The organism is Xanthomonas axonopodis pv. maculifoliigardeniae (genome assembly GCF_041519315.1).
GTDB classification, from domain to species: Bacteria; Pseudomonadota; Gammaproteobacteria; order Xanthomonadales; family Xanthomonadaceae; genus Xanthomonas; species Xanthomonas euvesicatoria.
Genome location: NZ_CP167998.1, coordinates 2694721 through 2752391, shown reverse-complemented (window position 1 = coordinate 2752391; position 57671 = coordinate 2694721). Strand labels below are relative to the sequence as shown.

46 protein-coding genes and 2 other RNA genes (2 of these 48 only partly in view) are annotated in these 57671 nt (G+C 65.4%); 27 read left to right on the top strand and 21 right to left on the bottom strand.

From position 1 onward, the window contains the following. A protein-coding gene (locus ACDH77_RS12000) for an NAD-glutamate dehydrogenase (protein ID WP_008571359.1) crosses the window boundary here: on the top strand, nucleotides 1-2314 show its 3' end. Its footprint begins 2696 nt before the window's first position; 2314 of the gene's 5010 nt are visible here — the last part of the coding sequence; the start codon falls outside the window, past its left edge; the stop codon is at nucleotides 2312-2314. A 229-nt stretch (nucleotides 2315-2543) separates the two neighbouring features. Here the strand turns inward: ACDH77_RS12000 and ACDH77_RS11995 are convergent, their stop codons facing one another. From ACDH77_RS11995 to ACDH77_RS11970, 6 genes are all read right to left on the bottom strand, one after another. Continuing rightward, nucleotides 2544-3971, bottom strand: a complete 1428-nt coding sequence (locus tag ACDH77_RS11995; protein WP_008571358.1) for a DHA2 family efflux MFS transporter permease subunit — start codon at nucleotides 3969-3971, stop codon at nucleotides 2544-2546. Between the two features lie 479 nt (nucleotides 3972-4450). Next, entirely contained in the window at nucleotides 4451-5437 is a 987-nt protein-coding gene (locus ACDH77_RS11990) for an HD-GYP domain-containing protein (RefSeq protein WP_008571357.1), read from the bottom strand. A 30-nt stretch (nucleotides 5438-5467) separates the two neighbouring features. Next, entirely contained in the window at nucleotides 5468-9562 is a 4095-nt protein-coding gene (locus tag ACDH77_RS11985; protein ID WP_372353464.1) for a CHASE domain-containing protein, read from the bottom strand. Nucleotides 9563-9705: 143 nt separating this feature from the next. After that, complete coding sequence (locus tag ACDH77_RS11980; protein WP_011347805.1) at nucleotides 9706-11010, bottom strand: DUF445 domain-containing protein; 1305 nt, start codon at nucleotides 11008-11010, stop codon at nucleotides 9706-9708. A 231-nt stretch (nucleotides 11011-11241) separates the two neighbouring features. Continuing rightward, on the bottom strand, nucleotides 11242-12096 hold the full coding sequence (locus ACDH77_RS11975; protein WP_057681942.1) for a hypothetical protein: 855 nt from the start codon (nucleotides 12094-12096) through the stop codon (nucleotides 11242-11244). Between the two features lie 133 nt (nucleotides 12097-12229). Continuing rightward, entirely contained in the window at nucleotides 12230-13594 is a 1365-nt protein-coding gene (locus tag ACDH77_RS11970) for an aspartate aminotransferase family protein (RefSeq protein ID WP_372353463.1), read from the bottom strand. Between the two features lie 515 nt (nucleotides 13595-14109). Here ACDH77_RS11970 and ACDH77_RS11965 point away from each other — a divergent pair. The 5 genes from ACDH77_RS11965 to ACDH77_RS11945 all read left to right on the top strand — a co-directional run bounded on the left by ACDH77_RS11965 (nucleotide 14110) and on the right by ACDH77_RS11945 (nucleotide 20922). After that, nucleotides 14110-15789 carry an OFA family MFS transporter gene (locus ACDH77_RS11965; RefSeq protein ID WP_008571350.1) on the top strand — a complete coding sequence of 560 codons (1680 nt, stop codon included), beginning with the start codon at nucleotides 14110-14112 and terminating at the stop codon, nucleotides 15787-15789. Between the two features lie 6 nt (nucleotides 15790-15795). Then, complete coding sequence (fdhD, locus tag ACDH77_RS11960) at nucleotides 15796-16641, top strand: formate dehydrogenase accessory sulfurtransferase FdhD (protein WP_029819644.1); 846 nt, start codon at nucleotides 15796-15798, stop codon at nucleotides 16639-16641. Next, nucleotides 16638-18986: an FdhF/YdeP family oxidoreductase gene (locus tag ACDH77_RS11955; protein ID WP_372353462.1), complete on the top strand. Its 2349-nt coding sequence runs from the start codon at nucleotides 16638-16640 to the stop codon at nucleotides 18984-18986. The genes fdhD and ACDH77_RS11955 overlap by 4 nt, the downstream gene beginning before the upstream one ends. After that, nucleotides 18976-19254: a hypothetical protein gene (locus ACDH77_RS11950; RefSeq protein ID WP_209261624.1), complete on the top strand. Its 279-nt coding sequence runs from the start codon at nucleotides 18976-18978 to the stop codon at nucleotides 19252-19254. The genes ACDH77_RS11955 and ACDH77_RS11950 overlap by 11 nt, the downstream gene beginning before the upstream one ends. A gap of 387 nt (nucleotides 19255-19641) precedes the next feature. Continuing rightward, a complete protein-coding gene (locus tag ACDH77_RS11945) occupies nucleotides 19642-20922 on the top strand; it encodes an MFS transporter (RefSeq protein WP_029819642.1) in 1281 nt (426 codons plus the stop codon). Nucleotides 20923-21041: 119 nt separating this feature from the next. On the opposite strand, the gene ACDH77_RS11940 is transcribed toward ACDH77_RS11945, so the two are convergent. The 4 genes from ACDH77_RS11940 to ACDH77_RS11925 all read right to left on the bottom strand — a co-directional run bounded on the left by ACDH77_RS11940 (nucleotide 21042) and on the right by ACDH77_RS11925 (nucleotide 25711). After that, nucleotides 21042-21503, bottom strand: a complete 462-nt coding sequence (locus ACDH77_RS11940; protein WP_005915313.1) for a bacteriohemerythrin — start codon at nucleotides 21501-21503, stop codon at nucleotides 21042-21044. Between the two features lie 129 nt (nucleotides 21504-21632). After that, entirely contained in the window at nucleotides 21633-22931 is a 1299-nt protein-coding gene (locus ACDH77_RS11935) for a diguanylate cyclase (RefSeq protein ID WP_011347797.1), read from the bottom strand. An 84-nt stretch (nucleotides 22932-23015) separates the two neighbouring features. Continuing rightward, nucleotides 23016-24335, bottom strand: a complete 1320-nt coding sequence (locus tag ACDH77_RS11930; protein WP_209261622.1) for an FAD-binding oxidoreductase — start codon at nucleotides 24333-24335, stop codon at nucleotides 23016-23018. Beyond that, nucleotides 24332-25711: a glutamine synthetase family protein gene (locus ACDH77_RS11925; protein WP_209261621.1), complete on the bottom strand. Its 1380-nt coding sequence runs from the start codon at nucleotides 25709-25711 to the stop codon at nucleotides 24332-24334. Before ACDH77_RS11925 ends, ACDH77_RS11930 begins: the two co-directional genes overlap by 4 nt. A 142-nt stretch (nucleotides 25712-25853) precedes the next feature. Between ACDH77_RS11925 and ACDH77_RS11920 the strand changes: the two genes are divergently transcribed. From ACDH77_RS11920 to ACDH77_RS11865, 12 genes are all read left to right on the top strand, one after another. Further along, nucleotides 25854-26609, top strand: coding sequence for a gamma-glutamyl-gamma-aminobutyrate hydrolase family protein (locus tag ACDH77_RS11920; protein ID WP_031423098.1), 756 nt, complete (start codon nucleotides 25854-25856; stop codon nucleotides 26607-26609). A 6-nt stretch (nucleotides 26610-26615) separates the two neighbouring features. Next, nucleotides 26616-28001, top strand: coding sequence for a glutamine synthetase family protein (locus tag ACDH77_RS11915; RefSeq protein ID WP_008571340.1), 1386 nt, complete (start codon nucleotides 26616-26618; stop codon nucleotides 27999-28001). 214 nt (nucleotides 28002-28215) lie between these two features. Next, nucleotides 28216-29583: an aspartate aminotransferase family protein gene (locus tag ACDH77_RS11910; protein WP_218490436.1), complete on the top strand. Its 1368-nt coding sequence runs from the start codon at nucleotides 28216-28218 to the stop codon at nucleotides 29581-29583. A gap of 219 nt (nucleotides 29584-29802) precedes the next feature. Further along, nucleotides 29803-30918 carry a polyamine ABC transporter substrate-binding protein gene (locus tag ACDH77_RS11905; RefSeq protein ID WP_057681936.1) on the top strand — a complete coding sequence of 372 codons (1116 nt, stop codon included), beginning with the start codon at nucleotides 29803-29805 and terminating at the stop codon, nucleotides 30916-30918. A 249-nt stretch (nucleotides 30919-31167) separates the two neighbouring features. Continuing rightward, the gene (locus ACDH77_RS11900; protein WP_008571337.1) at nucleotides 31168-32370 is read left to right on the top strand and encodes an HlyD family secretion protein; all 1203 of its coding nucleotides are present in this window, start codon (nucleotides 31168-31170) and stop codon (nucleotides 32368-32370) included. Further along, the gene (locus tag ACDH77_RS11895) at nucleotides 32367-33953 is read left to right on the top strand and encodes an MDR family MFS transporter (protein WP_011347790.1); all 1587 of its coding nucleotides are present in this window, start codon (nucleotides 32367-32369) and stop codon (nucleotides 33951-33953) included. Before ACDH77_RS11900 ends, ACDH77_RS11895 begins: the two co-directional genes overlap by 4 nt. A 4-nt stretch (nucleotides 33954-33957) precedes the next feature. Further along, nucleotides 33958-35448 carry an efflux transporter outer membrane subunit gene (locus ACDH77_RS11890; protein WP_162998437.1) on the top strand — a complete coding sequence of 497 codons (1491 nt, stop codon included), beginning with the start codon at nucleotides 33958-33960 and terminating at the stop codon, nucleotides 35446-35448. Between the two features lie 113 nt (nucleotides 35449-35561). Beyond that, nucleotides 35562-36695, top strand: a complete 1134-nt coding sequence (locus ACDH77_RS11885) for an ABC transporter ATP-binding protein (protein WP_008571333.1) — start codon at nucleotides 35562-35564, stop codon at nucleotides 36693-36695. 61 nt (nucleotides 36696-36756) lie between these two features. Next, nucleotides 36757-36823: non-coding RNA, sX9 sRNA (locus ACDH77_RS11880), on the top strand. Next, nucleotides 36815-37726: an ABC transporter permease subunit gene (locus tag ACDH77_RS11875; protein WP_372353907.1), complete on the top strand. Its 912-nt coding sequence runs from the start codon at nucleotides 36815-36817 to the stop codon at nucleotides 37724-37726. The genes ACDH77_RS11880 and ACDH77_RS11875 overlap by 9 nt, the downstream gene beginning before the upstream one ends. Next, on the top strand, nucleotides 37723-38571 hold the full coding sequence (locus ACDH77_RS11870; protein WP_008571331.1) for an ABC transporter permease subunit: 849 nt from the start codon (nucleotides 37723-37725) through the stop codon (nucleotides 38569-38571). The genes ACDH77_RS11875 and ACDH77_RS11870 overlap by 4 nt, the downstream gene beginning before the upstream one ends. Before the next feature lie 185 nt (nucleotides 38572-38756). After that, nucleotides 38757-40148, top strand: coding sequence for an NAD-dependent succinate-semialdehyde dehydrogenase (locus ACDH77_RS11865; protein WP_170811214.1), 1392 nt, complete (start codon nucleotides 38757-38759; stop codon nucleotides 40146-40148). A gap of 158 nt (nucleotides 40149-40306) precedes the next feature. On the opposite strand, the gene ACDH77_RS11860 is transcribed toward ACDH77_RS11865, so the two are convergent. The 9 genes from ACDH77_RS11860 to ACDH77_RS11820 all read right to left on the bottom strand — a co-directional run bounded on the left by ACDH77_RS11860 (nucleotide 40307) and on the right by ACDH77_RS11820 (nucleotide 48761). Further along, the gene (locus tag ACDH77_RS11860) at nucleotides 40307-41308 is read right to left on the bottom strand and encodes a magnesium and cobalt transport protein CorA (RefSeq protein ID WP_011347784.1); all 1002 of its coding nucleotides are present in this window, start codon (nucleotides 41306-41308) and stop codon (nucleotides 40307-40309) included. Between the two features lie 15 nt (nucleotides 41309-41323). Then, entirely contained in the window at nucleotides 41324-42577 is a 1254-nt protein-coding gene (locus ACDH77_RS11855) for a DUF4105 domain-containing protein (protein ID WP_372353906.1), read from the bottom strand. 14 nt (nucleotides 42578-42591) lie between these two features. Further along, nucleotides 42592-43470, bottom strand: coding sequence for an HlyC/CorC family transporter (locus tag ACDH77_RS11850; RefSeq protein WP_008571326.1), 879 nt, complete (start codon nucleotides 43468-43470; stop codon nucleotides 42592-42594). Between the two features lie 95 nt (nucleotides 43471-43565). Then, entirely contained in the window at nucleotides 43566-44084 is a 519-nt protein-coding gene (locus ACDH77_RS11845; protein ID WP_218560652.1) for a hypothetical protein, read from the bottom strand. Continuing rightward, entirely contained in the window at nucleotides 44084-44569 is a 486-nt protein-coding gene (gene ybeY / locus ACDH77_RS11840) for an rRNA maturation RNase YbeY (protein ID WP_303401213.1), read from the bottom strand. The genes ACDH77_RS11845 and ybeY overlap by 1 nt, the downstream gene beginning before the upstream one ends. Nucleotides 44570-44668: 99 nt before the next feature. Beyond that, nucleotides 44669-45214, bottom strand: coding sequence for a hypothetical protein (locus tag ACDH77_RS11835; protein WP_031423083.1), 546 nt, complete (start codon nucleotides 45212-45214; stop codon nucleotides 44669-44671). Nucleotides 45215-45216: 2 nt separating this feature from the next. Continuing rightward, nucleotides 45217-46200, bottom strand: coding sequence for a PhoH family protein (locus ACDH77_RS11830; RefSeq protein WP_008571321.1), 984 nt, complete (start codon nucleotides 46198-46200; stop codon nucleotides 45217-45219). A 423-nt stretch (nucleotides 46201-46623) separates the two neighbouring features. After that, a complete protein-coding gene (miaB, locus tag ACDH77_RS11825; RefSeq protein ID WP_303401211.1) occupies nucleotides 46624-48078 on the bottom strand; it encodes a tRNA (N6-isopentenyl adenosine(37)-C2)-methylthiotransferase MiaB in 1455 nt (484 codons plus the stop codon). 38 nt (nucleotides 48079-48116) lie between these two features. Then, nucleotides 48117-48761 (bottom strand): glutathione S-transferase family protein, encoded by a 645-nt coding sequence (locus ACDH77_RS11820; RefSeq protein WP_011347777.1) that lies wholly within the window; start codon nucleotides 48759-48761, stop codon nucleotides 48117-48119. 103 nt (nucleotides 48762-48864) lie between these two features. On the opposite strand from ACDH77_RS11820, the gene ACDH77_RS11815 reads away from it, so the two are divergent. From ACDH77_RS11815 to ACDH77_RS11780, 8 genes are all read left to right on the top strand, one after another. Next, nucleotides 48865-49830, top strand: a complete 966-nt coding sequence (locus tag ACDH77_RS11815) for a helix-turn-helix transcriptional regulator (RefSeq protein WP_372353461.1) — start codon at nucleotides 48865-48867, stop codon at nucleotides 49828-49830. A gap of 190 nt (nucleotides 49831-50020) precedes the next feature. Then, nucleotides 50021-51004: a lytic transglycosylase domain-containing protein gene (locus tag ACDH77_RS11810; protein WP_029819628.1), complete on the top strand. Its 984-nt coding sequence runs from the start codon at nucleotides 50021-50023 to the stop codon at nucleotides 51002-51004. Nucleotides 51005-51510: 506 nt separating this feature from the next. Continuing rightward, nucleotides 51511-52155, top strand: a complete 645-nt coding sequence (gene petA / locus ACDH77_RS11805; RefSeq protein ID WP_011347774.1) for a ubiquinol-cytochrome c reductase iron-sulfur subunit — start codon at nucleotides 51511-51513, stop codon at nucleotides 52153-52155. Next, a complete protein-coding gene (locus ACDH77_RS11800) occupies nucleotides 52155-53414 on the top strand; it encodes a cytochrome b (protein ID WP_008571315.1) in 1260 nt (419 codons plus the stop codon). The genes petA and ACDH77_RS11800 overlap by 1 nt, the downstream gene beginning before the upstream one ends. After that, nucleotides 53407-54165 (top strand): cytochrome c1, encoded by a 759-nt coding sequence (locus tag ACDH77_RS11795; protein WP_014090392.1) that lies wholly within the window; start codon nucleotides 53407-53409, stop codon nucleotides 54163-54165. The genes ACDH77_RS11800 and ACDH77_RS11795 overlap by 8 nt, the downstream gene beginning before the upstream one ends. 408 nt (nucleotides 54166-54573) lie before the next feature. Continuing rightward, entirely contained in the window at nucleotides 54574-55209 is a 636-nt protein-coding gene (locus tag ACDH77_RS11790) for a glutathione S-transferase N-terminal domain-containing protein (RefSeq protein ID WP_005915265.1), read from the top strand. Nucleotides 55210-55287: 78 nt separating this feature from the next. After that, a complete protein-coding gene (locus ACDH77_RS11785) occupies nucleotides 55288-55728 on the top strand; it encodes a ClpXP protease specificity-enhancing factor (protein ID WP_008571311.1) in 441 nt (146 codons plus the stop codon). Nucleotides 55729-55918: 190 nt separating this feature from the next. Beyond that, nucleotides 55919-56251: a hypothetical protein gene (locus ACDH77_RS11780; protein ID WP_008571310.1), complete on the top strand. Its 333-nt coding sequence runs from the start codon at nucleotides 55919-55921 to the stop codon at nucleotides 56249-56251. A 193-nt stretch (nucleotides 56252-56444) separates the two neighbouring features. Here ACDH77_RS11780 and ACDH77_RS11775 read toward each other — a convergent pair whose 3' ends face one another. Together ACDH77_RS11775 and ACDH77_RS11770 are read right to left on the bottom strand one after the other, a co-directional pair. Next, complete coding sequence (locus ACDH77_RS11775) at nucleotides 56445-56825, bottom strand: DUF3301 domain-containing protein (RefSeq protein ID WP_008571309.1); 381 nt, start codon at nucleotides 56823-56825, stop codon at nucleotides 56445-56447. 76 nt (nucleotides 56826-56901) lie between these two features. Beyond that, nucleotides 56902-56978: non-coding RNA, sX9 sRNA (locus ACDH77_RS11770), on the bottom strand. Nucleotides 56979-57165: 187 nt separating this feature from the next. Here ACDH77_RS11770 and ACDH77_RS11765 point away from each other — a divergent pair. Continuing rightward, on the top strand, nucleotides 57166-57671 hold the 5' end (the start) of the coding sequence (locus ACDH77_RS11765) for a DEAD/DEAH box helicase (RefSeq protein WP_372353460.1). 3889 nt of this gene lie beyond the right edge of the window; the window shows 506 of its 4395 coding nt (coding positions 1-506); it begins with the start codon at nucleotides 57166-57168; its stop codon lies off the right edge, out of view.

The following is a 57671-nucleotide window of genomic DNA, read 5'->3' as shown; positions in this document are numbered from 1 at the left end:
TGTCATCGTGCCGGTCGGCGCCAAGGGCGGTTTCTACGTCAAGCGTTCGCCGGTCGGCGGTGATCGCGATGCCATCCAGGCAGAAGGCATCGCCTGCTACAAGCTGTTCATCCAGGGCCTGCTCGACATCACCGACAACATCGTCGGCGGCAAGATCGTGCCGCCGCCGCAGGTGGTGCGTCACGATCAGGACGACCCGTACCTGGTGGTCGCGGCCGACAAGGGCACCGCCACGTTCTCCGACATCGCCAATGGTCTGGCGCTAGACCACGGCTTCTGGCTGGGCGACGCGTTCGCCTCCGGTGGCTCGGTCGGCTACGACCACAAGGGCATGGGCATCACCGCACGCGGCGCGTGGGAATCGGTCAAGCGCCACTTCCGCGCCATGGGCCGCGATTGCCAGAGCCAGGACTTCAGCGTGGTCGGTATCGGCGACATGTCCGGCGACGTGTTCGGCAACGGCATGCTGCTTTCAAGACATATCCGCCTGCTGGCCGCGTTCGATCACCGCCACATCTTCCTGGACCCGAACCCGGATGCAGCGGTGTCCTTCGCCGAGCGCGATCGCCTGTTCAAGTTGCCGCGTTCCAGCTGGGCCGATTACGACGCCAAGCTGATCAGCGCCGGTGGCGGCATCTATCCGCGCACGCTCAAATCCATCGACATCAGTGCACCGGTGCGCGAAGCGCTGGGCCTGGACGCCAACGTCAAGCAGCTCTCGCCCAACGAGCTGATGAACGCCATCCTCAAGGCGCCGGTGGACCTGTTCTGGAACGGCGGTATCGGCACCTACGTCAAGGCGGCCAGCGAATCGCACGCCGATGTGGGCGACCGCGCCAACAACGGCCTGCGCGTCAACGGTGGCGAGTTGCGCTGCAAGGTGGTGGGCGAGGGCGGCAACCTGGGCCTGACCCAGCTGGGGCGTATCGAAGCGGCGCAGACCGGCGTGCTGCTCAACACCGACTTCATCGACAACTCGGCCGGCGTGGACACCTCCGATCACGAGGTCAACATCAAGATCCTGCTCAACGACATGGTGCAGGCCAAGAAGCTCACCTATGACGCGCGCAACAAGCTGCTGGCGTCGATGACCGATGAAGTGGCCGATCTGGTGCTGTGGGACAACTACCGGCAGAACCAGGCCATCAGCCTGATGGAGCGCATGAGCGTCAAGCGGCTCGGCTCCAAGCAGCATTTCATCCGCACGCTGGAACTGCAGGGCCTGCTGGACCGGCAGATCGAGTTCCTGCCCTCCGATGCCGAGCTGTCGGCACGCAAGGCGCGTGGTCAGGGCCTGACCCGGCCGGAGCTGTCGGTGTTGTTGTCGTACTCCAAGCTGGTGGCGTTCCAGCAGCTGCTGGAATCGGACATTCCCGAAGACCCGTACCTGTCCAAGGAATTGCAGCGCTACTTCCCGCAGCCGCTGCAGAAGAAGTACGCCGATGCGATGGAGCGTCACCGCCTCAAGCGCGAGATCATCGCCACCGCGGTCACCAACACCACCATCAATCGCATGGGCGCCACCTTCCTGATGCGCATGCAGGAAGACACCGGCCGTAGCATCGGCGAGGTTGCCAAGGCCTATACCATCAGCCGCGAAACGCTGGATGCGCGCGCGCTGTGGACGCAGATCGATGCGCTGGACGGCAAGGTGCCCGAGTCGGTGCAGATCGACGCGCTGGAAGTGATCTGGCGCCTGCAACGCTCGTTCGTGCGCTGGTTGCTGCTGCGCCCCGGCCAGATGCCCGGCATCACCGCGGCGGTGGAGCGTTACCACGGCCCGTTCAACGACATTCGCGTGGCGTCGGGCGTGCTGTCGGACGCGCAGCGCCCGCAGTACGAAGCCAGCGTGCAGGAGTGGCAGGACAAGGGCCTGACCCCGGCACTGGCGCAGCAGTTGTCCGAGCTGCGGTATCTGGAACCGGCCTTCGACATCATCGAAACCGCACGCACCCGCAAGCTCAAGCCGGTGGACGTTTCCAAGGTGCACTTCCGCCTGGGCGAAGCGCTGCGGCTGCCGTGGCTGTTCGAACAGATCGACGCACTGGAGGTCAACGGCCGCTGGCATGCCGTGGCACGTGGCGTGTTGCGCGACGAGCTGGCCGCGCATCAGCGTGCGCTGGTGGGCCAGGTGCTGACCATGTCCGGCAGCAGTGCCGAGGACAAGGTCGCCAACTGGATGGCGCGCGACGATTCCAGCCTGCGCTTCACCCTGGCCATGCTCGCCGACGTCGCCGAGCAGAAGACCCTGGACTACCCGACCGTGTCGGTGGCAGTGCAGCGGTTGGGCCAACTGGCTGCGCACGGGGTGTAAGTGGCCTAGTGCCGCGGTGGCGGAGCGAACGCTTCGCTATCGTGGTGGTCGCGACAGCGCCGTGATTGAGTCGATGCAGAGGCCGCCTCCGGGCGGCCTCTTGCGTGCAGGGCATGGTGCACGGCGTACGCCCACGTGTCCTGAGTGCGGCGCCCGCTGGATGTCCAGGCGCTATGTTGTGCGGCTCAAGTACAGGGCCAACACAGGCCGCCCTGCAGGCGGGCCCGGCTTACGCCCGATGCCCGCTCATTTCCTGCCCGGCATGCTTGTCGAAGCGTACGTGCCACCAGGTGGCGCTGAGCGAAATCAGGCTGACGATGCAAAAGGCCAGCGAGAAATCGCTCTGATGCGGCGTTGCGTGGCCGCCGGCCAGCATCGCCAGGTTGAGGATCATCGCGCCGGCACACACGCCGACCGAGAGCATGAGTTGCTGCAAGGTCGTATACAGGCTGCTGGCGCGGCTCATGCGCGCGGCCGGTACGTTCTCGTAGGCGATGGTGTTGTAGGCGGCAAATTGAAACGACATGAAGGCGCCGCAGCACAGCAGCAGGCCGAACATCAATGCCGGCGGCCAATCGGGGCGGAAGAACGCGCACACCATATAGCCCAGGCTGGCGAGTACGCCGTTGCCGATCAGGCTGTTGCGATAGCCGAAACGACGCAGCAATTGCGGGGTGATGCTGCGCATCAGCAGTGCGCCGAGCGCGGTGGCCAGGATCAACCGGCCGCTGTGCGCGGCGCTCATGCCGAAGCCGATCTGGAACAGCAAGGGCAACAGAAACGGCTGCGCGCCCTGGGTGATGCGCATCAATGCACCGCCGATCACCGACAACCGGAACGAGGCAATGCGCAACAAGCTCAGGTCCAGCAGCGGAGCGGGGTGGTGACGTGCGTGCCAGAGATAGCCCAACCCAGCGCTGCCGCCGATCGCCAGCAGCCAGCTGGCTTCGCCGATGCCGTTTTGCTGGCTGACCATTTCCAGGCCGAACAGCAGGCAGCCCAGTGCGGTACCGCACAGCACGAAGCCGCGCAGATCGAAACGCGCCGGCGTCGATTCGGTGGGAATCTCCGGAATGAAACGCCGCACCAGCAGGAAACCGGCAATACCGATCGGCACGTTGATGTAGAAGATCCAGCGCCAGTCCAGGTACGAGACGAAAAAACCGCCCAGCGGGGGGCCGAGCATCGGGCCGATGAAGGCCGGCACCAGTGTCCAGGCCATGGCCGACACCAGGTGGCGTCGTTCCACCGTGCGCAGCAGGATCAGCCGGCCCAGCGGGGCCATCATGGCGCCGCCCGCACCTTGCAACACACGTGCGGCGACCATGGTGGGCAAGCTGTCGGCCAGCGAACACAGGATCGAGCCACCGACGAATACCCAGATGGAGGCGCCGAACACGCGGCGCAGGCCGAAGCGGTCGGCGATGGCGCCACTTGCCGGGATCAGCACCGCCAGCGCCAGCAGGTAGCTGGTCATCGCGATGCTCATGGCTGGTGCCGCTACGCCGAAATCGCGCGCCAGGGTCGGCAGCGCGGTGGCCAACACAGTGGCATCCATCTGCTCCATGAAGATGGCGCACGCCAGGATCAGCGAGATGATGCGGTAATCGGGATAACGCGGCGGCGTAGCGCCTGCCTCGGACACGCTGGAGGACATCGGACTCTCGGTTGCGGGGCCGCGCCGCCTGCGCGGCAGACGACAGCAGGAGCGGCCCGCGTCGCACGGTGTTGTGCGGCGCAACATAGGTATTGTCTGCTGGTGTGGGGCGGGGTTCAAGCGCACGTGGGTAACAGTGCGTGCTTGTGGATGCAGACGCGGCGTCTTGGTGGCGGGTGTTGGCGTGATGCAAAACGTGGCGGCTAACGCGGCTGGCGCTGACGTGAGCGCGCGATGGCGATGTGGGATGCGCGAAGTGATACATCGTGGGGTGGTTGTCCCCGAGCTGCCCGCACCCCCATCCGGCGCGACGCGCCACCTTCTCCCAGAGGGAGAAGAATCAAGATGCGGCACGCGGACAGTGATCGCGGCTGGGGAACGCCCCTCTCCTGCGGGAGAGGGGTTGGGGTGAGGGTAAGGCGAAAGACAGCCCACCTGACATCGCGAATGGGCGGTTGCCTGACCTGCCCGAATCAGCGCTAGGCCGCAGGGCTGTCCCAAGCGTCCTTGATCTGCAGAATCTGCGGCAACGCGTCGTGGAAATGCTGCACCAGGCGCGGTTCCAGTTGCTTGCCTGCCATGCTGTCGAGCTTGCGCAGGGCGTCTTCCACCGTCCAGGGCGCCTTGTAGGCGCGTCGTCCGCAGAGCGCATCGAAGACGTCGGCCACCGCCACGATGCGTGCCGATTCGGGAATCGCCTCGCCCGACAAGCCTTGCGGATACCCGCTGCCGTCCCAGCATTCGTGATGATGCAGCGCGATTTCCGCTGCCAACTGAAACACCGGACCGCGGCCGTGGCGCAACAGGTCATGGCCGGCTTGCGGGTGCTGGCGCACCACCGAGCGTTCGTGTTCGTCCAGCGAATCGGGCTTTTGCAGGATGCTGCCTGGCACTGCGATCTTGCCGGCGTCGTGCAACGGGGCGGCGTCCTGCAGGGTCTGCGCCTGCTGCGGCGACCAGCCCACCGCCTCGGCCAGGACACGCGCATACACCGCCATGCGCCAGATATGCGCGCCGGTGTCGGCGTCCTGGCCCTGGCCGGCGGTGCCGAGCAGATGGATCGCCTCGCGGTATTGCTGGGCAAGGCGTGCGTTTTCGGCCAGCTTCAACTGGGTACCGATGCGTGCCTTGAGCAGCGCAGGCGAGTAGGGCTTGCTGACGTAATCGGCCGCGCCCGCTTCCAGCCCGAGGCGTTCGTCGTGTTCGCTGTTGCGCGAGGTCACGAACAGGATGGGGATGGCGTTGCTGGACGGCTGCTGCTTGAGCGCGCGCGCCACCGCATAGCCGTCCATGTCGGGCAATTCGACATCCAGCAGGATCAGCTTTGGGGCGTGGCGGCTGACCGCATCCAGGGCTTCGCCGCCGGATTTGGCGAATACCAGCGCGAAGTCATCGCGCAGCAGCTGGCGCAGGGTGGCCAGGTTGCTGGACTCGTCGTCGACACAGAGCAGGGGGCGGGACGGCATGGTGATCCTTGCCAGACGCTCGGGGAGCGATCAGTGCGGGTGGGTGGCCTGCCACTCGCGCAACGTGGCTTCGGCGCGGCGGAAGTCGAAATCTTCGACCGCGCGTTGCAGGGCTTCCTGCAGTGCGCGCGGCAAGCGTGGCGCACAGATCAACAGCGCATGGTCGATCTGGTCGGCATCGTCGCTGGCAAAGGCCGATGTCAGGATCTGCACGCTGTCTGCATCCAACGCAACGCCCTCCTCGTCGGCGGCAACGTCGCTGTCGCCATGCTGCAAGAATGCCCGGATCGCGTCGGCGGTGCGCTGCATGACGTCCTTCAACGCAATCAGCGATGCGGTGATGTCGTGTCCTTCCTCGATACGCGTCTCCAGGTCGCCGGCTGCACCGGCCAGGGCCGGCAGCGCGAGCGAGCCGGCCGCGCCGCGCAGCTTGTGCGCCATCGCGCCGATGGCCGGCAGTTCGTTGCGACGCAGATGCTCGGCGGCTACCTCAGCCGGGTCCGGGTTGTCGCGCAGCAGCTTGATCAGATAGCGCGCATAGGGTTCGCGCTCGCGCCACAGGCTGCGCGCGCGTGCGGCGTCCAGCAGTTCCGGGTCGCTGTATTCCCATTCGGGACCGGCGTGCGCCTGCGCCTCGTGCGGAAGAGATGGAATACGCCGTGTGCCCGGCTGCAAGAAATGACGAATGGCAGTGACCAGTTCTTCGACGTTGAATGGCTTGGCGATAAAGCCGTTCATGCCTGCTTCCAGCGCTTTTTCCTGCTGCGGGCGGAACGCGCCGGCGGTCAGCGCGATCACCGGCAGGCTGGCCAGGGCCGGGATCTGGCGTAACCGGCGCGTGGCCTCGTAACCGTCCACCACCGGCATCTGCACATCCATCAGCACCAGGTGGAACAGGTTGGGCGCGCGTTTGAGCGTACTCACCGCCTGTTCGCCATCGTGGGCGACGGTGACCATGGCGCCTTCGCCCTCCAGAATGCGCTGGGCGACTTCGCAATTGATGTCGCTGTCGTCGACCAGCAGCAGGTGGGCGCCCTCCAGGCGTCGCGCAACGAATGTCGGCGTGGCAGGGCGGGTACCCGGGCGTTGCTCGAGCAGTTGTTCGACCAGCCGGTGCAGGGCCGCGCCGGTCACCGGCTTGGTCATCACCGCATCCAGATCCTGCTGCTCGGGATGCTGCTCCAGCAGGCGGCGCTCGTAGGCGGTGACCATCACGATGACCGGATGCGGGCCGGGCGTGGCGCGTGCACGAATCTCGCGCGCGATGGCCACCCCGTCGATATCGGGCATGCGCCAGTCGAGCAGGAAAATATCGTAGGGCTCTGCAGCGTGTTCGATGGCCTGCAGTGCGGCCTGTCCGCTGGCCACCGCATCCACGCGCCAGCCAAGTTCGGTGGCGATGCGCACCAGGTTGTTGAGCGCTGCATCGTGGTCGTCGGCGATCAGCACGCGCGGCATCGCTTCCGGCGGCAAGGCCGGCAATTCGCGCTGTGCCTGCGGTGGCGCGGATTTTTCCAGCGTCACCACAAAATAGAATTCGCTGCCGCGGCCGGGTACGCTTTCCACTTCCAGTTCGCCGCCCATCAATTCGACCAGGCGCCGGCTAATGGTCAAACCCAGGCCGCTGCCGCCGTAACGCCGACTGGTGGACGTGTCGGCCTGCAGGAACGGCGAGAAGATCACGCTCTGCTTTTCCTTGGAAATACCGATGCCCGTGTCGCGGACCGAAAACAGCAGCTTGAACTTGTTGGGGTCGCCGCTGGGGAAGCGGCGTACCGACAGCACCACTTCGCCCTGTTCGGTGAACTTGATCGCATTGCCGACCAGGTTGACCAACACCTGGTTGATGCGCAGCGCATCGCCCAGCAGCCAACGGCTGTCGCGTGGCAGGGGTTCGACGATCATTTCCACCGGTTTGGCGCTGAGCGAGGAGCGCATCAGGTCGGCGATGTTATCGAACAGCTGGTTCAGATCGAACGGCGCGCATTCCAGATCGATACGCCCGGCCTCGATCTTGGAAAAGTCCAGGATGTCGTTGATGATCTCCAGCAACGTGCGCGCGGAACGATCGATCTTGGCGACCATGTCCTGCGCGGCGCCGGGCAGTTCGCTGCGCTGAAGCAGGTACAGCATGCCCAGGATGGCGTTCATCGGCGTGCGGATTTCGTGGCTCATGTTGGCCAGAAAATCGGATTTGGACTGATTGGCGCTCTTGGCCGCATCCATCGCCAGGCGCAGCTGTTTTTCGTGCAGCTTCTGCTCGGTGAGATCCACCGCCACGCCGAGATAGCCGATCACCTGGTCGTGGTCGTCGCGCAGGGTGCTCAAGGTCAGCAGCACCGGCAGGCGACGCCCGTCATGGCTCACGTAGGTCCACTCGCTGGTGTCGCTGCGACCCAGGCTGGTGAGCGCGGCGATCGCCTCCAGCGTATGCGCCACCGGCGTACCGGTCTGTTCGGCCAGCATGTGCGCGCGCTCCTGCAGTTCCTCGGGCTCGACGAACTGGCTGGCCTTGCGTCGTCCGATCACTTCTGTCGCGCTGTAGCCCAACAGTTTTTCGGCGGCCGGATTGAACAGGGTGACGAAGCCGCTGGAATCGATGGCGATGATGGCGTAGCCGGCGTGTGCCAGGATCGCGCGTTGCAGCACCGAGAACTTCACCAGCTCGCTGGTGCGTTCGGCGACCTGGTGTTCGAGCGAGGCATTGAGGTCGATGATGCGTTGATGCGAGCGCACGCGGTCGGAGATGTCGCGGAAGAAATGCGAATGGCCGCTGAGCGTGCCTTCGCTTTCGATGATCGGCGCCTTGCTGGCCAGCACATGCACCTGATGCCCGTCGCGATGGCGCATGGTCTGCGCCGCCGATGCGTTGCCCGCCAGTGCCGCGTCGGCATGGTCGACCTCAGGCATCGCATACGGCTGCGGCGACAGCAGCATGGTCAGGTCCTGATCGATCGCCTCGTCGGCCGTGTAACCGAACATCGCCTCGGCGGCCGGATTCCAGTGCGTGATACGGCCATCCGGGGTTTCGGCAACGATGGCTTCGCTGGAATGGCTGACCAGCGCGGCCAGTTCCATCTGCTTGCGCAGCACTTCCTCGCGGCGCAGCCCATTGCTGAAATACAGCACCAGCAGGGCGGCAAACAGGACCGCGGCGGCCATCACCAGCCCGCCGATCAACCAGGGCGAACTCTGGTTGAGCGATGCGACGAAGCCGGCGGTGGGGTGGGCGGTGATGACCCAGGTGCGGCCGTAGATCGGCAACAGCCGCACCACCGGCGGACGCAGCGCGCTGTCGCTGGCTGGCGTGCCGCTGCGATAGAAATTGTGGGTGGGCTCATTGCGGTCGGACAGGTCCAGCGCCACGTCGTCGCGCTCACCCAATGCGCTTCGCACCATCTGCTCGACGCTGAAAGGCGCATACACCCAGCCGCTGGTGGCGAGCATGCGCTGTTGCGGGGTCTGCAACGGCATGCCTTCCCGATAGACCGCGAGCAGCACCAAAAAGCCGCTTTCGCTGGGAACGCGGTAACCGGAGAGCGAGATCGGCGAGGTCATGACCGGCTCGCCGCTGCGTGCGGCCTGCAGGGCGGCAGCACGCCGGCGCGGCTCGGAGGCGATATCGATGCCGAGCGGGCGGTTGCCCGAGGATTCCGGCTCGAAATACAGCACCATGTAACGCTCGCCATCCCATGGCGCCAACGGCCGGCGATGGATGTCCGGCGCGCCGTCGGCACGCGCGGCCTGCAGAAACGCGGCTTCGTCGGCCGGGGCGACCCGATGGATGTAGCCGTAACCCAGCACCCCGGGAAACTCGCGCGGATAATCCCGCGAGCGGCTATACAAGGTGAAGCGTTCTCGACTGATGATGTCGCTGCCCGCGCCGATCACCGCACCGCGTGCGCCGCGCAAGCCATGCTCGAAGGTGGACATGCGCTCGCTGATGTTGCGCGCCAGCGTACGCACTACGTAGTCGAAGCGTTGCTGGCGCTCGAGCTCGTTCTGCCGTTGCAGCCACACGCCGGTGACGATGGCGGCAACCAGGCCGGCGCTCAGAATCAGCAGTGCACCAAAGAATGCGCGACGCCCGTATGTCCTGCGCAAATCCCAGCGGCCCTTCGGCATGTTCGTTCCTTCGCCTTGCCTGTTACGTGCCCAGAGTGCTGGCCGACCTGCGTCGACCTCGTGGTGCCGCCCGATATCCGGCGGCTGTGTGCAGTCCCCCAAGCCTGCACGTCATTTTCGGATGGGCGATCGACGTTCCCGCATCAAAACGACAGCCAGATCGACAACGCGTGAAGAATCAGTCCGATCAGTCCACCGACCAACGTTCCATTGAACCGAATGTATTGCAGATCGCGTCCCACCCCCAATTCCAATTGTTCGACGAGGTGACGTTCGTCCCAACTTTTCATCGTCGACGCAATATGGTCGGTGACCGATGTGCGCAAGCGCGCGGTGAGTTTGTCGGCGGCCTGCAACATATGTTGATTGAGCGCTTCACGCAGCGAGGGATCCTGCGACAAGGCCCGGCCGAGCGATTGCATGGAACGCTCCACATGCGCGGCCATCGACGATTGTTCGCGCGCCAGGTCATTGCGCAGTGCGTCGCGAATTTCTCCCCATAACCCTTGCACGTAGTCCTGCAGTGCCGGGTGTTCGATGGCGCGTTGCTTGAGTTCTTCCACGCGCACGGCCATCTCCGGCTCGTCGCGCAAGCGCGTGATGTAGCCCTGCAGCCACGCTTCGTAGTCGAGCCTGATTGGATGCTCGGGCGTTTTGAGGATGTCCTGCAGTTCTTCGATCGCCGCACGCGCCATGCGGTCGGCCAGGCTGTCGCCGATCTCTTCGATCGGCTTGACCCAATTCACGGTGCCGACCAGCTTGGGCCATTCGCGGCGCGCGTAACGCACGATCAATGCAGACGCGCGCGTCTTGACCTGCTCCTGGTCCAGCCATTCGCCCAGCCGCAGCAGCACTTCATCCAGCAGCTTCTGGTGGCGGCCGTCGGTGGTGAGCAGGGCCATCACATCGCCGATGGTGGCGGCGGCGTTCCATTTGCGCAGGCGGTCGACCACGAAGCCTTGAATCGCGCGGCGGACGGCTGCCTCGTCGAGCAGTTCCAGCGCCTGCAGCATCCAGCCGCGCGTCATCTGCGCCAGCATGCGTGCCTGCTCTGGTTTGGCCAGCCAATCGCCCAGCCGGCTGGCGGGATCGAATACCCGCAGCTTTTCCATCAACGCATCCGGGGCGAGGAACTGGTCGCGCACGAACACTGCCAACCCGTCGGCCAGCCGTTCCTTGCCGCGCGGCAGGATGGCGGTGTGCGGGATCGGCAGGCCCATCGGGTGGCGGAACAGCGCCACCACCGCGAACCAGTCGGCCAATGCGCCCACCGTGGCCGCTTCGCAGAAGGCCGACACCCAGGCCCAGATGCCGTGTTCGCCCATCAGGTGGCTGATGACGAAGCCGGCGAACATTGCCAGCAACAAGGCCACCGCCAGCAGCTTCATGCGCTGCAACTGGGCACGACGAGGATCGATCGGACGGGGAGTGCTGAGACTGGGTTCCATCGGTGAAGTGTACCCAGTCGTTTGACCAGGGCATGTCCACGGCAGGTGGCGCCATCGCGTGTGCAGGTTGTGGCCGCGTCTTGCGTGCCTTGTGCTCCAGCTGCGCCTGGGTTGGGGCGACCCAGCGGCTGTTGCTGTCGCGGGAGCGCACCTGGGCGCGACGGGCTTTATCGGGAATGCCTGTCGCGCACAGGTGCGCTCCTACGTGCTGCTGTCGACTGTCGGGTGCACTCAGCCGCGCAGGCGTTCCAGCTGCGCCTGCAGTGCGGTCACCTTCGATTGCAGCGCGGCATTCTCGTTTTCCAGCTCGGTGACGCGGCGCTGCAGGGCCTTGATGTCGCGGCGTTCGGCTTCGCCACCTTCGGCCTCGTCGGCCTTGGGTTTGCGCTTGGCATCGCGTACACGCTTGGCGGCCTGTTTGAGTTCGGCCTTGCCGGCCTGCGCGGCGGCGCGTTGTTCGTCCTCCGACAGCGTGGCCACCGCAGCGGCGGCGCTGATCGAAATCTCGCCCGCCTTGACCGCCTGCACCACTTCCGGCGCGGCCTGCTTGTGGATGCGTTCGATCATCACCACCTGGTTGCTGCTCAGGCGCGCTTCGCGGGCCAGCTCGGCACGGCTGACCGGGGTAGAGGTTTCGTCCCACGGCGGGCTGTCGGTGTCGTCGGCGGTGTGCGTGCCGCTCTGCTCCAGACTAGTGTCCGGCTGGTCGCCGGCCACCGCCGGCCCTTCGGCAGCGGCGTCGGCGTCGCGCTGGCTGCGTTGGCGTGCGGCCAGGATCTCGCGCTTGCGCAACGCCAGTACGCCACGCTGGAAGTCGGACACGCTGCGCCGGCCCAGGTGCTGTTCGATCATCCACAGGTGCACGTCCTGCATGGACTGGAAGCGCGGGTTCTGCACCGTCTGGAACGGCAGCCCGTGTTTCTGGCAGATACCGTAGCGGTTGTGGCCATCCACCAGCACATCGCCCCACAGCACCAAGGCATCGCGGCAGCCTTCGGCCAGCAGGCTGCGTTCCAGCGCCTCGTGCTCGTCGGGCGTCAGCGGGTCGATATAGGCCTTGAGTTCTTCTTTGACAACGATGTTCATACGGCAACTGCTGGGATGCGGGGCGGGCATTGTAGTGAGCCGGCCCCGGCTTTGCGCGCTTGACGGCTGCCTGCATGCGTGACACGCGGGGCCCGTCGCCGGCGTTGCGGTCGTTGCCTATGGCCAGCCGAGCCTAGTCCACCTGGCGCAGCATCTTGCCCAGCGTCTCCACCATCTGCCCGATCTGCTCCGGGGTGACGATCAGCGGCGGTGACAGTGCGATGACATCGCCGGTGACGCGCACCAGCAGGCCGCCCTCGTGGAAACAGCGCTCGAAGACCTCGTAACCGCGCGCGCCCGGGGCGCCGTCGCGTGGTGCCAACTCGATCGCGCCGATCAGGCCGATGTTGCGGATGTCGATCACATGCGGCGAGCCGCGCAGGCCGTGCAGTGCGTCTTCCCACTGCAGGCCAAGCGTGATCGCGCGGGTGAACAGCTCTTCCTCGGCATAGGTGTCCAGCGTGGCAATCGCCGCTGCACAGGCCAGCGGGTGGCCGGAATAGGTATAGCCGTGAAAGAGCTCGATCGCGTTTTGCGGCCCGTGCATGAAGGCATCAAAGATCGCATCGGCCACCAGCACCGCGCCCATCGGCACGGTGCCGCTGGTCAGGCCCTTGGCGGCGGTGATGATGTCCGGGGTGACGCCGAAGCGCTGCGCGGCGAATGCGTCGCCCACGCGGCCGAAACCGGTGATCACCTCGTCGAACACCAGCACGATGCCGTGGCGGTCGCAAATGGCGCGCAACCGCTGCAGGTAACCTTCCGGCGGCAGGATCACGCCGGCCGAACAGGACACCGGTTCGACGAACACTGCGGCGATGGTGGATGCATCGTGCAAGGTGATCAGCCGTTCCAGATCGTCGGCCAGCTCCGCGCCGTGTGCGGGCAATCCACGCGCATAGGCGTTGCGCTGCAGATCCAGCGTGTGCCGCAGATGATCGGTACCGGCCAGCAGCGGACCGAACCACTTGCGGTTGTTGGGCAGCCCGCCGATCGACATGCCGCCGAAGCCGACCCCGTGGTAAGCCTTTTCGCGGCCGATAAAACGGGTGCGCTGGCCTTCGCCGCGCAGCCGGTGGTAGGCCAGCACGATCTTCATCGCGCTATCCACCGCCTCCGAGCCGGAGTTGGTGAAGAACACATGGCCCAAGCCGGGCGGGGCGATTGCGGCCAGCCGCTGCGCCAGTACGAAGGGCAGCGGAGAGCCCATCTGGAAGGTCGGCGCGAAATCCAGCGTGCCGGCCTGTTCGCGAATGGCGGCCACGATGCGCTCGCGGCCATGTCCTGCATTGCAGCACCACAGGCCTGCCGTGCCGTCCAGAATCTGGCGGCCGTGGACATCGCGGTAATGCATGCCCTGCGCCGAGGCCAGCAGGCGAGGCCGTGACTTGAACTGGCGATTGGCGGTGAACGGCATCCAGAAGGCATCCAGCTGCGTCGGTGCCTGCAGCGCATCGGCGGCATCGCTGGGAAGGTGGAGGGGCATGGCAGGCTCCATCGTGCAGGATCGCCCGACTGTACGCAGCTGGCGCCTCGGCCGTCACCTGACAGGCCGGCAGGCGCACAGGAGTAGCAGGCGCATCGTGCGTATTCCGGTCGAGCGACACCAGGACCGGATGATGCCGGCACCCGCCACAGCGCTGCGCGTGCAGCCGGCGCGGGGACGGGTTTCGCGACGCGGTTGGCGAAGTGCAGACAGACTAGTCAATTAGTCGCAGCTGCGGCCGCTAACACCAAGGCACGCTTACGTGACATGGGTATGGGCGGCGCTTTGCAACACTGCAGGGCGCTGGCAAGCATTGCAAACAGGCAGGGATCGCCGATGATGCGCCAGACGACCGCCAGTTGGGCCTGGTCGGTGTCGCTGCCCATATCGCAACGCGTTATTTGATTGCAGCTATCAATCGTATTCGGAACGGCCGACAGGACGTCGCCATCGCCCGCCAGGCGTTGGTGGTAGTCCTGTCAGCCGTGTTTTCGCAGTTCATCGTTGGTTTTTTGGGGGAAATGAGAATGACGCAAGGGTCCACCGTGGCGACAGCCAGCGGCGCAGACGCCGGTTTACTGTCCAAGGAGCGCATCATTGCGCGGCCGGGGTTCAATCGTTGGTTGGTACCGCCGGCAGCACTGGCGATCCACCTGTGCATCGGCATGGCCTACGGCTTCAGCGTGTTCTGGCTGCCGTTGTCCAAGGCGCTGGGCATCACCGAGTCGATCGCATGCCCGGCCGATATGGGCCTGTTCGCACGCATGGTGGCCACCACCTGCGACTGGAAGATCAGCGAGCTGCAGTGGATGTACACGCTGTTCTTCGTGCTGCTGGGGTGCTCGGCAGCGATCTGGGGCGGCTGGCTGGAACGGGCCGGCCCGCGCAAGGCCGGCGTGGTCTCGGCGCTGTGCTGGTGCGGCGGGCTGGTGATCTCGGCAGTCGGCATCCACTTCCATCAGATCTGGATGCTGTGGCTGGGCTCGGGCGTGATCGGCGGCATCGGCCTGGGGTTGGGCTACATCTCGCCGGTGTCGACGCTGATCAAGTGGTTCCCGGACCGACGCGGTATGGCGACGGGCATGGCGATCATGGGCTTTGGCGGCGGCGCGATGATCGGCAGCCCCTTGGCCGATGCGCTGATGCGCCATTTCGCGACCCCCACCTCGGTGGGCGTAATGGAAACCTTCCTGGTGATGGCGGCGCTGTACTTCGTCTTCATGATGGCCGGCGCGTTCGGTTACCGCGTGCCGCCGAGCGGCTGGACCCCGGCCGGCTGGACCGCGCCGGTGGCCAGCAGCAACGCCATGATCACCGCCAACCACGTGCACGTGAAAAAGGTCTGGGGCATCCCGCAGTTCTGGTTGCTGTGGGGCGTGCTGTGCCTGAACGTCTCGGCCGGCATCGGCGTGATCGGCATGTCCTCGCCGATGTTGCAGGAAGTGTTCGGCGGCCGTCTGATCGGCGTGGATGTGGGCTTCGCCAGCCTGGATCCCACCCAGCTGGCCAGCATCGCGGCCATCGCGGCCGGCTTCACCGGTCTGCTCAGCCTGTTCAACATCGGCGGCCGGTTCTTCTGGGCCAGCATGTCCGACAAGCTCGGCCGCAAGAACACCTACACGCTGTTCTTCGTGCTGGGCATCTGCCTGTATGCGGCGGCGCCGTCGGCTGGCGGTATTGGCGGCATCGCGCTGTTTGCGGGCATCTTCTGCATCATCCTGTCGATGTACGGCGGCGGTTTCGCCACCATTCCGGCGTATCTGGCCGACCTGTTCGGTACCCAGATGGTCGGCGCCATCCACGGCCGGCTGCTGACTGCCTGGGCAACCGCCGGCATCCTGGGTCCGGTGGTGGTGGGTTACATGCGCGAGTACCAGCTGGCGCACGGCAGCCCGCCGTCACAGGTCTACAACACCACCATGTACATCCTTGCCGGCATGCTCGTGCTCGGCCTGATCTGCAATCTGTTGGTGCGCCCGGTGGCCGCACGTCACTTCATGACGCCCGACGAACTGGCACGCGAAAAGCAGCTGGCGCACGAAAAGGTCGACCGCACCGGGCACGGCACGATTCCACCGGAACAAATGGCGCGCATCGGTCATGGCGGCAACCCCGCGCTGGTCGCGTTTGCCTGGCTGGCGGTGGGTATCCCGATGCTGTTCGGTATCTGGGTCACGCTGCAAAAAGCCTTCGTGCTGTTCCATTGAGGTGAGATGACCAGTCCGTCTTCCCGCGCCGTGCGTCCGGGCAGTGTGGTACGCACGGTCCGTCGCCATCGCGGCGGCCGCAGCGCCACGGTGCAGGACATGGTGGCGGCCGAAATGCCGGTCGCCTTCATCTACAACGGCGTGCCGTTCGCGGTGATGATGGCCACGCCGGAGGACCTGGAGGATTTCGCACTTGGGTTCTCGTTGAGCGAAGGCATCGTCGATCACGCGCAGGACTTGCGCGTGATCGCGGTGGAGACGTTTTTGGAAGGCGCTTCGCTGCAAATAGAAATCCCGCCCGAGCGCGCAGCCGCGTTGGACCAACGGCGCCGCAATCTGGACGGGCGCAGCGGGTGCGGGGTGTGCGGCAACGAGTCCATCGAAGCGGTGCTGCGTGTGCCGCCGGTGCTGCACTCGTCGCTGCAGATCGACGTGGATGCCTTGGCGCATGCGCTGGATGCGCTGCATGCACGGCAGCCCATCGCCGCGCAGACCGGCGCCGTGCACGCGGCTGCTTGGGCCGATGCGCAGGGCAATGTGCAGCTGGTCCGCGAAGACGTGGGCCGGCATAACGCGTTGGATAAATTGATCGGTGCATTGGCGCGCGCGCGCATCGATGCATCGCACGGGTTCGCGGTGGTCACCAGCCGCGCCAGTTACGAAATGGCCATGAAAGCCGCGCAGGCCCGAATTCCGCTGCTCGCAGCGATTTCGGCGCCAACTGCGCTGGCGATCAGCCTGGCCGAGAGTGCGGGACTGACCCTGATCGGGTTTGCCCGCGATCACGATTGTGTCGTTTACAGCCATCCGCAGCGCCTGGATCTGGGCGTTGCGGTGGGAGAGCCCGCATGAGCAAGAAAACCATCAAGCAATACGACAATCCCGCGGGCGGCTGGGGCGCATTGCGCTCGGTGGCCAAGCACCTGATGGAACAGGACATCGCCGTGCAGGGCGCCAAGACGCTGCTGCACGCCAACCAGCCGGACGGTTTCGACTGCCCCGGTTGTGCCTGGCCGGATCGCGACCACACGTCCACGTTCGAATTCTGCGAAAACGGCGCCAAGGCCGTGGCGGCCGAGTCCACCGCACGTCGCGCCGGGCCGGAGCTGTTCGCTTCGCACACCGTCAGCCTGCTGTCGCAATACAGCGATTACTGGTTGGAAGGGCAGGGTCGCCTGACCCACCCGATGCGCTACGACGCTGCGACCGACCACTACGTGCCGGTGAGCTGGGACGATGCCTTTGCGCAGATCGCGCGGCATCTCAATGGCCTGGCAACGCCGGATGAGGCGATCTTCTACACCTCCGGGCGCACCAGCAACGAGGCAGCGTTCCTGTATCAGTTGTTCGTGCGCGAGTTCGGCACCAACAATTTCCCCGATTGCTCCAACATGTGCCATGAGCCCTCCGGCACCGCGCTGCGGTCGCAGATCGGCGTGGGCAAGGGCACGGTGTCGCTGCACGATTTCGAGCTGGCCGACGCCATCTTCATCTTCGGGCAGAACCCGGGCACCAATCATCCGCGCATGCTGGGCGAGTTGCGTCAGGCCTCCAAGCGCGGTGCGGCGATTGCGGCGTTCAACCCGCTGCGCGAGCGCGGGCTGGAAAAGTTCGCCGACCCGCAGGACAAGCTGGAGATGTTGCACAACGGCTCCACGCGCATCGCTTCGGATTATTTCCAGCTCAAGATCGGCGGCGACCTGGCTGCGGTGAAGGGCATCATCAAGCACGTGCTGGAGCGCGATGCGCAGGCGCAGCGCGATGGCACGCCGCGCTTGCTGGACCTGGAGTTCATCCAGGCGCACACCGCCAATTTCGAGGCGTTTGCTGCCGACGTGCACGCGGAGCGCTGGGACACCATCGTCGAAGAATCCGGGCTGGACGAAACCGCGCTGCGCAAGGCCGGCGAGATCTATCTCAATGCCGAGCGCGTGATTGCCTGCTGGGGCATGGGCATCACCCAGCACAAGCATTCGGTGGCGACCATCCACATGATCACCAACCTGCTGCTGCTGCGCGGCAACCTGGGCCGGCCCGGCGCGGGCGTCTGCCCGGTGCGCGGGCACAGCAACGTGCAGGGCGACCGCACGATGATGATCTATGAAAAGCCGCCGGCCGCGTTCCTGGACAAGCTGCAATCGGTGTTCGGTTTCGCGCCCCCGCGCGCAGACGGGTTCGATACCGTGGGTGCGATCGAGGCGATGCTGGATGGGCGGGGCAAGGTGTTCTTCGCGATGGGCGGCAATTTTGCTGCCGCCACGCCGGATACCGATGCCACGCACCGCGCGTTGCGCAACTGCGAATTGACCGTGCATGTCACCACCAAGCTCAATCGCAGCCACCTGGTGCATGGGCGCGATGCGTTGATCCTGCCGTGTCTTGGGCGCACCGAGATCGACATCCAGGATGCCGGCGCACAAGGCGTGACGGTGGAAGATTCGATGAGCATGGTGCACCTGTCGGCCGGCATCAATCCGCCGGCCTCGCCGGACCTGCTGTCGGAACCGGCGATCGTGGCGCGCATGGCCGAAGCCACGCTGGGCGCACGCAGCGCGATCCGCTGGCGCTGGCTGGTGAGCGATTACGACCGCGTGCGCGATCTCATCGCGCAGGTGTTTCCGGACTTTGCCGGGTTCAACGAACGCGTGCGTACGCCGGGTGGGTTCCGTTTGTCCAACACCGCCCGCGATCGCCAATGGGTGACGCCGGAACAACGTGCCGTGTTCAAGTCGCATGCGGTGCCCACCGACAATCCCATCCACCGCGCGCGCCGCAGCCACGCCGAGCAGATGGTGTTTACGCTGGCCACCACGCGTTCGCACGATCAGTACAACACCACCATCTATGGGTTGGACGACCGCTATCGCGGTGTGTTCGGCGAGCGCCGCGTGCTGTTCATCAATGGGGCGGATATCGCGGCGTTGAACATGAAGGCGGGCGATTGGGTGGACCTGGAAAGCCTGTGCGAGGACGGCGTGCGCCGCGAGGCGCGGCGTTTCCTGTTGGTGGACTACAACATCCCGCGTGGCTGCCTGGCCGCGTACTACCCGGAAACCAATGCGCTGGTGCCGTTGTCCAGTTTCGCCGACGAGGCGCGTACGCCGACCTCCAAGTCGATTCCGGTCATCGTGCTGCCGCACCGCGCCGAAACCGCCGATGCGGCGCCGCGCGATATCGGAGCAGTGCTTGTCCGCTGATCCACAGCTCACCTCACAGCTGTTGCATGCGCTTGCCGACGCGCCCGATGGCGTGTCGCTGGCCCGGCTATGCAAGCACCTGGGCGTGCGCATGAGCGTGCTGCTGCGCACGCTCGCCTGGTTGGGGACGGCGAACCTGGACGGCCAGCCGGGTCCGGATTGGGTGCGCGTGGAAGATCGCGGCGAGCGGCAGTTTGCAGTACTGACGCCGGTTGGTTTGGCCGAGCATGCGCAGCGATCAGCTGCGCAAACGTTGCAGGGCGGTTGAGCGAGCTTCCCGCTGCTTGATTGAAGCTCTGCAGACCGACCAATTCAACTGGTCCTTGCCGGCCCATCGTCGCGGGACCCTTGGCGGCATGGGTGCCCGCCACGGAGCCTACAAGTGCGTACCTGCGGCGTGTCCTGCGATGGTGGGCGCGCAAGGGCCTGCAGCAAACGCGAAGACCTCGCACCTTGCAGGCTGAGCAGTTGACGATCTCCGGCTACGCGTTGCCGGACACCTCTCCTCTGCGAACGCGTCTGCTCCAAGACGAGTCGGGCGCGATCCACAGCACCATCGGTCACGCCTGCAACTTTTTGCTCCCGCCTGGCCTGCGCAAAGCAGTGCCGCGATCTGCCAGAATCGGCCGTCTTGCTTCCCGGATGCCGATCAACCATGACTGCCGCTGCGCCGCTTGCCGCACCCACCAATTCACCTGCGCGCGTGCTGTTCGCCAGCCTGATCGGCACCACCATCGAGTTCTTCGATTTCTATATCTACGCCACCGCCGCAGTGCTGGTGTTTCCCACGCTGTTCTTTCCCGCCGGCGATGGCAGTGCGGCGATGCTGCAGTCGTTGGCGACCTTTGCGGTCGCGTTTGTTGCGCGGCCGGTGGGCTCGGCGGTGTTCGGTCACTTCGGCGACCGGGTAGGGCGCAAGGCCACGCTGGTGGCAGCGCTGCTGACGATGGGTTTGTCCACCGTGGCCATCGGCCTGCTGCCCAGTTACGCGCAGATCGGCGTGTTTGCGCCTGCGTTGCTGGCGTTATGCCGCTTCGGCCAGGGGTTGGGCCTGGGCGGCGAGTGGGGCGGGGCGGTGCTGCTGGCCACCGAGAACGCGCCGCCGGGCAAGCGGGTGTGGTACGGCATGTTTCCGCAACTGGGCGCGCCGCTGGGGTTCTTGTTGTCCACCGGCACCTTTCTGGGCATGGGCGCAGTGCTGGACGATGCGCAGTTCATGCAGTGGGGATGGCGCGTGCCGTTTCTGGCCAGTGCATTGCTGGTCCTGACGGGGCTGTGGGTGCGCCTGAGCATCACCGAGACGCCCGATTTCCAGAAGACGCTGGACCGCAAGACGCGTGTCCGGCTGCCGCTGGGCACCGTGGTCGCGCAGCATTGGCCGGCGCTGATTGTCGGCACGCTGGGCGCGTTCGCCACCTTCGTGCTGTTTTATCTGATGACGGTGTTCGCGCTCGGCTATGGCACCAAGACGCTGGGCTACGACAAGGAACAATTCCTGTTGTTGCAGATGGCCGGCATCGTATTTTTTGCGCTCGGCATTCCGCTGTCGGCCAAGTTTGGCGACCGGCACGGCGCGCCGCTGGCGATGATGCTGGCCAGCATCGCCATCGTGGCATTCGGCCTGGCGTTTGCGCCGCTGTTTCAGGCCAGTCACCCGTTGCAGGTGCTGGCGTTCCTGTCGCTGGGATTTTTCTTCATGGGCCTGACCTATGGTCCCTGCGGCACGTTGCTGGCCGAGCTGTATCCCACCGAGGTGCGCTACACCGGCGCATCGCTGTCGTTCAATCTGGCCAGCATCCTGGGCGCGGCGCCGGCGCCCTACGTGGCCACGCAACTGGCGGCCAGTTACGGCGTGCAATCGGTAGGGTATTACCTGGGCGGGGCGGCCGTGCTGAGCCTGATGGCGCTGGTCGTGGCGCGGCGCTGGCGTCGCTGAGCGGCAGATCGCAACGGTTGATGGAGTCTGCGATCGTGCAGCAACGCGGCGGCCCACGATGACGCGATGGCGTGCGCGCTTCGGTGCGCTGCTGCAGAGCCGAGGCGTTGATCTGGCTGCTAGCCGAAGATCCGCTTGAGCGTGCGGCCCAGCCAGCCACCATGCTGATGTGTGCGCGAAAACCGGTCCAGGTGTGCGATCACCTGTGGTGCGTAGGCCTGATCGTCACCGCGAATATGGTTGAACAGCCAGCGTGAGAGCATGTTGCGCAGTTCGTCGCTGACGTCTTCGCCGGCCTGGAAGCGCAGGCGGTATTCGCCGACACGCTTGCCGAACACCGCATGCACGCGCTGGTGCGCCTGGCTGAAGGGATAGCCGGCTTCCTGCATCAGTTCTTCTTCGAAGGCGAAGTGCGAGAGCGTGTAATCGATCAGTTCGTCGATCACCTCCGCCACTGCCAGTTGCTGCAGACTGGTCTGCGCAACATGCAGCTGATTGATCATGTCCACAATGCGCCGGTGTTGATGATCGATGACCTCGATCCCGGTGTTGAGGTCGTCCTGCCAGACCAGCAGTGCCATCGAAGTACCTTGCCCAATGCGATGGGCATACGGTAAGCCGCGCGCGCCGGCAGTGCGTTGATCTGGATCAAGGCATGTCGGCAGGCGCGTCATCCGCACGCGTCGCTTGGGCCTGCAGGCGACGCTGGATCAGCTTGCCAGACGCACCTGGTTACGGCCGCCGGCCTTGGCCAGATACAGGTGCTTGTCCGCTTCGTTCAGCAGGTAATGCAGCGATTGGTCGCTTTCGCTGGCGATGCATACGCCGATGCTCACCGTCATGCTCAACGTCTCGTCTCCCACGCGCACGCGCAAGGCGCTGATGCGTTCGCGCAGGGTTTCGAAATAGCTGGTGGCATTGGCCGCATCCAGCCCGGGCACCAGCAGGCAGAACTCTTCGCCGCCGAAGCGTGCGACCAGGTCTTGCGGCCGCGCATGCCCGGACACCGAAGCGGCCACCGCACGCAACGCCTGGTCGCCGGCTTCGTGGCCCCAGGTGTCGTTGATGTGCTTGAAATGGTCGATATCCACCATCGCCGCGGTCACCGTCTGGTCCTGCAACAGCAGCTTGGGAATGACGCGCTGGCTCTGTTCCAGAAAGTAGCGCCGGTTGGGCAGGCCGGTGAGGAAGTCGCGGGTGGCCAGATCCTGCAGCGTGCCGATCAGTTCCAACTGGTCCACGTTTTGCGATACGCGGCAGAAGAATTCTTCGCGCGAGAAGGGTTTGCGCAGGAAGTCGTTGGCGCCGTTCTTCAGGAAACGCGGAATCAACGACGAATCGCTATTGCCGGAAATGCCGATCACCGCCACCTTGTCGCGCGAGCGGATCGCGCGCAGCCGGCGGGTGAATTCCACGCCATCCATCCCAGGCATTTCCTGGTCGACGATGGTCAGGCGGATGCCGGGGTCGCGTTCGATGGCGTCCAGTCCGGCAGCGCCGTCGGCCGCCAGCACCACGCGGTAGCCGTACATGGACAGCAGCGCGCCGGCATAGGTGCGTGCCGACAGCGAGTCGTCCACCACCAGGGCGGCGATCCGGCGATTGCGCTCCAGGCGCTGCACCAGCCATGCCAGGTATTCGATGCTGCCCGGTGCATTTTTCAGCACGTAATCGATGATCTGCTGCTGCAGCACGCGCTGGCGCAGGTCTTCGTCGTACACGCCGCTGACCACCACGGTGGGCAGTTTGCGCGAGAGAAAGAATTCCACGACCTTGTCGCGGTCGCCGTCCACCAGTACCAGGCCGGTGAGGACCAGGAACCAGCCGTCCTCTTCGTCGAGCACGCGCGCGGCTTCGGCCAGGGTCGAGACGACCGTGACCGGGAGTTCCACGCGTTGCTCGATGGCTTCGCGCAGCATGCTGGTGAACGTGCGCGAGTTCTCCACCAACAGCACGCGCTGCGGCAGGACTGCACTTTCACTATTGCGATGTAGGGTACCTGGGGACATCGGCTGGCCGTCTGGATCGAACCGTCAGGTCAGCTAACGGCCCTGCTCGCCAAAACTTGAGCACCACGTTCCAAAGCGTGGCGCTCACCACAGCGCATCGCGCAGCCGATACCAGCTCATCGCCGCCACCAGCAGCGGGGTCCGTAGCCGCTGCCCGCCGGGGAACGGGCGGTGCGGAATGCGTTCGAACACGTCCAGACGCCGGCTCTGGCCGGCGATGGCCTCGGCAATGACCTGGCCGGCCAGGCCGGTGGCCGCCACGCCATGTCCGGAAAAGCCCTGTGCGAAGTACAGATTGGGCGCCAGCCGGCCCCAGTGCGGCGCACGGTTGCGCGAGATGTCCACGTAGCCGCCCCACAGCGTTTCCAGCGGTACGTCGTGCAGCTGCGGGAATACCGTATGCATGCGCTGGGTCATCAGGCGCTGCAAGCCCGCAGGCGGACGCGAGGAGTAACTGGCGCGCCCGCCGAACAGCAGGCGGTGATCGGCACTGAGCCGATAGTAATCCAGTGCCCAGTTGGTATCGGCCACCGCCATGTCGTTGGCGATCAGGGCGCGTGCACGCGCCTGGCCCAGCGGCGGCGTGGCGCCGACATAGGTGCCGACCGGCATGATGCGCTGCTCCAGCGTCGGGGCGATGCCGCGCAGCAGTGCATTGCCGGCGATCACACCGAACGCGGCAGTCACGTTGCCGTGGGCGGTATGCATCACCACGCGCGCGCCGGGCCGCTGCCTGGTCACGGCCGAGTCCTCGTAGATGCGCACGCCGGCGGCCAGCGCGGCCCGCGCCAGGCCCAGTGCATAGGCCAGCGGCTGCAGATGGCCGCTGGCAGGGTCGAACATGGCGCCCAGGTACAGCGGGCTGTCCAGCACCTGGCGGGTGCGTGCGCGGTCCCACCATTGCAGCGGGTAGTCGTAGCGTTCGGCCATGCGCACGATGCCGTGTTGCAGCGCCTGCACCTGACGCGGCTTCAGCGGCACATGCGCGTGGCCGTCGCGCCAGTCGCAGGCGATGGCATGGCGCGCGATGCGCTCCCGCAACAGGCGCATGCCGTCGCGCGAGAAATCGAACAACAGGCGAGCATCGTCGTTGCCGACCAGCGCTTCCAGCGTTTCCTGCTCGCACCCATAGCCAACGATGGCTTGGCCGCCATTGCGCCCGGACGCGCCCCAGCCCACACGCCGGGCTTCCAGCACGATGACGGCGTAACCGGCCTCGGCCAGCGCCAGCGCGGCGGCGAGGCCGGTATAGCCACCGCCGAGAATGCAGACGTCGGCGTGCTCGGCGCCTTGCAGGCGCGGTTGTTGGGGCAGGGCCGGCGTGCTGCGTGCATACCAGCTGTCCGGATACCGGTTGCCCGCTGAATCGCTGTGCGGCGGTGGCGCGTGGGGGGAAGCCATCACACGGTGCGCAGGTACCGCGCGTAATCCAGGTCGGGGACCTGCGCCTGGTAGTCGAGCAGCTCGCGTTGCTTCTGCTGGCCGAATACGTGCTGGAACTGCATGCCGAACTGCTCGGCGATGAAGTCGCTGCCGAGGAACGCATCCACCGCGCCTTGCCAGCTGCGCGGGGTGGACACCGACTGCGCGTACGCATTGCCGGTGACCGCCGCGGTGGGTTCGGCCGGCTGCCGCAGGCCGTCCAGCATCGCGGCCAGCACGGCTGCAGCGGCCAGATACGGGTTGGCATCGGCACCGGCAATGCGGTGTTCGATGCGGGTGTTGTGCGCATCGCTGTGCGGGATGCGCAGCGCCACGGTGCGGTTGTTGAAACCCCAGCTTGCATCCAGTGGCACGAACGCGTTGCTGACGAAGCGGCGATAGCTGTTGGCATGCGGGGCGAACATCAGGAGCGAGGCATCCGCATGCCGCTGCAGCCCGGCGATGGCGTGGCGTAGCGGCTGCGCAGGCGCGTCGGCGGCGCTGGCCAGCACGTTGTGCCCGGCGGCATCGAGCAGGCTCACATGCAGATGCAGGCCGCTGCCGGCCTGGCCGGGGAAAGGCTTGGCCATGAAGCTGGCCAGCTTGCCCTGCTGCTGCGCAATGGCTTTGATGGTGCGCTTGAGCAGAATTGCCTCGTCGCAGGCGGCCACCGCATCGGCACGGTGGTGCAGATTGATTTCGAACTGGCCGGGAGCGTACTCGGCCACGGCGGTGTCGGCCGGAATGCCTTGCTGTCTGCAAGCGGCGGTGACCGCATCGGTAAAACCACGCTGGTCGTCCAGATCCTGCAGCGAATACACCTGCGTGCTGTCGCTGCGTTCGCCGGTGATCGGGTCGCGCGGGGTCTGCGGGCGCCCCTGTGCATCGGCGATGGCGTCGAACAGGTAAAACTCCAGCTCCACTGCGATGACCGGGGTCAGGCCGAGTGCGCCAAACCCCTGCAACACGCGCTGCAACACCGCACGCGGGGCGACTTCGAACAGCGCGCCTTCGGGGGTATGCATCGCCAGCAGCAGTTGCGCCATCGGCCTTGGCGCCCAGGGCACCGGGCGTAGCGAGCCTTCGATCGGCCGGCAGATGCGGTCGGCGTCGCCGATCGCGTAGCCAAGCCCGGTTTCTTCCACCGTGTTGCCGGTAATGTCGGTGGCGATCAGCGACATCGGCAGGCACACGCCCTCGCGATACACCTTGCCCAGGGCCTCGGCGGTCACCCGCTTGCCGCGCAGCACGCCGTTGGTGTCGGGCAATAACAGATCGACAGACTCGCACCCGGCGATGCGAGAGAGGGTGTGGGCATCGGCAGCCGGCAGGGAGGCGATGGAGTTTTCGGAAGCCATGGGCAACACCTGCGAAGTCGCCACGCAGCGTAGCAAAGCGCGCGTGAGTAATCGCAAGCGCAGTGGCACGCTTGGCAATGCCGGCAATGGCGCGGTAACTTCGAGCGTATCGACGTTCCACCGAACGTATCGGATTTCGCGCATGGCAGTCGTTCCGCTGGTCGGCCTGCCGACCGATCGCATCCTGCAAGGGCCTCATCCGTTTCTGGCTGCCGGCGAGAAGTACATCCGCGCGGTGGTCGAGGCAGCCGCTGCGATGCCGGTGCTGTTGCCCAGCCTGCAGCCGGCATTGGATGCAGGCGCGTGGCTGGAGCGGCTGGATGGGTTGTTGTTGACCGGGGCGGTCAGCAATGTGGAGCCGCATCACTACAGCGACGAGCCCAGCTGGGAAGGCAACCCGCACGACCCGGCGCGCGATGCCACCAGCCTTGCGCTCATCCCGCAGGCGCTTGCGCGTGGCCTGCCGGTGCTGGCGATCTGCCGCGGGCTGCAGGAGGTCAATGTGGCACTGGGCGGGCGCCTGCATCAGCGCGTGCACGACGTTCCCGGCCTGGCCGACCACCGGGAAGACCGCGGCACACCGACAGACATGCAATATGGCCCGGCGCATGTGGTGCACCTGCATCCCGGCGGCTGGCTGGCGGGCATGAGCGATAGCGCCCAGGTCTGGGTCAATTCCCTGCACGGGCAGGGCATTGCCACGCTGGCTGAGGGGTTGCTGATCGAAGCCACCGCGCCGGACGGGTTGATCGAAGCGTTCCGCGGCTCCGGCCCGGGGTTTCTGCTGGCAGTGCAGTGGCATCCGGAATGGCGTGTCACACAGCATCCGTTCTACCGTGCCATCTTTCAGGCCTTCGGCGAGGCCTGTCGCCAATACGCCGCGCGACGCGGCAAGTGAGGTTGCATGTCCATCCGCACGCGTTCGCGCAAGACCCCGTCCAAGCAGCCGGAGAGCGCGCTGCGCCGCTGGCTGAAAGAGCGCAGCATCACCGAGGTGGAATGCCTGGTGCCGGACATTACCGGCAACGCGCGCGGCAAGATCATTCCCGCCGACAAGTTCTCGCATGACTACGGGACGCGCCTGCCGGAAGGCATCTTCGCCACCACCGTGACCGGCGATTTCCCCGACGATTATTACGCGCTCACCTCACCGTCGGATTCGGACATGCATCTGCGCCCGGATGCCAGCACCGTGCGCATGGTGCCGTGGGCGGCCGACCCCACCGCGCAGGTCATCCACGACTGCTATACCAAGGATGGCCAGCCGCACGAACTTGCCCCGCGCAACGTGCTGCGCCGCGTGCTGGACGCCTATGCCCAGGCCAAGCTGCAACCGGTGGTGGCACCGGAGCTGGAGTTCTTCCTGGTGCAGAAAAATACCGACCCCGACTTCCCGTTGCTGCCGCCGGCAGGGCGCTCCGGGCGGCCGGAAACGGCGCGGCAGTCGTACTCGATCGACGCGGTCAACGAGTTCGACCCCATCCTGGACCTGATGTACGACTACTGCGATGCGATGGAGCTGGACGTGGACACGTTGATCCACGAATCCGGCGCCGCGCAGTTGGAAGTCAACTTCACCCATGCCGACCCGATGTCGCGCGCGGACCAGGTGTTCCTGTTCAAGCGCACCATGCGCGAAGCCGCGCTGCGGCACGGTGTGTATGCCACGTTCCTGGCCAAACCAATGGAAACCGAGCCAGGCAGTGCGATGCATATCCACCAGAGCCTGTTGCATGCCGGCACCGGCAAGAACGTGTTCAGCGGCAAGCGCGAGGGCGGTTTCAGCGATACCTTCGCGCATTATCTGGGCGGCTTGCAGAAATACATTCCGATGGCGATGGGCCTGCTGGCGCCCAACGTCAATTCATACCGGCGGTTGATGTTCGGCGAGGTGTCGCCGAGCAATGTGCTGTGGGGCTTCGACAACCGCACCTGCGGGCTGCGCGTGCCCATCGATGCACCGCAGAACATGCGGGTGGAAAGCCGCTTTGCCGGCTCCGACGCCAACCCATATCTGGCCATGGCAGCGACCTTGGCCTGCGGGTTATTGGGGATCGGCGAAAAGCTCGAACCGACCGCGCCGATCAGCAGCAATGGCAAGGAGCAGGGCTACGATTTGCCGCGCTCGCTGGGCGAGGCGCTGGATGAGCTGGAAGGCTGCGAGGCGTTGCAGGAGATGTTGGGGCGGCGGTTCGTGCGCGCATACATCTCGGTGAAGCGGAAAGAGTACGAGACGTTTTTCCGGGTCATCAGTTCGTGGGAACGGGAGTTCTTGTTGTTGAATGTGTGAGGCGTTCTTGCATCTCACGCGCGTGCTGTGTTCCTTCTCCTCCCGGGAAAACTGCCCGAAGGATGGATGAGGGCAACCTCGGCGGCAACGGAAGTTCTCGCGGCCAAGCTGCCTGCCGGGTGTGCAAGCGATTGGCCGGGCGTTCTGCAAAACCGTCCACGGTCCGGCAACAGGGCCTGGGTATGCTTGTAACCCCTCACGCGCGGAGCAGGTCGTGGATCCTTCGGTGCTCAAGGCGTTGCAGCGGCTCGACGCCGCCCATCATCTGCATCCGTTCAACGACAACGCGGCATTGGCGCACAAGGGCACGCGCATCCTGACGCGCGGTGAGGGCGTGTACGTGTGGGATGCCGACGGCAACCAGTTGCTGGATGCGTTCGGCGGACTGTGGTGCGTCAATGTCGGCTACGGGCGCAAGGAACTGGCGCAGGCAGCGGCGCGGCAGATGGAGCAGCTGGCCTACTACAACAGCTTCTTCCAGTGCACCACCGAACCCACCATCCAGCTGGCGGCCAAGCTGGCGGCGTTGGCGCCGGGCGATTTGAATCATGCGTTCTTCGCCAACTCCGGGTCCGAGGCCAACGACACCATCCTGCGCCTGGTGCGGCATTTCTGGGCCGTGCAGGGGCAGCCGCAAAAACGCATCTTCATCGGCCGCCACGATGGCTATCACGGCACCACCATGGCCGGCGCCAGCCTGGGCGGCATGAAGGGGATGCACCAGCAGGGCGGGTTGCCGATTGCCGATATCCAGCACATCGCACCGCCGTATCACTTCGGCGATGGCGGGCAGATGGATCCGGAGGACTACGGGTTGCTGGCGGCACGTCGTCTGGAGGACAAGATTCTGGAACTCGGCCCCGAACATGTGGCTGCGTTCATCGGTGAGCCGATCATGGGCGCGATCGGCGTCTATATCCCACCGCGCAGTTACTGGCCGGAAATCGAGCGGATTTGTCGGCGCTACGACGTCCTGCTGGTCGCCGATGAAGTGATCTGCGGTTTCGGCCGCACCGGCGAGTGGTTCGGTGCGGAGTACTTCGGCTTCCAGCCTGACGTGATGACGCTGGCCAAAGGCATCACCTCCGGCTACATCCCGCTGGCGGCAGCCATGTTCAACGACCGCGTGGCCGGCGTGCTCAAGACCCAAGGCGGCGAGCTGGCGCACGGTGGTACCTATGCCGGGCATCCGGTGTGCGCGGCGGTGGCGCTGGAAAACCTGCGCCTGCTGCAGGACGAGGGCATTGTCGAGACCGCGCGCACGCAGGTTGCGCCGTACCTGGCGCAGCGCTGGGCCGCGCTGGGCGAGCACCGGCTGGTGGGCGAGGCACGCATCGCCGGGCTGGTCGGGGCGCTGGAGCTGGTGCCGGACAAGCAGCGCCGTGGTGCGTATTTCCCCGGGCGCGGGCGGGTAGGGGCGATGTGCCGCGATTTCGCGCTGCGCCGCGGGCTGATCCTGCGCGCGACCTACGATGCCATGCTGCTGTCGCCGCCGTTGATCATTACCCGGGAGCAGGTCGACGAACTGTTCGACAAGGCCTGGGCCGCGCTGGACGACACCGCGCAGGCCTTGGGTCGATAGCTCCTGCACAAGCCGTCCCACCGCACGGCAGCGGGCAGTGACGAGGTCGGTGAGCACGCATGCGCGCAGCGGTGCCTTCGTGGCGGCTGCCGCGCTGGTCAGCCGGCAAGGTCGGTCCGTGCCGGTCCCGCTGCGCTGGGCAAACCCGGGCGTGGTGAGTAGGCTGGGAAGAGACCGGATTCGATACCGGCCGCCCCATCGCGCTGCCTGGAGACCCACATGACGCTGCGACTGCTCGCCCTGACGCTGTCCATCACCCTGTTGTCCGGCTGTGGCGGCGCTGGCGCGCCCGGCAAGACCGACGCGCAGGCCAAGGTGCTCAACGTCTACAACTATTCCGATTACATCGCCGAGGACACCATTCCCGGGTTCGAAAAGAGCACCGGCATCAAGGTCACCTACGACGTCTTCGACAGCGACGAAATGGTGGAAACCAAGTTGCTGGCCGGCGGCAGCGATTACGACGTGGTGGTGCCCACGCTGAACTTCTTCGGCCGGCAGATCCAGGCCGGCGTCTTCCTGCCGCTGGACAAGAGCAAGATCCCCAATCTGGTCAATCTGGATCCGGACGTGATGCGCCGCATCGCCGCGCAGGACCCGAATAATGCCTATGGCGTGCCTTACATGATCGGCACCACCGGCATCGGCTACAACGTCGACAAGCTCAAGGCGATCTTCGGCAGCACCGATGTCGCCAACAGCTGGGATCTGGTGTTCAAGCCGGAGAATCTGTCCAAACTCAAGGACTGCGGCGTGACCATCCTGGACACGCCTTCGGACATGATTCCGATCGCGCTCAATTATCTCGGGCTCGATCCGCACAGCACGGCGCCGGCCGAGATCGAAAAGGCCGCCGCGCTGATCAAGGCCATTCGCCCGTACGTGCAGAACTTCCACTCCAGCCAGTACGTGACCTCGCTGGCCAACGGCAATACCTGCCTGGCGGTGGGCTGGTCCGGCGACATCATCCAGGCGCGCGACCGTGCCGTGGAAGCCGGCAACAACATCAAGGTGGCTTACGCCATTCCGAAGGAAGGCGCGCCGCAGTGGTTCGACATGCTGGCCATTCCCAAGGATGCCAAGCACCCTGACAACGCCTACGCCTTCATCAATTATCTGTTGAAGCCGGACGTGGCCGCGGCCAACACCAACTTCATCCATTACGCCAACCCGGTGCGCACGGCCACGCCGTTGGTGGATGCGGCGATCCGCAACGACCCCACCATCTACCCGCCGCCGGAAGTGACGGCCAAGATGTTTACCTACGCGATCAATCCGCCGGACGTGGACCGGCTGTACACGCGGCTGTGGACCGAGATCAAGACCGGGCATTGACCGGCTGCGTCGGCGGCGGGTGCTGCGCCCGAGCGCAGTGCGGCCCCGTGCGACGGCACATCCCAGGGACCAAGCGCACTGCGTAGGAATGGCACCATCGCGACTTGGTGGGCCGGTTGTTGGCCGGTCGGGTCATCACGCAATCTGTACCGGGCAGTTCAAATAATTGTATGGTTGCGCCGCCATTGCCGACGCCGCCGAGACGGCCGCTGCGTGGCGCGCCTCGCCCATCACACAGGACGCATCCTTTTGAGCAACCACGACCATCAGTCTAATGACGGCCAGTCCTCGGCCACGGATGCGCAGGGCGCCGGCGCGCGCGACGAGCAGCAGGCGCCCAAGCCCTCGCCGTTGAAGAACCCCAAGGTGAAGTGGACGCTGATCCTGGTCGGGGTGCTGGTGCTGATCCTGCTCGTGGTGTGGCTGGCCTATTACCTGATCAAGGGCCGCTACATGCAGGACACCAACAACGCCTATCTGCAGGCCGATTCGGTGGCGGTGGCACCGCGCGTCAGCGGCTACGTGACCAAGGTGCTGGTGAGCGACAACCAGATCGTGGAAGCCGGCCAGCCGTTGTTGCAGATCGACGATCGCACCTACCAGGCCACCCTGCAGCAGGCCGAAGCCGCCATTGCCGCACGCCAGGCCGATATCGTCGCCGCCACCGCCAATGTCTCCGCGCAGGAATCGGCGCTGCTGCAGGCGCGTACCCAGGTCACCGCCGCTGCTGCCAGCCTCAAGTTCGCCCAGGCCGAAGTGAAGCGCTTCGCGCCGTTGGCCGCCTCCGGCGCAGACACCCACGAACATCAGGAAAGCCTGCAGCACGATCTGGCACGCGCGCGCGCGCAGTACGATGCCGCGCAGGCGCAGGCCAAGGCCGGCGAGAGCCAGATCCAGGCCAGCCGCGCGCAACTGGAACAGGCACAGGCCGGCGTGAAACAGGCCACCGCCGATGCCGACCAGGCGCGGGTGGCGGTGGAAGACACCCGTCTCACCAGCCGTATCCACGGCCGGGTTGGCGACAAAACCGTGCAGGTGGGCCAGTTCCTCGGAGCCGGCACCCGCACCATGACCATCGTGCCGCAGGAATCGCTGTATCTGGTTGCCAATTTCAAGGAAACCCAGGTCGGCCTGATGCGTCCCGGCCAGCCGGCCGAGATCGAGGTCGATGCGCTGTCCGGAGTGAAGTTGCACGGCAAGGTCGAGAGCCTGTCGCCGGGCACCGGCTCGCAGTTCGCCTTGCTACCGCCGGAAAACGCCACCGGCAATTTCACCAAGGTGGTACAGCGTGTGCCGGTGCGCATCCGTGTGCTGGCCGGTGAAGAGGCGCGCAAGGTGCTGGTGCCGGGCATGTCGGTGGAGGTCACCGTGGACACGCGCTCGGCCAAGGACGCCAAGCAGCGTGCCGAAGAAGAATCCGACCGCGTGCAGGAGCAGGAGCGCGCGCGATGAGTGCAGCGGCCGCCACCGGCCCGCGTGCCGGCGGCAGCGCCCAGCGCGAGAAGGCCGAGCCGGGCGCCTGGCTGGCGGTGCTGGCCGGCACCATCGGCTCGTTCATGGCGACGCTGGATATTTCCATCGTCAATGCCGCGCTGCCCACCATCCAGGGCGAGGTCGGCGCCAGCGGTACAGAAGGCACCTGGATTTCCACCGCCTACCTGGTGGCCGAGATCATCATGATCCCGCTGACCGGCTGGTTCGTGCGCACGCTGGGCCTGCGCAATTTCCTGCTGATCTGCGCGGTGATGTTCACCGCGTTCTCGGTGGTGTGCGGGCTGTCGACGTCGCTTTCGATGATGATCATCGGCCGCGTCGGGCAGGGCTTGGCCGGCGGCGCCCTGATTCCGACCGCGCTGACCATCGTCGCCACGCGGTTGCCGCCCAGCCAGCAGACCATGGGGACCGCCTTGTTCGGCATGACCGTGATCATGGGCCCGGTGATCGGCCCGCTGCTCGGCGGCTGGCTGACCGAAAACGTCAGCTGGCACTACGCGTTCTTCATCAACGTGCCGATCTGCGTTGGCCTGGTTGCGCTGCTGCTGCTCGGCCTCAAGCACGAAAAGGGCGACTGGGCAGGCCTGCTCGACGCCGATTGGCTGGGCATCTACGGGTTGACCGCGGGTCTGGGCGGGCTGACCGTGGTGCTGGAAGAAGGCCAGCGCGAGCGCTGGTTCGAATCCAGCGAGATCAATACCCTGAGCCTGCTTGCGTTGAGCGGCTTCATCGCCCTGGTGATCAGCCAGTTCCGGCGGCGCCCTCCGGTGATCCGGCTGTCGCTGCTGCTGCAGCGCAGCTTCGGCGCGGTGTTCATCATGGTCATGGCGGTGGGCATGATCCTGTTCGGCGTCATGTACATGATTCCGCAGTTCCTGGCGGTGATCTCCGGCTACAACACCGAGCAGGCCGGGTACGTGCTGCTGCTGTCCGGCCTGCCGACCGTGCTGCTGATGCCGATGATGCCCAAGCTGCTGGAAACGGTGGATGTGCGCATCCTGGTCATTGCCGGGCTGATCTGCTTTGCCGCTGCCTGCTTCGTCAATCTGTCGCTGACTGCCGACACCGTGGGCACCCATTTTGTCGCCGGGCAGCTGCTGCAGGGCTGCGGCCTGGCGTTGGCGATGATGTCGCTCAACCAGGCGGCGATCTCCTCGGTGCCGCCGGAACTGGCGGGCGATGCCTCGGGCCTGTTCAATGCCGGCCGCAACCTGGGCGGCTCGGTCGGGCTGGCGCTGATCTCCACCTTTCAGGAGCGCCGCATGACCTTCCACACCGAAACCATCGGCAGCTCGATCACCGCCAATGCCAGCCGTGCACAGGAGGCGCTGGCCGGCCTGACCGCACAGATGCAGGGCAGCGCCGGCGGCGAGGCGGCAGCCCGCTCGATCGCCCAGTTCGCCCGCGTCGTGCAGCAGCAGGCCCTGGTGATGACCTATAGCGACCTGTTCTGGATCTTTGGCGTGATCGTGGTCTGCACGATTCCGCTGGCCTTTTTGCTCAAGCCGTTACCCAAGGGGGCGCACCTTGCAATGCACTGATTCCATGCGCCTGATCCGCATGCCGCTGGCTGCTGCGTTGGGCATGCTGCTGCTTGGCGGCTGCATGCTCGGCCCCAACTACACCAAGCCACCAGCGGTTGCCGACGCGGCGATGCAGGCACCCGCCCTGCATCGTGCCAGCGGCGCGGACGTGGTCGCCGCCGCACCGTTGAACCATTGGTGGGAGGAATTGCACGACCCGCTCCTGACCCAGTTGGTCACCCAGGCATTGGCCGACAGCCCCAACCTGCGCGCGGCACAGGCGCGGCTGCGTGCCAACCGCGCGCTGGCCCAGCAACGCCGCGCCGAGCGCCTGCCCAAGCTCAACGCCAGCGCGGTGTATGCCTACGCCGAACCGCCGCAGACCATTGTCGATACGCTCGGCGGGCTGCAACAGGGTCAACCCGGCCAGCCGCCGGCGGCCGGCAACCAGGCGCTGAACCTGGAAGAGACGCAGATCTACAGCGCCGGCTTCGATGCGAGCTGGGAGCTAGATTTCTTCGGCCGCCGCCGTCGCGCCGCCGAAGGCGCGCTGGCGCAGGCACAGGCCTCCGAAGCCGAGCTGGCCGATGCGCAGGTGCAGCTGGCCGCCGAAGTCGGGCAGGTCTATCTCAATTACCGCGGCTTGCAGGCGCGCCTGGCCATTGCCGATGCCAACCTGGACAAGATCCGCCAGTCGCTACGGCTGGTGCAGCAACGTCGCGGGCAGGGCGCCGCCTCGGACCTGCAGGTCGAGCAGATCGCCACCCAAGTGCAGCAGCAGGAGGCGCAACGCTTGCCGCTGGAAATGCAGGCGCAGGAAGCGCAGGACCAGCTGGCCCTGATGGTCGGGCGCGAGCCCGGTGCGCTGGATGCCCAGCTCAGCACGCCGCAGCCCTTGCCGATGCTGCCGACACAGGTGCGCGTGGACGATGCCGGCGCGTTGATCCGCCGGCGCCCGGACGTGCGCAAGGCCGAGCGCGAGCTGGCCGCCTCCAGCGCGCAGATCGGCGAGGCGTTGAACGGCTACTTCCCGCAGGTGAGTCTGCTGGGCGGGCTGAGCTGGGTCGCCGGCTCGCCAAGCGATTTCAATTCCGACGCGCTGACCACATTGGCGGTGCCGATGCTGCGCTGGTCGATCTTCGATTTCGGCAAGACCCGCGCGCAGGTGGAGCAGGCGCGTGCCGGCAATGCGGGGCGTACGGCAGCGTACGAAGGGACCGTGCTGGCTGCCTTGCAGGATGCCAATTCGGCGTTGGCGCGCTTCGGTTCGGCACGCAAGCAGCTGGTGGTCGCACGCCAGGCCGAAGCCTCGGCCACGCGCTCGGCCGGGCTGATGCAGCAGCGTCGCGATGCCGGTGCCACCTCATCGATCGATCTGCTGGATGTGCAGCGCCAGCAGTTGTCGGCGCAGGACGCTGCCGCACAGGCGCAGGTGCAGTTGCTGGTGAATTACGTGGCCCTGCAGAAGAGTCTGGGGCTGGGCTGGAGCGCACCGGCGCAGGACGCGCGCTGAGAGCAGCCAGGGCAATCTGCGACGCGGCAGCCCATGCGCGGCCGCGTCCGGGTTTTGCCATCATGGTCGGCATTGGCCGTTGTGGCGCATGCAATGCGCAATCGAGAGGTTCAATGGCATCACCCGAGGCCACCCCGCAGCCCCACCTCACCGCTGGCGACGGCGGCTACCTGAGCATCGACGCGGTCCGCAAGGAGTTCGACGGCTTCGTCGCGGTCGACGACGTCAGCCTGCAGATTCGCAAGGGCGAGATCTTCGCGTTGCTCGGTGGTTCCGGTAGCGGCAAATCCACGCTGCTGCGCTGCCTTGCCGGGTTCGAGCGGCCGACCAAGGGGCGCATTGTCCTGGATGGTCAACCGATCGACGCACTGCCGCCGTACGAGCGCCCGATCAACATGATGTTCCAGTCGTACGCGCTGTTTCCGCATATGAGTGTGGAGCAGAACATCGCCTTCGGGTTGAAGCAGGAAGGCTTGCCCAAGGCTGCGATCGCCAGCCGCGTCGGCGAGATGCTCGAACTGGTGCAGCTTGGCGCGCTGGCCAAGCGCAAGCCGCACCAGCTCTCCGGCGGGCAGCAGCAACGCGTGGCCCTGGCGCGCTCGCTGGCCAAGCGCCCCAAGCTGCTGTTGCTGGACGAACCGATGGGTGCGCTGGATAAAAAACTGCGCTCGCAGATGCAGCTGGAACTGGTCAACATCATCGAAACCTCCGGCGTGACCTGCGTCATGGTCACCCACGATCAGGAAGAGGCCATGACCATGGCCACCCGGATCGCGCTGATGGACCAGGGCTGGATCCAGCAGGTGGGCACGCCCGATGAAATCTACGAGCAGCCGGCCAACCGGTTTGCGGCCGAGTTCATCGGCTCGGTCAATCTGATCGATGCGCTCATCGCCGACGACGCGCCCGAGTACGTCACCTTGAAAACGCCTGCGTTCGATGCCTGCATCCGCATCGGCCACGGCATCACCGGCTTCGAAGGGCAGGCAGTGGCGTTCGCGCTGCGCCCGGAAAAGCTCGCCATCGGCAAGGACGAGCCGGCCCAGGCCTGCAACAAGGCCCAGGGCGTGATCGAAGACATCGCCTATTTCGGCAGCCACTCGGTCTACCACGTGCGCCTGCCCAGCGGGGTCAAGCTGATGGCCAATTTCGCCAATCGCCAGCGCTGGGCCAGCGAAGCGCTGACCTGGGGCGACACCGTGTGGGTCGGGTGGGGCGAAGACGACGGCGTGGTGCTCACCGCATGAGAGCGGCCAGCAAAACTACTGCGCAGCCGCCAGGGGGGCGCGGCCGGTGCTCGGAATCCTCATGTACCACTCGTACACTGCGGTTCCTGCGCGCCCCCCTGGCGGCTGCTCGCTACGTTCTGCTAGCCACTCTTAGCCGTGGCTTGCCGGGCGCGCGCTGGGGCGTGATCGCCGCACCGTATCTATGGCTGCTGGTGTTCTTCGCGATTCCGTTTTTGATCGTGCTGAAGATTTCCTTCGCCGAGCGCGCCACCGCGATGCCGCCGTATACGCCGCTATTGGCGGTTGCTGCCGACGGTGCGATGAGCCTAAAGCTGCATCTGGGCAACTATCTGGCCTTGCTGCGCGACAGCCAGTACGTGGCTGCCTACCTGAGTTCGATCGAGATCGCGGCCATTTCCACGGCGCTTGCGTTGTTGATCGGTTATCCGATGGCGTATGTGATCGCGCGCCTGCCGCTGGCCACACGCAACGTGGCGATGATGCTGGTGGTGCTGCCGTCGTGGACCTCGTTTTTGATCCGCGTATACGCGTGGATCGGCATTCTCGATGGCAATGGCGTGCTCAATCAGGTGCTGTTGGCGCTGGGTGTGATCAAGCAGCCGTTGCAGTTGTTGTACACGCCGATCGCCGCCTATCTCGGCATCGTGTACTGCTATCTGCCGTTCATGGTGTTGCCGCTGTACGCCAACCTGGTCAAGCACGATCAGCGCCTGCTCGAAGCGGCCTACGACCTGGGGGCGCGGCCATGGCAGGCGTTCGCGCGCATCACCTTGCCCCTATCGCGCAACGGCATCGTGGCCGGCTGCATGCTGGTGATGATTCCGGCGGTGGGCGAGTTCGTCATCCCGGAAATGCTCGGCGGGCCGAACACCCTGATGATCGGGCGCGTGCTGTGGGGCGAGTTCTTCAATAACCGCGACTGGCCGGTGGCAGCGGCCGTGGCCACGGTGATGCTGTTGCTGCTGTTGCTGCCGATCGTGATCTTCCACCGCTACCAGCAGCGTGAGCTGGAAGGGCGGCTGACATGATGCGCGCTTCGCGCGGTGGGCGCCTGCTCGGCGGCAGCGTGCTCGCGCTGGGTTTCGGCTTCTTGTACCTGCCGATCCTGTTGTTGATGGTGTATTCGTTCAACGCCTCGCGCCTGGCAACGGTGTGGGGCGGGTTTTCGACCAAGTGGTACGGCGAATTGGTGCGCGACCGGCAATTGCTCGACGCAGCCTGGGTCAGCCTGGAGGTGGCGTTCTGGACGGCCTGCGCATCGACGGTGCTGGGCACGATGGCCGCCATGGCGATGGTGCGCCTGCGGCGGTTTCCCGGCAAAACCCTGTTCGGCGCATTGATCACCGCGCCGTTGGTGATGCCCGAAGTCATCATCGGTCTGTCGATCCTGCTGTTGCTGGTGTCGATGGGGGGCGTGCTCGGCATCGCGCCGCGCGGCGCAGTGGCGATCTGGGTGGCGCATGTCACCTTCACCGTCTCGTTCGTGACTGTGGTGATTTCTTCGCGGCTGCAGGAACTGGACCGCTCGCTGGAAGAAGCCGCGATGGATCTCGGTGCCACGCCGCTGCACGTGTTTTTCCAGATCACCTTGCCGATCATCGCGCCGGCCCTGGCGTCGGGCTGGCTGCTGGCCTTTACGCTTTCGCTGGACGATGTGGTGATCGCCAGTTTCTTGGCCGGGCCCAGTTCCACCACCTTGCCGATCAAGGTGTTTTCGTCGGTGCGGCTGGGCATCAGCCCCAAGATCAATGCGCTGGCCACGGTGATGGTGCTGGCGGTGTCGATTGCCGCGGTGATTGGCTGGTGGCTGCTGGCGCGCAGCGAAAAGCGCCGCATGCGCGATGCGCAGCTGGCGTTGCAACGCGAAGGTTGAGCGCTTCAGCAGGGGGGGGGGCGAGGTGCAGAGGCGTGCGAGGCAGGTAAGCCTTCGGCAGCACTGCTTCGAAAACCGATGCGGCTGCATGCACCCAGTGTGGCTGGCGGCCGTGGTGCTTGCGAACACAGTGTTGCAGCAGTTTCAGGCGATTGTGACGCGCCCCGAACTTGCCGGCGTCTAGCATGACCGCCTCGCAACAGGAGACCGTCATGTCCTACGACACCGTCAACCCCGCCAACGGCCAGGTCGAGCACACCCAGCAGACCCTGGACGCCGCTGCCATCGAAGCGCGTCTGGCCGCTTCCGCCAAGGCATTTCCGGCCTGGGCCGCGTTGCCGCTGGCCGAGCGTGGCGCCTTGCTGCGCCGCATTGGCGAGGAGCTGACCAAGCGCCGCGAGGACCTGCAACGCATCATGACCGCCGAGATGGGCAAGCTGCGCGCCGAGGCCCTGGCCGAAGTCGACAAGTGCGCGCAGGCCTGCGCGTACTACGCCGAGCACGCCGCCGACTATCTGGCGCCGCGCGACATTCCGACCGAAGCGCAATCCAGCTATGTGCGCTACGAACCGCTGGGCTGCGTGTTCGCAGTGATGCCGTGGAATTTCCCGCTGTGGCAGGCGTTCCGGTTCCTGGCACCAAGCCTGATGGCCGGCAACGTGTCGCTGCTCAAGCACGCCAGCAACGTGCCGCGCTGCGCTGACGCCATGAAAGAGGTGCTGGACGCCGCCGGCATTCCGCCGGGCGTGTTCGATGTCCTGCATATCGATAACGACCAGGCTGCCGATGTCCTGCGTGATGCCCGCATTGCTGCGGTAACGCTGACCGGCAGCGAACGCGCCGGTCGCTCGCTGGCCGCCAATGCGGGCGACCAGCTCAAGAAGTGCGTGATGGAGCTCGGCGGCAGCGATGCCTTCGTGGTGCTGGAAGACGCCGATCTGGAGCACACCGTGCCATCGGCCGTGCAGTCACGTTTCGACAATAGTGGGCAGACCTGCATCGCCGCCAAGCGATTCATCGTGGTGGATGCGATCGCCGACCGGTTCATCGAGCGCTTCGTGGCAGCGGCAGCCAAGCGCATCGTGGGCGACCCGCAGCAGGACAGCACCACGCTGGCGCCAATGGCCCGTGCCGACTTGCGCGAGGAATTGCACAAGCAGGTGCAGGCCAGCGTGGCGAAGGGCGCCAAGGTCTTGCTGGGCGGCGAACCGGTCGCCGGCTCGCATGCCGGTTATCCGGCCACCATCCTCGACAACGTCGCCCCCGGCATGCCGGCATACGACGAAGAATTCTTCGGCCCGGTCGCTTCGATCATCCGGGTGGCCGACGAGGCCGAAGCGGTGCGCGTGGCCAATGACACCAGCTTCGGGCTGGGTGGCAGCGTGTGGACGGCCGACCCCAAGCGCGGCGAGCGCGTGGCGCAGCAGCTGCAGTGCGGCGCGGCGTTCGTCAACTCAGTGGTCAAGAGCGATGTGCGCTTGCCCTTCGGCGGCATCAAGCGCTCCGGCTTCGGCCGCGAACTGGCCGAGCACGGCATCCATGAGTTCATGAACGTCAAGACGATCTATGTGGCTTGATGGCGGGGAATCGGGATTCGGGATTCGGGATTGGAGATTCGCAAGAGCAGGCGCTCGCGACTTATGAGCACCCTGGCCTAGGTTGAAAATCAACAACCTGCCAACTGCTCAAACCAATCCCGAATGCCCAATCCCGAATCCCGGGCCGCGCAGCGGCCCTATAGCCACTTGGCGCGCTTGAACAGGCGATACAGCACCAGGCACGAGCCCACGACGCCGGCGACCAGCAATGGGTAGGCGTAGCGGGCGTCGAGTTCGGGCATGTGGGCGAAGTTCATGCCGTACCAGCTGGTAATCAGGGTAGGGGCGGCCAACAGGGCGGCCCAGGCACCGAGGCGCTTGACGGTTTCGCCCTGAGCGAGCGTCACCATCGACAGGTTGACGCTGAGCGCCGTGCCCAGCATTTCACGCAAGGTGTCGATGGCATCGTTGATGCGCACCGCGTGATCGAGCACGTCGCGCAGGTAAATGCCGACTTCTTCGTGGATCAGGGAGCCGGGATTGCGCTTGAGGTGCGAGAGCACGTCCTGCAACGGCGCCACCACCAGCCGCATCTTGTTGAGTTCGCGCTTGAGCTCATACAGGCGCACCACCGTCTCGCGCTTGTAGTCGTCGGCGAAGATGTCTTTTTCCAGACGTTCCAGCGTGTCGCGGAACTCGTCCATGATCGGTAGGTAATTGTCGACCACGAAATCGAGCACGCCGTACAGGCAGAACGACGCGCCCATGTGCAGCATCGCCGGCTCGCGTTCGACCCGATGCCGCACCGGCGCGTACGACAGCGACGCGCCATGCCGTACCGTCAACAGGAAGCGCCTTCCCAGGAACGCGTGCGTCTCGCCATAGCGGATGCGCTCGTTGACCAGCTGCGCGGTGTTGACCACCACGAACAGCGAGTTGCCGTAACTCTCGGCCTTGGGGCGCTGATGCGCCTTGAGCGCGTCTTCGATCGCCAGATCGTGCAGGCCGAATTCGTCCTGCAACTTGCGCAGCACCGATTCCTGCGGCTCGTACAGCCCCACCCAGACGAAGCCATCCGGCCGCTGCAGCACGTCGCTGATGTGCTCCAGGCTGATGTCGTGGCGCTTGCCGTCGCCGTCGTAATAAGCGCAGGTGATGACGCAGGACGGATTATCGGGATGATGGCCGTTGCTGTTCATGAGCGCATCCTTCAATCAGCGCGTACGTGCGGGCAGGTCACGCGGTCGCAGGGCAATGGCAAGTGCGGTGTGGATCGGCAACAGCAGCATCACCCATTGCAGGTTGTCCTGCGACTGGAAGGACAGCCAATGGATCACCAACGCGGCCAGCGCGCACGCCGCCACCACCCAGGACAGCACGTTGAACCAGCGGCCCGGCCGATGGCCCAGCTGCAGCCGTATGCCACCGAACCACAGCAGCACGCACAGCGGGTTGACCAGCAGCAGGTTGCGGTTGGCCCATGCCGATTGATGGGCAGTGAATCCCCACAGATACACCAGCAGGCCGCCGCCGATGGCGCACACCAGCCAGAACGGTAACGCCAGTCCAGCCAGCAGGCGCTGCCTGCGGCCCAAGGCCAGCACGCCTGCGGCCACGATGAGCCCGGTCAGCAACCACGGCCACCAGTGTCGCCGCTGTTCGGCGGGCTCGGGCGCGATGCGATGCGGCAGCAATACCTGCGTGGATTGCACCAACGGGCGACCGGCGCTGTTGTGCACCTGGGTCAAGCTGTCGGCCAGCCGCATCGGCACGAAGGCTTCTTCCCAGCGCGACAAGGGGCGATCGGCGTACGGTCCCAGGCCCAGGTCGAAGCCCAGCCACATCCACGGGGCAGGGGAGGCCAGGCGTACCGCTTCGCTGCGGAAGGTGTTGCCGCGCGAACGACCGGCCAGCTGCGACTTGAGCGCGCCGCCCATCGCACGGTCCAACGTGTCGCGCACCATGGTGGCGCAGTTGGCCATGAAGTAGTCGTAGTGATAGCGCGCGTTTTCCGGTTGGCTACGCACCGCCAAGCCCTCGGCCAGCGCGCGCGCCTGGTCTGGCGGCAGATCCAGCCACTGGATGCTGACACCGCGCCCGGCATCGCGATATTGCGACAGGTCTTCTTCCAGCGGCAGCGCGACCAGGTAATACATCATTTCGCCGCGCGCAAAACGCGGTACGAAGTCCGGCTCGCTCGGGTCGAAGAAGCCGAAGTTGTACGAGGTGGCCTGCTGCGTGCGCGGATCGACCACCACGACGGCATCGTGACCGAAACGTTCGAAAAACACTTCGCCCGGTTGCATGGTCACCACGCCGATCCGCGGCGCCGACTGGGACGCAGGGGCGGCTTCCGGGGCGGGCGCCTGCGCGAAGGACGCCGGTGTCACCAACAGCGACAGCAACGCCAGCAGCCAGCACGCAGCCCAACGCCGGGCACTGCAGCGCGCCGGCGCTGCAGCGGTCATGCCATGCGACAGGTTCAAGCGTCGTCCTGCGGATCGGGCGGCAGAATGGTGACGTGGAAGGCATGCACGCGCCGCGCATCGGCCTTGGCCACGCGGAATGCAAAGCGCCCCAGCGTCAACTCTTCGCCGGTTTCGGGCAGGTGCCCGATCGCATCGGTGACCAGCCCACCCACGGTGTCGTACTCGTCGTCGGGGAACTCGGCGCCAAAGCGTTCGTTGAAGTCTTCGATCGGCGTCAGCGCATCGACCACATAGCGCCCATCGGCCTGGATCGCAATGAGCGAATTCTCTTCTTCGGCATCGTCGTGCTCGTCGTCGATCTCGCCGACGATCTGCTCGAGCACGTCCTCGATGGTGACCAGCCCGGCAACACCGCCGTATTCGTCCACCACGATCGCCATGTGATTGCGCGAAAGGCGAAATTCCTTGAGCAGGACGTTGAGCTTCTTCGACTCCGGGATCAGCACCGCCGGGCGCAGCAGTTCGCGCACGTTGCCCGGGCCGTTGTCGGCCACCACGCCGCGCAACAGGTCCTTGGCCAGCAGGATGCCGAGCACTTCGTCCTTGTTCTCGCCGTGGACCGGGAAGCGCGAATGGCCCGATTCGACCACCTGCTTCATCAGGTCGATGAAACGCGCCTCCACCGGCAGCGAGACCATCTGCGAGCGCGAGATCATCACATCGCCCACGGTGAGCTCGGACACGGAGATCGCGCCTTCCATCATGCGCAAGGTGTCTGCGGCGATGAGACCGTCCTGTTCGGCGGTCCGCAGCAAGGCGACGAGTTCGTCGCGGGTGTGGGGTTCGCCGGAGAAGGCAGCGCTGAGGCGCTCGAGCCAGCTACGGCGTTTTTCCGGTGTTTCTGGGGATTGGCTACTGTCGTCTTCGGACATCGTGACGGGGAAGGGCACCCGGCAAACCAGGCGTTAGCCACCAGTCTAGCAGGAAGCCGGCAAGGCGCTGTGGATGCGCCGTTACCTGTCCGGTCTCAGGGCAGATCCAGGCTGTAGCCGCAGCCGACCACGGTCTTGCCCGGGTGCGATTTGACGTTGGTCACGCTCAGCACGACCGATTCGATCATCGCCTCGCCGGTCTTGGGATTGGTGGTGTCTTCGCTGACCAGCTCGCGCCCGTACATGACCTTCTCGGCGTTATCCACGCCCAGTTCCAGATCCAACTGCTTGGCGAGCGGGCGCGGGTCGGGCAGGTCCAGGATCGCCATGATGCTGGCGCCGGAAAACGCGATGTGATGGGTACTGTGGCCGAACACGCGAATGGGCGTGTTGAGCGTGTACTCGGTCATGAACAGGTTGGACTGATCCAGCGGCGTCCAGCCCAGCGCCACCGCCTTGAGCGGGTCGGCCAGTACCGGCGCCAACGCGCTGAAATCGCCGATGCGCTGGCGGCATTCGATCAAGGCGGCAAGGTCCGGGCGCACCGGTGCGGTCTGCGCCCAGGCGCCGGGCGCGCTCAACAGCAGCAGGGCGCCGGCAATGCAAAAACGCATCAGTGTTCTCCTGCGTAAGGGTCGTCGATGCCGAGGTCGGCCAGGATCTCGCGCTCCAGTTGCTCCATCGCCTCGGCCTCCTTGTCGTCTTCGTGATCCCAGCCAAGCAGGTGCAAGGTGCCATGCACGGTCAGGTGCGCATAGTGCGCAGCCAGCAATTTGCCTTGCTCTGCGGCCTCGCGCGCCACCACCGGTGCGCAGATCACCAGATCGCCCAGCAGCGGCATCTTGATGCCCTTGGGCAGGCCTTCCGGCAGTTCGGCAGGGAAGCTCAGCACGTTGGTGGCGTAATCCTTGCCGCGGTAATGGTGATTGAGCGAGCAGCCTTCCTTCTCGTCGACCACGCGCACTGCCAGATCGGCCTCGCGGATGCGTCCCTTCAACGCCGCGGCCACCCACTTGCGAAAACTCACCGCCGACGGCAGGCCGGCGCGCGGCAGCGCATAGCTGACGGCAACGTCGAGGCGGATAGGGCCCTTGGTCATGGGAACACCAGCATTCAGATCAGACAGAGGTGACAGTATCGCCCGAGTAGCGTCTTGCGGCGACGCCTGCGTGTGCGTGCTTGGCCCGCCGGTCCGGGATCAGCGAACGCACTCGACCAGCACCATGACAAGCGCGCCACCGTTGGCAACACGATAAAACGCACTGCCCATCGGCCCGTTCTGGCAATGCGGATCGACCCGGTTGACTTCCAGGGCCGGCGCGAAACCTGGTGGCGATTGTGTCCAGATTGCGGCTTGGCCGCGCTCCAGCAGGCGACCTACCAGATAGCGCGTGTCGGCGCTTTCCTTGTCATCTTGAGCCACCGCGCAGCCGAAGCGGTCGTGCGCTTTGCCGGTAGAGGCAAGTAGCGCCTGCGCTCGCGTGCCGGCAAGCAGCGCTTGTCGCTGCGCATCCTCATCAACCCCCGCACCGGCTGCAGCCTTCGCCACTGCCAGGTGTTCCAGTTCGGCCCGATCCAGCAGGATGGTCGCTTGCCCAGCGGCCACCGAGACACAGGACGCGGCAAGTTGCTGCCGCAACATGACGTGCGTGGTCGTGTCGGCCTGCTGGCGTGCCTGCGCATGCGCAGGTTCATGGCAAGCCAGCGCCAACCAGACTCCCAACAGTAGGGCGCGGCCTTGCACGGTCAGTCGGCCGCAGGAGGCTGCAGCGCGTTATCGCGCTTGTCGTAGGCGGTGACAATGCGCTGCACCAATGGGTGACGCACCACGTCGCGCGCTTCGAAGAAGGTGAAACTGGTGCCTTCCACATCGCGCAGCACTTCGATCGCATCGCGCAGGCCGGATTTGACGTGCTTGGGCAGATCGATCTGGGTGAGGTCGCCGGTGACCACCGCCGTGGAGCCGAAGCCCAGGCGGGTCAGGAACATCTTCATCTGTTCGATGGTGGTGTTCTGCGCTTCGTCCAGAATCACATATGCATCGTTGAGCGTGCGACCGCGCATATAGGCCAGCGGCGCGATTTCGATGACGTTGCGCTCCAGCAACTTGACCACTTTTTCCACGCCGAGCATTTCGTACAGCGCATCGTAGAGCGGGCGCAGGTACGGGTCGACCTTCTGGCTGAGATCGCCCGGAAGAAAGCCGAGTTTTTCGCCGGCTTCCACTGCCGGGCGCACCAGGATCAACCGCTGCACCCGCGACTCGTTGAGTGCTTCAACCGCGCTTGCTACCGCCAGGAAGGTCTTGCCGGTGCCGGCCGGGCCGATACCGAAATTGATGTCGTGGGTGGCGATCGCGTGCAGGTATTTGGCCTGGTTGGCGCCACGGCCACGCACGGTGCCGCGCTTGACCTTGATCGCCACATCCTGGGCCTGATATGCGCGCTCGGCCACATGCTCGAGGTTGGCATCGTTGAGCCGCAGGTGGATTGCGTGCGTGTCGAACGTGGTGGTTGCGGCCTCGTCGTACAACGCGGTCAACAGCGACTGGGCGGCGGCGATGGCCGGCTCCGGTCCGGTCACCCGGAAGACGTTGCCACGGTTGGCGATCTCGACGCCAAGCTTGAGTTCGATCTGGCGCAGATGCGCATCGAACGGACCGGCCAGATTGGCCAGACGCTCGATGTCCTCGGGTTCCAGGGTGAAATCGCGATGTGCGGGTGCGTTCATGGTTGGATCGGACGGCGCACCTGGGTGCGCGTCGGTAGGGCGGGAGCGAAAGGGTAGCGCGCGGCATGTGATCCCACCAACACAGCGGGCGGCGCGGCACCTCGGCGACGCGCCGGTCCGCACAGGCATGCAGGTTTTCCACAACCGCTGTGGAGTCACGCATCACTAACCTGTGGATAAAACTCGCCGCGCTTACTGGCGCAAGGTTTGCCGGGTTGGTGGCGAAAAAAACGCCAGTACCGACAGGGTTGTCCACACAGGATGTGGATCGAATTCGGCAAAGCCTGTGGGTAAGTAAGACGAGGCCTTGCGCTGCAAGGCGCTACGGATGTGTGGTGAAATTTTGACCATTTCCCGCGAGACGCTTCGGCGCGTGGTCGCCTTGCTTGAAGGGGCGCCGCATTGCGCAGCGCCCGCGCGCCATCACTGTGCGCTGTCGTCCAGTTGAATCCGGCCACGCAGCGAATTGCTCATCGCCTCGGTGATCAACACATCGACGAACTGTCCGATCAAACGCGGGTTGCCTGGGAAATTCACCGGGCGCATGTTCTCGCTCTTGCCGGTCAGTTCGTTCGGGTCGCGCCGCGAGGGGCCTTCCACCAGCACGCGTTGCACGCTGCCCACCATCGATTGCGAAATGCTCGCCGCGTGCGCGTTGATATGCGCCTGCAGACGCGCAAGACGCGCCTGCTTCACCGTCTCCGGCGTGTCGTCCTGCAGGTCCGATGCCGGGGTGCCGGGACGGCGCGAATACACGAACGAAAAGCTCTGGTCGAAGCCCACGTCCTCGATCAGCTTCATGGTCTTTTCGAAGTCCGCTTCGGTCTCGCCAGGGAAGCCGACGATGAAGTCCGAACTGATCGAGATGTCCGGGCGCACTGCGCGCAGCTTGCGGATCTTCGACTTGAATTCCAGCGCGGTGTAGCCGCGCTTCATCGCCGACAGAATGCGGTCGCTGCCGGCCTGCACCGGCAGGTGCAGGTAGTTGGCCAGCTGCGGTACATCGCGGTAGGCATCCACCAGCGAATCGGAAAACTCCAGCGGATGCGACGTGGTGAAGCGGATACGGCCGATGCCGTCGATTTGCGCGATGGTGCGGATCAGCAGGCCCAGATCGGCGTACTGCGCGGCGTCGCCGGCATCGGCGCCATACGCACCGCGGTACGCGTTGACGTTCTGGCCAAGCAGGTTGATCTCGCGCACGCCTTGCGCCGCCAATTGCGCCACTTCCACCAGCACGTCCTCGAACGGCCGGCTGACTTCTTCGCCACGGGTGTAGGGCACCACGCAGAACGAGCAGTATTTGGAGCAGCCTTCCATGATCGAGACGAAGGCCGACGGACCTTCGGCACGCGGCTCGGGCAGACGGTCGAACTTCTCGATTTCCGGGAAGCTGATGTCCACCTGCGACTTGCCCGATTCGCGTCGCGCGCGAATCAGTTCCGGCAGCCGGTGCAGGGTCTGCGGGCCGAACACCAGGTCCACGTAGGGCGCACGCTTGACGATGGCTTCGCCTTCCTGCGACGCCACGCAGCCGCCGACGCCGATGATCACCGGCTTGCCGCCGGCCTTGAGCGCCTTCCAGCGACCCAGCTGGCTGAAGACTTTTTCCTGGGCTTTTTCGCGAATGGAACAGGTATTGACCAGCACCACATCCGCTTCCTCGGGGTTGTCGGTCAGCTCCAGGCCTTCGGAAGCGGCAAGCACGTCGGCCATCTTGGCCGAGTCGTACTCGTTCATCTGGCATCCGTGGGTCTTGATATAGAGCTTGCCGCGTACCACGGCAGGCGCCGATGGGCGCGCGACGGGCAAGGGCAACAGGGCGGGTGCGTCCACGGCAGCTGCCGCGGACAGGTCGGAAACGGGTGTCCCGGGCATGGCGCTTATTCCAGGCGGGTAGAAGAGAGCCGCACAGTTTACCCGCTTGCGCTGGCGCCGTCCGCGGCCGCACGCCCGGCGTCGACGGCTTCGGCGCGCGCCACTGCCGGGCGCGCGGCCATCCGGGCGATATAGGCGCGGGTCGGGGCGGGCGGGTCGATCAGGCCAAACTCCACCATCCACGCCAAGGCGCCGCCCCACAGCACATCGGCCGCACTGCAGCGCTCGCCCAGCAGGTAATCGCCCTTGGCCAGCTGCGCATCAACCACCTGCAGCACCGTGTCGGCGTCGGCATAAGGCGAGAGCGAGCGCGGCGGGGCGCTACGCTTGAGCGCAAGATCGATGATCGCCGGTTCGAAGGCCGAGCCGTAGAACGCAAGCCAGCGCAGGTAGGCGCCACGATCGGCATCGCCCGGCGCCGGTGACAGGCCGGCTTCCGGATATAGCTCGGCCAGGTACTGATAGATGGCGCCCTGCTCGGTGACCACGCTGGTGCCGTGGACGATGGTCGGTATCTTGCCCATCGGGTTGATCGCAAGGAATTCCGGCATGCGCTGCTGCTCCTTTTCCAGATCGATGGGCTGCAGGCTGTAGCGTGCGCCCAATTCTTCCAGCAAGACCAGGACCCCCCGCGAGCGGGAGCGGGGGTTGTGGAACAGGGTGACGTGGCGGTCGTCGGACATTGCGGTCTCCAGGGTGGCTGCGGTGGCGAAGCGAGTGGGATGGCGGGTATCGCGATCTTACGGACCACTTGCGGACAGTTTCTGTCCGCAATACGGTGGCGCGATGGCCTCTACCGCTGCTCGCCTGTTGCGTCTGCTTTCCCTGCTGCAAGGTGGCAGGAGTTGGTCCGGTGTGGCGCTGGCAGAACGTTTGGGCATCCATCCGCGCAGCCTGCGGCGGGATATCGAGCGCCTGCGCGAAGCGGGTTATCCGGTGCATGCAGCGCCCGGCAGCGGCGGCGGCTACCGCCTGGGGCAGGGCGGTGCGGCATTACCGCTGTTGTTGGAAGAAGACGAGGCACTGACCGTGGCGGTCGCCTTGCGCGCCGCCGCGCCAGCGGTGCGCGGGATGGACGCCGCGGCGGCACGCGTGATGGCCAAGCTGGATCCCCTGCTGCCGCGCCGCAGCGGCCAGCGCGCCAGTGCCGCGCATGCCGCCATGGCCAGCATGCCGGCTGCCGAAACGGAATCGCTGGTCGATGCGGGCCTGCTTGCCCAGTTGGCTGCCGCCTGCCGCGACCGGGCCACGCTGCGGCTGGACTATCGGCGCCATTCGGGTACGGCCATCACCCGCAGCGTCGAGCCGGCGCTGCTGGTGAACTACGGGCGGCGTTGGTACCTGCTGGTCTGGGACTGCGAACGCCAGGACTGGCGCAGCCTGCGCGCGGACCGGATCGATCAGGCGGTCGCCACCGGCGCGCGGTTCGCCCCCCGCGCATTGCCCGAAGAGCCGCTACAGCTATTGCGCAAGGCGATCGGCGAAGCGCCGTTTCCGTGCCGGGCGCGGGTGCGTCTGGCCGGCACGGTCGAGGCATTGGCAGCGCGCATTCCGCCCTGGCTGGGTGCCTTGCAGGCCGATGGTCCCGCACATTGCTGGCTGGGTCTTGGCGCCCCGAGCATGCCTGCGCTGGCGGCCAACCTGTTGTTGCTGGACCTGCCGTTCGACGCGATTGCGCCGGCCCAAGCCCGCCAAACCTTGACACAGGCGCTGGACACGTTGCGCACGCAGCTGGACCGGCTGCCCCAGTGAGGCGGCCAACAGGCCATCGCGCGTGGGCGTCAGGTGGGCGCGGCGAACGCGTTATCGGGAGTGCGGGATGGGTACTTGAGGATTTCGAGCACCGGTCCCGCACGCCTGGCCGCGGCGCGGGCGCCTTGCGGGCTACTCCAGACGCTGGCCGACACTTGGCAAGCCCTGGGCAAGCTGGGACACTCCGCGCATGAAGGGGATGTCAAGATTGCTGGGGCTGATGCTCGTCACGTTGTCGGCTGCGCCGGTCAGCGCCGGCACGCTGTACAAGTGCGTCGGCGCTGACGGTATCACCAGTTACCTGAGCAAGCGCCAGAGCGGCTCCACCTGCAGCGTCATCAGCAGCTATACCCCCGATCGTGCGGCCCGCCGCCTGCCGTCATCTCCCTCTGCAGGGCGTCTGGCCGTCAGCCCCGCGCCCCGCATGGCCAATATCGACAGCGGCGCGCCGGCCACCATTATCAGCCAGCCAGTCAGCCAGCCGCCGCGGTACGCTGCCGAGGTCGCTTCGGCGCCGGCTCCGCGTGCCTTGCCGGAGTCGTCCGTCTCGGTCGTCACACCGCCAGCGGCAGCAGCAACCAATCCGCGCCGGGTCGTCAGCGGGCAGGTGTACTCATATATGAAGGACGGCGTGCGCCACTACACCAGCGCCCGGCCGCGCCAGGTCGCCAGCATCGAAGGCCTGCGCACCATCCATTACAGCTTTATCGAAACCTGCTACGCCTGCGGTGCCAAGCCGGGGGTCAATTTTGGTGCGATCCGACTCAACACCAACGCCTATCAGCAGGAAATCGCAGCGGCGGCGCGCGAGTTCGGGGTGGAAGAATCGATCGTGCGCGCAATCATCCACGCCGAATCGGCCTACAACCCGCTTGCGCTCAGTCGTGCCGGCGCGCAAGGCCTGATGCAGTTGATGCCGGGCACCGCGCGCCGCTTCGGTGTCAGCGATGCCTATGATGCAACGCAAAATATTCGTGGCGGCGTGCAGTATCTGTCCTGGCTGCTGAAACGCTTCAATGGCGACCTCACCCTGGCCGCTGCCGGCTACAACGCCGGCGAGGGCGCAGTCGACCGTTACGGCGGCGTACCGCCGTATAGCGAAACCCAGCGTTACGTGCAACGCGTGGGCGTATTGGCCGGCCGCTATCGTGGCCAGGCCACAGCAGCCAACTAAAGCGGCTGGCAAAACGCCCGTGCAGCCGCCCGGCGGGCGCGGCCGGTGCTCCTGGCATGTCATAAGCACCGCGGCGTCTGCGCGATCCATTCCCGGCCCCCCGCTTGACGTCTTGGTCGCTGCTCTTGGGAATCTTTGCCACGGCGCTGCGCCGAGTGCGGTGGGGCAAGTGCTTCGGTCTCCGCAACATCGGTTGCAGCGTCCATAGCCAGTCGCGAACGAGCGTATTGCTGCGCTTGCACCATATCCACGCATCCACCGCACGCGCGCATTGCCGTTGCAGCCCACGCAAGGGCACTACGTCACAGCCGTCCGTCTCCCACGCTCGTTGAACTCCATCGGAGCGGCTGCCGCTTGCATGGGCCGTTGCATCGCATAGGGCCGACTGCGTACATTGCGTTGTCTGTGCATTAAGCGTTCCGCTACACTGCGGTCGATTCATCGCGGCTGGACCCCCCGCCAGCCGTTGGCAGCCTCACGCTACCTAATCAAGATCGGAGAGCCGGATGGCCAACGATGGGGTTAACGCACCTGCTGATATCGGGCGTCGTCGGTTTTTAACCGCGACAACGGCCGTGGTCGGTGCGGTCGGAGCAGGATTCGTTGCAGTTCCGTTCGTGAAGTCGTGGAATCCCAGTGCGCGTGCCAAGTTGGCTGGCGCACCGGTCACCGCCGACATCAGCGCCTTGCAGGAAGGCCAGCGCATGGTCCTTGAATGGCGCGGTCAGCCAATCTGGATCGTCAAGCGCTCCAAGGCCATGCTCGACGCGCTCCCGTCGCTGGACGACCGGCTCAAGGACCCCAAGTCCGAGAACAAGGATCAGCAGCCGGAGTACGTGCTGAAAAACCCGGAATATCGCTCGATCAAGTCCGACATTTCGGTGCTGGTGGGGCTGTGTACGCATCTGGGTTGCTCGCCGGAGATGGTCGCCGAAATCCGCCCCGAGCCTTACGACCCGCAGTGGAAGGGCGGTTACTTCTGCCCTTGCCACAAGTCGCGCTTCGACATGTCTGGCCGCGTCTTCGACGGCGTGCCGGCACCGATCAATCTGCTGGTGCCCCCACACCACTACGTGGACGACAACACCTTGGTGATCGGCGTCGATCCTGACGATGCCGGTGCGTCGGCCAAAACCACGGGGGCTGCCTGATGAGCAATGTTCTGGTCCGTACCGCCAATGGCGTGTTCGATTGGGTCAACGAGCGCGCGCCCGGGCTGATGCCCATGTACCGCAAGCACATCAGCGAGTACTACGCGCCGAAGAACTTCAACCTCTGGTACTACTTTGGCTCGCTGGCCATCGTGGTGCTGGTCAACCAGATCGTCACCGGCATCTTCCTGACGATGCACTACAAGACCAGCGCCGCCGATGCATTCGCTTCGATCGAATACATCATGCGCGACGTGGAGTGGGGCTGGCTGATCCGCTACATGCACAGCACCGGTGCCTCGCTGTTCTTCATCGTGGTGTATCTGCACATGTTCCGCGGCTTGATGTACGGCAGTTACCAGAAGCCGCGCGAGCTGGTGTGGATTCTCGGCATGCTGATCTACCTGGTGCTGATGGCCGAAGCCTTCATGGGCTACGTGTTGCCGTGGGGGCAGATGTCGTTCTGGGGCGCGAAGGTGATCATCTCGCTGTTCGGCGCCATTCCGGTGATCGGCAACGGGCTGACCGAATGGATCATGGGCGACTACCTGCCCGGCGATGCCACGCTCAATCGCTTCTTCGCCTTGCACGTGATCGCACTGCCGTTGGTGTTGCTGCTGTTGATCGTGCTGCACATCGGTGCGCTGCACGAAGTGGGTTCCAATAACCCGGACGGGGTGGACATCAAGAAAGGTCCAAAGGGCAATCGCTGGGATGCGCACAAGCCGGCCGACGGTATTCCGTTCCATCCGTATTACACGGTCAAGGACCTGGTCGGCGTTGGATTCCTGCTGTTGATCGCTGCCTTCATCATCTTCTTCGCGCCGGCGTTCGGCGGCCTGTTCCTGGAGCACGACAACTTCACCGAAGCCAACCGGCTGGTGACGCCGGAGCACATCAAGCCGGTGTGGTACTACACGCCGTACTACGCCATGTTGCGCGTGGTGCCCAACAAGCTGGGCGGGGTGCTGGTGATGTTCTCGGCCATCGCGATCCTGTTCCTGGTGCCCTGGCTGGATCGCGCCAGGGTGCGCTCGGTGCGCTACCGCGGCTGGATTTCCAAGCTGGCGTTGGGCGTGCTGGTGGTGTGCTTCGTCTGGCTGGGCGTGATCGGTTCCGGCCCCGGCACCGACGCGCATGAAACCTATGTCGGGCGCGTGCTGACCTTCCTGTACTTCGCCTTCTTCATCACCATGCCGGTGTGGACGCGGCTGGACAAGACCAAGCCGGTTCCGGAGCGGGTGACGACCCATGACTAATTCCAACGTGACGTCATGGAAGTCGCGCGTGGTCGCCTTGCTCTGCGGCCTGGTAATCGCTGGTGGTGCAATGGCGGCCGAAGGCGGGGCGGTGCAGCAAGCAGGTAATGACCTGAGCGATCGCGCATCGCTGCAACGTGGTGCGCAGTTGTTCATGAACTACTGCTCCGGCTGCCATTCGTTGAAGTACCTGCGCTATTCGCGCATGGCCAGCGATTTGGGCCTGAGCGAAGAGGAGGTCATGACCAATCTCAACTTCACCGGCGCCAAAGTCGGCGAACATATCGAAGGCACCATGCCGCACGACGCGGCGACCAAGTGGTTCGGCAAGGCGCCGCCGGATCTGACCTTGATTGCACGCGTGCGCGGTACGGACTGGGTCTACACCTATCTCAAGTCGTTCTATCTGGACCAGACCCGCCCGCTGGGCTGGAACAACAAGCTGTTTCCGAACGCCTCCATGCCCAACCCGCTATGGGAGTTGCAAGGCCTGCAGCAGGCGCAATTCGGCCCGGCCGACAAGGCCACCGGCGACAAGCCGGTAGAGGCATTGAAGCTTGGGCAGCCAGGGCGTCAAACACCGGTCGAATTCGACCAGACCGTGCGCGATATCGCCAACTTCCTCGAGTATGCCGGCGAGCCGGCCGCATTGAAGCGCCAAAGCATGGGCGTGTGGGTGGTCCTGTTCCTGGCGCTGCTCACCTTCATCGCTTATTTGTTGAAGAAGGAATACTGGAAGGACGTGCACTGAACGCTGCGTAGGCCGTCATCGGCTGCGGGAGCGAACAATGCAGTGCAGGGCAGGCAGGTATCGCAGGTGCTTGGGATACCTCTATTTGTCGCCGAGCCTTGCGGGCGCTCCCAACAGAAAGCGCTAGCCCCCACCTCCCGTGCGGAGAGGGGGCGGGCTGATGGTTGGCAAGCGACAGCATGTCGATCGGGGCCGTCAGCGTAGATCCCTGCAACAGGGTTGCAGCGCCCACATCTCCTGCGGTCCCGCGGGAGCAGCGCAGCAGCTGGCTTATCGGAACATTAATAAGCCCTATCACTCTTGGCTTTTGCGTGACGTGATTGCACACTCGATAGACCGTGGTGACTGTCGGCGTTGGGCCGGCCGCGCCGATGCGGCCGGCGGATTCCGGTCGTCGGAGAGCCTTGAATGGCGACGAGTGTGCGTATGCGGAATACCTTGACTTTGTTTTCGTCCAACGACGACGTGTTGTGCCACCGGGTCCGTCTGGTCCTGGCGGCGAAAGGGGTGACCTACGACCTGGTGCCGGTCGACCCGCAAAATCCTCCCGAAGATCTGATCGATCTCAATCCCTATCATTCGGTGCCGACGCTGGTCGAACGCGACCTGGTGCTGTACGCCGCCTCGGTGGTCAGCGAATACCTGGACGAGCGCTATCCGCATCCGCCGCTGATGCCGGTCGACCCGCTTTCGCGCGCGCGTCTGCGCCTGGCGATGTTGCGCATCGAGCATGACTGGGTGCCGCAAGTGCAGGCGATCCAGCTCGGCAACAAGACGCAGGCCGAGGCCGGCCGCAAGCGTCTGAAAGAACTGCTTACCGCCTCGGTGCCGTTGTTCAAGGCCAGCAAATTCTTCCTCAATCCGGAAATGAGTCTGGCCGATTGCGCGATGGCGCCGATCATCTGGCGACTGGACGCGTTGGAAATCAGCCTGCCCAAGGACGGTAAGGCGATCGAGGATTACGGCAACCGGATCTTCCGCAACCCGGGCTTTATCCGCAGCCTCACCGATCAGGAAAAGAAGCTGCGCGATCTGCCGGGCTGATGCGACGGCTGTATGCCAACAGACCGACTTCCGATCGCGTGGCCGCCGCGACGGGCCATGTGCGGGTAAAATGACGCAATGAGCGAAGATTTCCCCCGCATGACTAGCCATCGCCCGTACCTGTTGCGGGCCTTGGTCGAATGGATCAACGACAACGGCATGACGCCGCACGTTTTGGTGGATGCCGGCCTGCCCGGTGTGCAGGTGCCTGCCAGTGCCGTCAAGGACGGTCGCGTCGTCTTGAATATCGCCGAGCGTGCCGTGGTCGGCCTGCAGGTGGACAACGAAAGCGTGAGCTTTACCGCGCGCTTCGGTGGCGTGAGCCACCCGGTGATGGTGCCGATGGCCGCCGTACTGGCGGTCTATGCGCGCGAAACCGGGCAGGGCATGGCGCTGCCGGACGACATCCCCGGCACCAACAGCGAGCCGCCGGATCCGGGCTCGCCCCCACCGAGTGCGCCGACGCCGGACGAACCGTCCAGCGGTGGCAAGCGCCCGCATCTTCGCGTGGTGAAGTAAGGACAGCACACCACACGCCTGCGCCGCCGCAAGGCGAGTGCAGGCCGGTGCGCGGAATCAGCAGGGACCACGTGTAAGCTGAAGTTCCTGCGTGCCGTCCACGGCTACCGGTGACGGCGTCCCAGGTTCTGTTGGCTGCGCTGAAAGCGGCAAGCGTATGACCTGCAGACTCGCCAAGTGGAGGGTTCGATTGCACGTAGAGCGCACCCGTCATGTCGATTGCAGCGCGCCGGATCCGTCCGGCGCACTCGACGACGCGTACGAGTACGACATCTATCGCTTCGTGGATGGCGAGCGTTGTCTGATTGCGCGCAGCTACATCGACACGCCGCGTGAGGCGCATTTTCTCAGCATGGAAATTGCCGGCAAGTCGCGTCTATTGAAGGATGCCGACCTGCTGGATCCGCTGTGGCTGTTCGCCCAGGCGCAGCTGCGTCGAGAGGGCAAGCTGCAATTGTGCTGGCTGAGCGGCAGGGACAATGGCTACGAGCCCGTTCCCGCGGATTCGACGTCTTTGGAATGAAGTGGCCGGCTGTGTGGAGTGCCGCCGACTGATGCAATGGCCAGCCGCGTGCACAGACGGCGACAGCGCGCAGCAACAGCTCGATGATTGCTGGAATCCAGAGGGAAGCTGGCCGGCCAATCACTGTAACCCAGACAGGTGAAGCTGCAGGTATGTCAGGTGTCAGCGTGCGGGTGACCCGCAGCTGCGCGCCTCACTCCAGACGCTCATGCTCCGGGTGCAATGCCCTGACGGTAGCGACCTGCGGCCCGGTGAAGGCAATCAGTTGATCGCCGCGCAGCACCAGCTTGCCGCTATGGCGATCCACGCCGTCGTAGGAATAGTCGAAGCGGAAGGTGCGCTCGAAGCCCAGCCAGCCGCTGGGCATCCTGCACACGCGGATATTGGTGGAATGCACGCTCTGGTCCAGCCATTGCACGTCGGCCGCGCGGCAGGCATTGCGGCCAAGAATGTCGGCGCGTTCGGCAGCCGCGCGCGAGGAGTTCCAGAACGCGAACAGCGCGGCGCCGGCGATCATGAAAAGAATCAGGCTGGGCATGCCGCCAATGTGCCACGGCACGTGGCCGGCGGACAATCGCCGGGCCGGCGCCGCAACGTTGCGAAGGCGTCGCCTTGCCGACGGCAGAGGCCGCCACCATTGCGCTAAGAGCGGCTAACAAAACCTAGCGAGCAGCTGTCAGGTGGGCGCGGACGGCGCGCTCAGAACCGGAGTGTACGAGTGGTACATGCCGATTCCGAGCACCGGCCGCGCCCGCCTGGCGGCTGTGCAGTCGTTTGTAGCCGCTCTAAATCGTTCACTGCCGGCCTGGCCCGTGGCTTGTCTGGACCGCTGCGCAGCCCCATTGATTATGGTTCCGCCGAGTTACATCCGCGCGCCTTGCCGTCATGATGAGCAATGGTGTCGGGCATTGCCAATGCATCCTGTCCTGCAACACTTCCATCCAGTGGTCGCTGCGTGGTTCGCGCAGACCTTCGCTGCGCCGACACCGGCGCAGGTCGCCGCGTGGCCGGCGATCCAGGCCGGACGCCACACGCTGGTGGCTGCGCCGACCGGCTCGGGAAAGACGCTGACGGCCTTCTTCGCCGCCATCGATGCATTGATTCGCGACGGGCTGGCCAACGGCGGTGCGTTGCCCGACGAAACCCGTGTGGTCTACGTCTCGCCGTTGAAGGCCTTGTCCAACGACATCCACCTCAACCTGGACGCGCCGTTGCAGGGCATCCGTGCGGCGCTGGTCGCCGGCGGCTTGCCGGATGTGCCGATTCGTACCGCGGTGCGTACCGGCGATACCCCGCAGCGCGAGCGCGCGCAGGCGCGTCGCACGCCGCCGCATATTCTGGTGACCACCCCGGAGTCGCTGTACGTACTGTTGGGGTCGGCATCCGGGCGCGCGTCGCTGCAGCATGTGCGCACCGTGAT

Coding starts and splice junctions, on each gene's coding strand:
- ACDH77_RS11995 (WP_008571358.1), bottom strand. CDS start 3,971: ATGTCCTCCAGCGTGTCCGAGGCAGGCGCTACGCCGCCGCGTTATCCC.
- ACDH77_RS11990 (WP_008571357.1), bottom strand. CDS start 5,437: ATGCCGTCCCGCCCCCTGCTCTGTGTCGACGACGAGTCCAGCAACCTG.
- ACDH77_RS11985 (WP_372353464.1), bottom strand. CDS start 9,562: ATGCCGAAGGGCCGCTGGGATTTGCGCAGGACATACGGGCGTCGCGCA.
- ACDH77_RS11980 (WP_011347805.1), bottom strand. CDS start 11,010: ATGGAACCCAGTCTCAGCACTCCCCGTCCGATCGATCCTCGTCGTGCC.
- ACDH77_RS11975 (WP_057681942.1), bottom strand. CDS start 12,096: ATGAACATCGTTGTCAAAGAAGAACTCAAGGCCTATATCGACCCGCTG.
- ACDH77_RS11970 (WP_372353463.1), bottom strand. CDS start 13,594: ATGGAGCCTGCCATGCCCCTCCACCTTCCCAGCGATGCCGCCGATGCG.
- ACDH77_RS11965 (WP_008571350.1), top strand. CDS start 14,110: ATGACGCAAGGGTCCACCGTGGCGACAGCCAGCGGCGCAGACGCCGGT.
- fdhD (WP_029819644.1), top strand. CDS start 15,796: ATGACCAGTCCGTCTTCCCGCGCCGTGCGTCCGGGCAGTGTGGTACGC.
- ACDH77_RS11955 (WP_372353462.1), top strand. CDS start 16,638: ATGAGCAAGAAAACCATCAAGCAATACGACAATCCCGCGGGCGGCTGG.
- ACDH77_RS11945 (WP_029819642.1), top strand. CDS start 19,642: ATGACTGCCGCTGCGCCGCTTGCCGCACCCACCAATTCACCTGCGCGC.
- ACDH77_RS11940 (WP_005915313.1), bottom strand. CDS start 21,503: ATGGCACTGCTGGTCTGGCAGGACGACCTCAACACCGGGATCGAGGTC.
- ACDH77_RS11935 (WP_011347797.1), bottom strand. CDS start 22,931: ATGTCCCCAGGTACCCTACATCGCAATAGTGAAAGTGCAGTCCTGCCG.
- ACDH77_RS11925 (WP_209261621.1), bottom strand. CDS start 25,711: ATGGCTTCCGAAAACTCCATCGCCTCCCTGCCGGCTGCCGATGCCCAC.
- ACDH77_RS11920 (WP_031423098.1), top strand. CDS start 25,854: ATGGCAGTCGTTCCGCTGGTCGGCCTGCCGACCGATCGCATCCTGCAA.
- ACDH77_RS11915 (WP_008571340.1), top strand. CDS start 26,616: ATGTCCATCCGCACGCGTTCGCGCAAGACCCCGTCCAAGCAGCCGGAG.
- ACDH77_RS11905 (WP_057681936.1), top strand. CDS start 29,803: ATGACGCTGCGACTGCTCGCCCTGACGCTGTCCATCACCCTGTTGTCC.
- ACDH77_RS11895 (WP_011347790.1), top strand. CDS start 32,367: ATGAGTGCAGCGGCCGCCACCGGCCCGCGTGCCGGCGGCAGCGCCCAG.
- ACDH77_RS11890 (WP_162998437.1), top strand. CDS start 33,958: ATGCGCCTGATCCGCATGCCGCTGGCTGCTGCGTTGGGCATGCTGCTG.
- ACDH77_RS11885 (WP_008571333.1), top strand. CDS start 35,562: ATGGCATCACCCGAGGCCACCCCGCAGCCCCACCTCACCGCTGGCGAC.
- ACDH77_RS11870 (WP_008571331.1), top strand. CDS start 37,723: ATGATGCGCGCTTCGCGCGGTGGGCGCCTGCTCGGCGGCAGCGTGCTC.
- ACDH77_RS11865 (WP_170811214.1), top strand. CDS start 38,757: ATGACCGCCTCGCAACAGGAGACCGTCATGTCCTACGACACCGTCAAC.
- ACDH77_RS11860 (WP_011347784.1), bottom strand. CDS start 41,308: ATGAACAGCAACGGCCATCATCCCGATAATCCGTCCTGCGTCATCACC.
- ACDH77_RS11855 (WP_372353906.1), bottom strand. CDS start 42,577: ATGACCGCTGCAGCGCCGGCGCGCTGCAGTGCCCGGCGTTGGGCTGCG.
- ACDH77_RS11850 (WP_008571326.1), bottom strand. CDS start 43,470: ATGTCCGAAGACGACAGTAGCCAATCCCCAGAAACACCGGAAAAACGC.
- ACDH77_RS11845 (WP_218560652.1), bottom strand. CDS start 44,084: ATGCGTTTTTGCATTGCCGGCGCCCTGCTGCTGTTGAGCGCGCCCGGC.
- ybeY (WP_303401213.1), bottom strand. CDS start 44,569: ATGACCAAGGGCCCTATCCGCCTCGACGTTGCCGTCAGCTATGCGCTG.
- ACDH77_RS11830 (WP_008571321.1), bottom strand. CDS start 46,200: ATGAACGCACCCGCACATCGCGATTTCACCCTGGAACCCGAGGACATC.
- miaB (WP_303401211.1), bottom strand. CDS start 48,078: ATGCCCGGGACACCCGTTTCCGACCTGTCCGCGGCAGCTGCCGTGGAC.
- ACDH77_RS11820 (WP_011347777.1), bottom strand. CDS start 48,761: ATGTCCGACGACCGCCACGTCACCCTGTTCCACAACCCCCGCTCCCGC.
- ACDH77_RS11815 (WP_372353461.1), top strand. CDS start 48,865: ATGGCCTCTACCGCTGCTCGCCTGTTGCGTCTGCTTTCCCTGCTGCAA.
- ACDH77_RS11810 (WP_029819628.1), top strand. CDS start 50,021: ATGAAGGGGATGTCAAGATTGCTGGGGCTGATGCTCGTCACGTTGTCG.
- petA (WP_011347774.1), top strand. CDS start 51,511: ATGGCCAACGATGGGGTTAACGCACCTGCTGATATCGGGCGTCGTCGG.
- ACDH77_RS11800 (WP_008571315.1), top strand. CDS start 52,155: ATGAGCAATGTTCTGGTCCGTACCGCCAATGGCGTGTTCGATTGGGTC.
- ACDH77_RS11795 (WP_014090392.1), top strand. CDS start 53,407: ATGACTAATTCCAACGTGACGTCATGGAAGTCGCGCGTGGTCGCCTTG.
- ACDH77_RS11790 (WP_005915265.1), top strand. CDS start 54,574: ATGGCGACGAGTGTGCGTATGCGGAATACCTTGACTTTGTTTTCGTCC.
- ACDH77_RS11785 (WP_008571311.1), top strand. CDS start 55,288: ATGAGCGAAGATTTCCCCCGCATGACTAGCCATCGCCCGTACCTGTTG.